Raw genomic sequence first — 56,403 nt, 5'->3', positions numbered from 1 at the left:
GCCAATATCAAGACCTCAGCCCGGCGCGACGGTGACGACTACATCGTCAACGGCGCCAAGACGTTCATCTCCAATGGCCTGTTGGCGGACCTCGTGGTGGTGGCCTGCCGCACCGACCCGAACGCGGATAAGCCGCACAAGGGCATCAGCCTGATCGTCGTCGAGACCGGGATGCCTGGTTTCAGCCGTGGCCGCAAGCTCGACAAGATCGGTCAGCATTCCGCCGACACCGCGGAATTGGTGTTCGAGGACGTTCGCGTTCCGGCGAGAAACCTCCTCGGCGAGGAGAACCGCGGCTTCTACCACTTGATGCGCAATCTGCCGGCCGAGCGGTTGGGCATCGGCATCCACGCCGCGGCATCGGCTCGGCGCGCCGTAGACCTGACGACCGCTTACGCCGGCGACCGCAAGGCTTTCGGTCAAGCCATCGGAACCTTTCAGGTCAATCGGCACGCATTGGCGCAGATGCGCACCGAGCTGGACATCATGCAGGTGTACATCGACAAGTGCATCATGGCGGTCAACTCCGGTGAGCTGACTGCCGACGAGGCGGCGGGCGCCAAGTGGTGGAGCACCGAGACCCAGTGGCGCATCATCGATCGCTGCCTGCAGCTGCACGGCGGTTACGGCTACATCAATGAATACGAGATCGCCCGGCTGTGGCGCGACGCGAGGGTTCAGCGCATCTACGGCGGCACCAACGAGATCATGCTCGACATCGTCGGCCGCGGGATGGGTTTCTGACCCACGGCTGCTCGGTCCTCGACGCCGTCACTCGAGCAGGTCGAGGACCGAGTCCGCGATGCCGGCCTTGCGAAGGCGCGCTCCGGTCTCGGAGATGTGCCGACGCCACAGCGACTCCGCGGCGTCGGCGTCACCGGCCTCGATCAGCGTCACGAGCTTAGCGTGGGTCCGGGTACCGGCCTCATGGGATTGCGGCCGTTCCTCGGGGCGCATGTCCGTGTACCGCTGGGTCGCCACCTCGATGATGTGACGCAGCACGTCACTGAGCGCTCGCAGCGTGGAGTTGCCGGTCAGTTCGATGAGCAGTCGATGAAAGTCGTTCTGGTGTCCGAGGACGGCGAACCGGTCGTCCGCGGCATCGTGTTCAGCATCGACTGCGGCGCGCAGCCGGTCGATGTCTTCCGCAGTGTGTGACCGTGCCAGCATTCCGGCGCAGGGTGCCTCTATCGCGGCGGCGGCCTGGAAGACATCGGCGAGGGTGGCTCGCTGGTATTCGAGCACCAGCCCCGCGTAGTGTGCCGCGGTTTCGGTGCGTGGCACACTGACCTCGATACCACCACGGGATCCGCGTTTGACCACCACCAAGGACTCCGACTCGAGTACCCGGATGGCTTCCCGCAGCGTGGGACGCGACACGCCGAACTCGACGAGCAGATCCTGCTCACTGGGCAATGCATCACCCTCTTGCAGCTCACCCCGGATGATGCGCCGCCGCAGATTGTCGGCGATCACACTGGCTGCGCGAGTGGTCTGCGGTTCCTTGCTCGTTACCGGCATCGGGTAAGCCTAGCTACTAGGTGGATCATTACGCAGTATCCGGCGCATCACTTTTCCGGTCGCCGTCTTGGGCACGCTCCCGACGATCTGCACGAGGCGCGGGATTTTGTAGGCCGCCAGGCGCTGGCGACAGAACGCCACAAGGTCCTCCGGTTCGACATGTTTGCCGGCTCGCAGGGAGACAAAGGCGGCCACCGTCTCCCCCCGGTAGGGGTCGGGCCGGCCCACCACGGCCGCCTCGAGCACGGCCTCATGCTCATACAGCACGTCCTCAACCTCTCGTGGCCACACCTTGTAACCCGAGGCGATGATCATGTCCTTCTTGCGATCCACGAGGAAGAACCAACCCTCGTCGTCGATATATCCCACATCGCCGGTCAGCAGCCAGCCGTCGCGAAAGGCGGCTGTTGTGGCGTCCGGGTTACGCCAGTAGCCCGGGACGATCTGCGGCCCGCGAACAGCGATCTCCCCTACCACACCGCTTGGCACGTCCTGACCGTCTTCGTCAAGGACGCGGGCCTGTACACCTTCGACGGCCGTGCCCACCGATAGCGCGCCGGTATGCGGTTCCTGCGGCGCGCGGGTGCGATCCGGAACCACGAAAACCGGTGCGGTGGTTTCGGTCATGCCGTAGACGTTTCGAATGTAGGGCCCGAACGTCGCTTCGAATCGCTCGACGACAGCCGCCGCCACCGGCGCACCACCGGAGGCCACCTTGGTCAGGGTGGACATCGTCCCACCCGAACCAGCCTCTGCCATCGCTTCGGTCAGGGCGATGAACACTGTGAGGGCGGCGACGGTGAAGGTGACCTGATGGCGCCGGATCAGCTCGAGAACCAGCTGGGGCTGGAACCGATAGCACAGCACCAATGGCGCCCGGGCTGCGAGCGCACAGCCGATGTGCCCGCTGAGTCCGGTGACGTGGAACAGCGGAGCGATGCCCAGGATGGTGTCACGGCCAGCGAGCTCAAATGCACGTACGTAAGTCGCTGCGCCACAGGCGATGTTTCGGTGCGTGTTCAGTGCGCCCTTGGGCACTCCGGTGGTTCCCGAGGTGTAGGTGATCACGGCGACACCGTACGGATCGATCAGGACCGGATTCGGACCTTCGCCCATCCAACGTCGGAGGAAATCCAGGAGATCCACTGAACCGGGTGGGATGGCGCGACGGTCGCCGCCAAGTACTCGCTCGTCGACGGCATGCGCCCAGTCGAACGGGCTCGTCGACAGCACCATGTCAACTCCCGCGGCCGCGAATACGCCCATGCACTCTGCCGAACACAGCTCGTCGAGCGCGATGACGAACCGGGGCGCGCAATCGGCAAGGAGCTTTCCGACCTCGGCCGGGGTGAGTATCGGGTTTATCGCGACGGCGATTCCGCCCGCCTTCCAGATCCCCAGCAGCCCCATCACATACTGCGGGACGTTCTGCAGATAGAGGGCAACCCGATCCCCGGAACGTAAGCCGTTGGCCGCCAGGCCAACAGCCAGTGCGTCGGTGGCCGCATCGAGTGCGGCCACCGACATCGGCGTATCGAAGTAGACGAGAGCTGTCGAATCCGGTTCCGACGCAGCCCAATTCCGGAACCCGTCAACAAGCAGGTTCGGAACAGCCGAATCGAGCACGTCGGCGGCTCAGTTGAGGCCGTCGGTCAGCTTCATTCCGTTCTCCCGGAGGAAATTGCGCCGTTTGGTCTCATCGAGCCCGGCGACCTTGTCGTAGAAGTCGGCGGGTTCGCGCAGCCCCTCGGCATGGGGCCAGTCCGAGCCCATGAGCAAGGTCTGATCGGTGCCGAGCTTCTCGATCATCTCGACGGTGTCGTCTTCGGGGTACGGCACGACTCGGACGTGCTGCTTGAAGATCGTGCTGGGACGTTCGGTGAGCGGCCCGCCGAGCCAGCGGCCCAGCCGTGCCATGCCGCGGCTCTTGTCCATGTGCCGGATGAAGTGTGGCACCCATTCCGCACCGAACTCGCTGACCAATACCTTGATGTTGGGGTAGCGGCCGAACAGGTTGTCGAAGATGAGGGCCGACAGGGTGTCGGTGATCGGACGTTCCCCATAGGTGTTCTGCCACTGCCATGCCGAGAATTGGAACGGCGGCGTCAACCCCCAGCCCCAGTCGGCGGCGACGTTGTTCTGGTAGTAGAACTCGGCGATGTGGAAGCACACCACCGCTCGCGCCTCGTTGACGCGGGACCAGAACGGGTCGAAGTACGGGTCGCCGGGCGAGCGGCCGTACGCCGGGCCGGCAGGCAGATAGATGAATCGCGCACCGGCGGCCAGGACCCGGTCCAACTCGGCGCAGGCTCGGTCCAGATCGCGCAGGGATAGCAGGGCCGGGGCATAGATGCGGTTGCGGTAGTTGAAGCCCCAGTCTTCGTTGATCCACCGGTTGAACGCCTCGATGTTGTCGTAGAGAGGATCGATACCGTCGAGGTACTGCTCGGCCATCAGCGCCCAGCCTCCGGGATACATGATGGTCCGTTCGATCTGCTGTTCGTCGAGCTGCTTGAGCCGGGCGTCGCGGTCGCGGTACTCGATCTGAATGGGCTCGTAGAAGCGCTCGGCATCGGCGGCGTCGCCCGACGCTCGCTGCTTGAGCATCTCGACCAGGGAGCCGGGCACGTAGGCGTTGTTGAGATCGTTCTCCAACGCGGTCACGATGCGGTCGTTCGCCAGCAGGATCTTGCGTCCCGATGGCGCGATGACCGTCCTGACAGCGGTGTCCTGCTTGGCCGTGGGCATGAAGCGGGTGAAGCAGTCCTCCGCTTCGTAGCTGTGCTGATCGAAGTCGGTGAGCCGATACGGCAGTTCGCCGACCGTGTTCTCGATAAGGGCCATGTTCGACAATCCTTCCAACTAGAACAATAATATAACTATACGCGTATAGTAATGCGGTGGCAACCCTACTGGCCGCGGAACCGGGGCGCCCGCCGCTCGAGGAACGCCGCCTTGCCCTCCTGGGCGTCTGAGCTCGGCCCGACCCACAGCACCGCCTGGCGGGCATCGCCGAGCGAACTGTCCAACGTCGATTCCAGTCCGCGGCGCATCATGAACTTGACCGCCCGCAACGCCAGCGGGGCAGCCTGGACGAACCGCCGCGCGAGGTCGGCGACGCGCGGTTCCAGCTGGTCGTCGTCGACCACCTCGGTGGCCAGACCAAGATCCAAAGCTTCTGCCGCACTGTAGGTCTCGGACAACGAGACCATGCGAAACGCTCTGTCGTACCCCATTGTTCGGGGGAACAACCACGCACCGCCCTCGTCCGGCAACAGACCCACCCGGGCACTGGTGTCGCCCAGCTTGGCGCTGCGCGCCACCACCCGCAGGTCGCAGGCCAGCGCGAAGGCCAGCCCGCCGTTGACGGCGATACCGTTGACGGCGCAGATCACCGGTTTGTCCAGGTGGTGAATCGCGGTGATGACGGCATGCGCATCCTCGCGCAGTTCGCGCGCCCGCCCCATCTGGTGCGACAGCGCCTCGTCGAAGCCCGCGCCGGGCGATACATCCCCGCCGGTGCAGAACCCCCGGCCCTTACCGGTGAGGATCACCACCCGGACTTCGTCGTCGAGCCGGGCTTGTCTCAGCGCGGCCAACATCTGCTCACACATGGCCGGCGTGTAGGCGCCGAGCCGTTCTGGGCGGTTCAGCGTGATCCGCAAGGCCCCCGGGTAAGGATCATCGACGAGGGCATGTGCGTGGTCGTTCACAGCGCCACTCCGATCGGAATCGTGCGGCTGCTCAGCAGATCAGAACCGATCCGGGCGGTCAGGTCGCGCCAGTTCCCATAAAGCGATTCAAGGACGGTACCGCGCCGGACCAGCGCACCGAGTGGGTGCTCGGCCGTCAAGCCGATGGCCCCGCAGACCTGCAGGCAGCCCCGCATCACGGTGTCCCAGGCCATGCCCGCATAGGCCTTTGCCGTCAATGCTGTCCAGCCGTCATCGGCCTGTTGCGCCGCCACCGCCAGTTCCCGCGACGCGACGATCTTGGTGTGAGCCTCCGCCATGCGGTGGCGAGGCGACTGATTGCTGCCAATGGGCCGGCCGAACTGCTGGCGCTGGGATATCTGAGCTGTCGCCAGCGCCAGCATGGCCTCGGCGTTCCCAATCAGCTCCCAGGACAGGGCCACTCGGGCCCGACTCACCGCTCGCTCCCAATCCCCCTCTGCCGGAGCAGTATTGATCTTCTCCGCCGGAATGCTGATGTGCGCCAGGGCCGAACCGGCATCGAATCCGCCCACCGGCCGCAGCGACGCCACCGCGGCAGACGTGTCGATACGCACGGCGGTCGCCGGGGTTCCGGCAACGACACCGATCACCACCTCGCATGAGTCCAGTGGCGAGAGCAACACTCCCTCGATGACGCCCGGGGTCGAGGTATCGCGCAGCGGGTGGACCACCCGGATGACGCGGGACTGCGGCAATCCGGCTGCCGCTGTGCAGATGTTGTCCAGCTGCGCCGAGGCACGACCTGACCTGCCGAGCTCGGTGAACAGCAGCCGGCTCGCCGCAGGCGCGTCGATCTCGGTGACGTCGCTCCAGCCCATCTCATGCAGCCCAGAAGCCACGTCCCCGCCGCCAGCGAGCATGTCCCGAAGGGAATCGCTGAGCAATCGCTCCGTGTCGGGGTCGATCAGCTGGTTCATCAGCGTCCTCCTTCCCTGGGCAGCTTCAGGAGTCGGTCGGCGACGATGCCGTGCTGGATCTCACGGGCGCCGCCATAGATCGAGGCAGCTCGGGAGTACCACCAGTCGTCGCGCCAGCGGCGTGCGTCGCTGTCATCGCCGAATAAGAAGTCATCGGCCATCAACCGGGCAGCCGCATCCAGAACGTCCTGTTCAGCGACGGATAGCAGGAGTTTGTCGATACTGGTTTCCGCCCCGACCACCTCGGCCGCGTCCAGCCGGCGCAGCGTGGTGGCGGCGCGTGCCCGCAATGCAGCCACCCCGAGGTACGCCGATCCGAGGACTTCGGCTGCCGCGACCGGCGGACTGTCCGAGACCGCACCGACAATGCGGCGCAGGCTGCTGGTCGCAGTCGCCATCCGCATCCAGGCGTAGGTACCGCGCTCATACTGCAGAAGATCCATGGCCACTGCCCAGCCGGAACCGATCTGCCCGATCACCCTGTCCGCAGGCACCCGGACATCGGTGAAGAACACCTCGGCGAGTTCCTCGCGGCCGCTGGCCAAGGCGATCGGCCGGGTGTGCACGCCGGGGGTGTCCAGATCGACGAGCAGCATCACCAGTCCGCGATGCCGATCGGCCACGCTGCCGGTGCGGGCGAGCAGCACCATGCGGTCGGCACGCCAGCCGTAGGAGGTCCAGATTTTCTGCCCGTTCACGGTGAAGGTGCCATCCGCACCGGGGACCGCCACGGTCCGCAATGCGGCAAGATCGCTTCCCGCTTCCGGTTCGGAGAAGCCCTGCGACCACAGCTCGTCACCGCGCAAGGCGGCGGGCAGAACGCGTGCAGCCAGGTCGGGCGCATGCTTGGCCACGGCCGGCCCGACCACTTCCAACACCAGAAGGTGGTTCGGGAGTGGGTAGCCGCGCAGGGCCAGTCGCTCCAGGATCTGGCAGCGCACCAGAGCCGAGCCTCCGCTTCCGCCCACATCGGCGCTCCAGCCGTGCCGCGTCCAGCCTCCGTCGTAGAGCCAGCGCATCAGCGTTGCCGACTGCTCCAGCTCGGCGGACATGTCTTCGGGGGTGTCCCGCAGATGTGACAGTTCGCCCTCGGCGTCGTCCAGGGCTTTGTCGAAATCGCCTAGTATCGCAGCAATCCCAGCATCAAGGGTGCTAGCAGAATCGCTCATCGGTGTCCTCTTTCCGGCCGCCGCGGCGTGCTGAACACGTCAGCGGCCAGGTTGGCGATGTTGACGATGCGGTTGCGACCGATGCGGCTCTGCTCGTAGCCGGTCGTGGGATAGCCGTTGGTCAGGAAGGCGACCGACAGTCCGGTGTCGGGGTCGGCGAAGCCGATCTGACATGGCGCACCACCATGGCCGAACACCGCGGGACTGCCGGTAGTCGGCAGAAAGGCCCGGGACAGTCCGTCGTCACCGGCGACCGAGACGAACAGCGCCTGGTTGGCAGGCACGCTGGCGGTGCCCCCGCGCTCCCCGGTGACCGCAAGCGTGACCCTGACTCGCGTCGCGTCGGCCACCACATCGGGCCGCCACAGCGGCGATGCCATCAGCGCTTGATACCAGCCGGCGAGGTCGCTCGCCGTCGACACCAGCGAGTGGCTGGGCTCCCCCGCCGCCAGGATCTCTGGGCGGGACAGATACCACGGACCCCACGGGTTGGGTTCAGCGTCGATGTCGTCGTCGATCTGGACGAATGGTGCCACGTCGCCCTGACGCTCCACCGGCGGACCGATCTCGATGCTGTCCAGCCCCAATGGTCCGGACAGCACGTTGCGCAGGTAGTCGGCGATGGACGAACCGGTGATCCGTTCGCAAAGCTCGCCGATGACCCACGCCGCCGAGGTGAGGTGATATTGCAACTCGGTGCCCGGCGGGTACACCAGGCGCCACTTGGCGAACGCCGCCAGTCGCTGTCCGCGATCCAGCATCTGCGGATAGGCCAACGGCGCCAACGGAAATCCCGCAACGTGGGTGAGGACGTGTTCGACGGTCACGACCTCCTTGCCGTTGGTCGCAAACTCCGGAATGTAGGAGGCCACCGTGCGGGTGATATCGAGAAGACCATCGGAGATCAGCTTCCACACCACCCCGGCGATGATGGTGCGACCAGCCGACTGCAGCACGTACCGGGTGGATGGTGTGGCGTCACCAAAGGTTTCGCAGGCGTACTCGCGGCCGCGATGGTGCACGGCGACCTGCGCGGACGGCAAGGTGCCGTCAGCCACCTCCAGGCGACACCGCTCCAGCAGGAGCTCGACCCGGCGTGGGTCAGGGGCGTCATCGGACATGCACTCTCCAATCCGTCGATGATCGGCGCTGGGCGTATGGTCTTCGCTGCGTGGTCATCTGCTCGTCAACCGTTGGAGGCGCCAATGCCACCTCGTCAATCGCGGCCCACTCGCGCGCCGGTGGATCGCGCCGCGATCACCGCGGCCGCCACCGCGCTGCTCACCGAGGGCGGAGTTGAAGCAGTGACGATGCGCAGCCTGGCAAGCCGGCTCGGCGTCTCGGCGATGGCGCTTTATCACCATGTCGAAGACAAGGACGACGTTCTGCGCATGGTGGGTGACGAGGTACTGGGGCGCGTCGTGCTGCCCGACCCGCTGGCCATGGACTGGCGTGCGCAGATCATCTACGTCGTCACGCATGCCTATCGCGCCCTGCAGAGCGTCCCAGGCATCAGCGGCGTCGTGTTGACCAGCAAGCTGTTGCCCAACGCCAAGGCCCAGTTGTTGTTCAGTCTTCATCAGTTCGAGCGTGCGGGCCTGGACCCAGCCGCCGCCCGGGAGGCCTATGCGGGCGTGCATCAACTCTTCATCGGCCGACTGCTGATCGCCGACAGCGCCAATTTCCGACTCAGTTCCACCGCACATGCCGTCGACGAGATCCATGACTACATCGCCGTACTGCATCGCGAGTCCACCTTCATCAACGCACTCGAAGCCCTGCTGAACTCCTACGGCAAGGCTGATAGCTGAATCATTGCACTGTACATGTACGATTTGGGGCGATGTTCGCTTTCGCTCGGAAGTAGGGAAACCCACAGCAATGACGACCCCGGCCACCGGATACGACTTGCCCGATGAACTTCTGGTCAGCAGCGACGGACCTGTCAGGATCGTCACCCTCAATCGGCCGCAGCAGCGCAACGGCGTCAACCGCGCTCTGCACCAGTCGCTGGCGCGGGTGTGGGATCTTCTCGGCCGCGACGCCGGGGCCCGCGCAGTGGTATTGACCGCACGAGGCGACTTCTTCAGCGCGGGTGGCGATTTCGACTACATGCAGGAGAACGTCGACGACGCGCAGATGCGCGCACAGACCATCGACGAGGCCAGGGCGATCATCACCGGCATGATCCGCTGCCCGCTGCCGGTCGTCGCTGCCGTCAACGGCCCTGCGGTGGGGCTGGGCGCGAGCCTGGCCGTCTTGGCAGACCTGGCCGTGTTGTCCGATCGGTCTTTCCTGGCCGACCCGCACCTACGCATGGGTCTCGCCCCGGGCGACGGCGGAATGACATGGCCGGCGTTGATCGGGTTGGGTCGGGCCAAAGAGTTCCTGTTCCTCGGCGGACGGATCACCCCGGAGAAGGCCGTCGAACTCGGCCTGGCCTCCCGGGTGGTGGCCCATGACGATCTGATGCAGCAGAGTGTCGAGCTGGCATACCGCCTCGCCGGAGTGCCTGCGGATGCCCTGCAGTCGACCAAACTGGCACTGAACAGCTACCTCGATGTGCAACTCGACCGCGCATACGAGTCCGCGCTGCAGGCCGAGCTGCGCAGTATGCATTCGCCCGAGCACCGGGACGCGGTGGCAGCGGCCCGGGCCAAGTCCTGATTCAGTCGGATTGGGCCGCCAGCTGGGCGCGCAGACGCTTCTTGTCGACCTTGCCACTGCCCAAGCGCGGCAAGGCGTCCACGATCACGAGTCGACGGGGAATCTTGTAGCGGGCGATCCGGTCGGTGAGCTGCACAGCGATCGACTCGAGTGTGACGACAGCGTCGGGCCCGCAGACCACGACTGCGCACACTGTCTCCCCGAAACGTTCATCCGGCGTCCCGACCACTGCACACTCGCTGATGCCGGGGACAGCACAAAGAGCGTTCTCGACCTCGGGCGAATACACGTTCTCGCCGCCGCTGACGATGACGTCCTTCTTACGATCGATCAGGTAGAGCAATCCGCGCGCATCGAAGCGCCCGATGTCACCAGTGTGATACCAGCCGTCCCGAACCGCGGCCAACGTCGCCACGTGATCATTCCAGTAGCCCCGGAACATGGTCGGGGACCGCACGATGACTTCGCCTGGGACGCCGGGGGATGCGTCGTTTCCGTCCTCGTCGACCACACGGACGTCCACCCCATGAAACGGGAATCCGACCGAACCGAGCTCGAGGGCGGAGTCGACCCTATGCAGTTCGGGCGGCAGCCCGGATACGATGCCCTCGGTCTGGCCGTACATGTTGACGAACTGCGCGTCCGGCAGGGTCTGCAATGCTCGCCTCAGCAGCGGGACCGTGATGGGCGCGGCGGCATACACGACCGTCCGCACAGTGGCCAGATCCGCAGCAGCACTGGGCACGTCGAGAAGCCGTTGCAACATCACCGGGGCGAGGTGCAGCACCGTGATGTTCTGCTGCGCGGCAAGTATCAGCGAATCGGCGATATCGAATTGCCGCTGCAGCACCACTGTTCCGCCACCTGCATGAACTCCCCCGGCAATCGCCATCGCCCCGATGTGGCACATCGGCATGTTGATCAGCACCCGGTCGGCATTACCGGTGCGCATGGTGTTGTTCATGGTGTGCAGGACGCCGAGGAACTCCTGCTGCCCTTCGATGCAGCACTTGGCTCCGCCGGTGGTGCCACTGGTGAACAACAGCAACGCAATGTCATCGGGCCGCGCAGCGTAGGGCAGTTGGTCATCGCCGGCAGTCAGAAAGCTGTTGTACTCGGCTCCGAAGGACACGATTCCGCCAGGCAGCGAGACACCCTCGACGGCAGCGGTGATCAGCTCGGTGAATTCCGGATCGCAGAACACGATAGCGGGGTCGACCTGCTCGATGGCAGCCCGCACTTCGGCCAGCGACCATCGCCAGTTGGGCGTCGCAATGATCACTCCGCTGAGCTGACCGGCAGCGAGCACCTCACAGAACGGGATGCTGTTCTGCCCGAACAGGACCACGCGATCCTGCCGCCGGACTCCAGACCTAGCCAGCGCCGACGCCAATCGCGTTGCCCGGGAGGATAACTCGGAATGTGTGATCGAACTGCCAGCTGCACGATAAGCAACCGCATCCGGAAATCGTTGCGCGTTGGCCTCGATCAGATCACCGAGGGTAGCCGCTGGGAGGCGCGACATCGGCGATACTCGCGGTGGCTACTTCGCCTTGGCCCGGAAGGCGGCAACTCGCTCCTGGAATTCCGGCGTGGAAAACGAGACGAATTCTTCGGCGAGCGCGTATTCGAGGACGCCGAGGGCCGCACGGCTCAGATGCATGTTCATCGCGATCTTGGTCGACCGCAGCGCCTGGGCCGGCAGCGCCGCCAGGCGCTCGCCGAGCGCCAGGGCCTTGTCGAGCACCGCGTCGTCGGCAACGACCTCGATGGCCAAACCGAGCTGCTCAGCGTCTTTGGCGGTGATCCGGTCACCCAGCATCACATACTGCTTGGCCTTGGTCAGACCGATCAGCAGCGGCAGCATGGCAGCACCGCCGTCACCGGCGGTCAGCCCGACCGCGACATGCGGATCGGCCAGGTACGCGTTCTCACCCATGATCACCAGGTCGGACAGCAGCGCGATCGAGCAACCGAGCCCGACTGCCGGGCCATTGACCGCCGACACCAGTGGTTTGCCGAAATTGATCACCTCGGTGAAGACCACCCGCGCCTCGGCGATCTGGTGCGCGCGGGCAACCGGATCCTCGATGAGCCGACCGAACATGACCATGTCGCCACCGGCGGAGAAGGCCTTTCCGGAGCCGGTGATGACCACGGCCCTGACATCGTCATCGTTGAGCAGCACGCGCCAGATCTTCGTCATCGCGTGATGCAGCGCCTCGTCGACCGCATTGAACGCCTGGGGCCGGTTGATCCGCACGACGTGAACCGCACCGACCTTCTCGACCAGAAGTGATGGGGCGAAGGCTTCGTAGCCGGCCAGGGTAGAGATTTCAGTGGTGGTCATGATGCTCCCTGTTAGTTCTTGTCCGAGGATAGGACGGTGACGGCCGAGACGGCGGTAGGTCCACCGATGTTGTGCGCCAGGCCCACCCGGGCTCCGTCGACCTGGTTTTCAGCCTCGCCGCGCAGTTGGTTGAACAGCTCGTAGCATTGCGCGACACCGGTGGCACCCGGCGGATGCCCCTTGGCCTTCAGACCGCCACTGGGATTGATCGGGATGGACCCACCCACGTAGTTGTCGCGAGACTCGACGAGTTTGTACGCCTGGAATCGGTCAGCGAAGCCGAGGTCCTCATAGCTGATCAGCTCGACACCGGTGAAGCAGTCGTGCACCTCGGCGACGTCGATGTCGTTCGGGGTGACGCCCGCCATCTTCATCGCTGCTTTGGCAGCCCGAACGGTGGGCGGAAATGTCGTCATGTCCGCTTTGTGCTGGTGCATGACGCGGTCCAGACCCAGTCCGACGCCGCGTACCCAGACCGGCCGGTCGGTGTATCGGTCGACGACATCCTCGGCTGCCAGGAACAATGCGGCTGCGCCGTCACTCTGTGGCGTGCAGTCGTACAGACCGAACGGATCGACCACCAGTGGAGCCGCGAGTGCCTGCTCCACGGTGATCTCGTAGCGCAGTTGCGCGTGGGGGTTGGTCAGCGCATGGAAATGGTTCTTCACCGCGACCATCGCCATGTGTTCCTTGGTGGCCGGCGATTCGTGCAGGTAGCGGTTGACATGCAGGGCAAAGTTCGCCGGCGCGACCAGCCCGAGGGGGTAATCCCAGGCGCTGTCGCGAGTGAACGCCGCCCATTCCCAGAACGTGACGTTCGTCGCGGTCTCACGTACCTTGTCCGCACCCACTACCAAGGCCACGTCATACGCACCGGAAGCGATCGCCAGCGTCGCATTGCGGACGGCGTCATTGCCTGTGGCACAGGCATTCTCGACACGTGTGACGGGGATGTCGACCAGATCGAGGGTGTCGGCGAGGATTCCGGACGGAAAGCCGTCGGTGGTGGACAGTTCGCCGAACCAGGCTGCCTCGATGTCGCTCTTGTCGATGCCCTTGTCGACATGCGCGGCCGCGGCAGCGTAGGCCATCGGAACCAGGTCCTTGATACCCAGACCGAAATGCTCACCAAACGAGGTCATTCCGGCACCGACGATGGCGACGTTCCTCATGCGAGTACCTCCTGCGTCGCGAGCACCTTGCCCGGCCAGAACATGTATCCGTAATCGGGGATGCCCGATCTCAGCGCGATGCGCCGCAACACCACGGCGCCGGACTGGCCGATCTCGACCTCGCCGGCAGGCACCCCGGTCACCTTGAGCAATACCCGAACCGGGCTGTCGTCCAGGGCAACGATCGCCAACGAGTACGGACTCGGCAGATCGGGAACCGGGATACGAACGGTGGACACCGTGTAGACCGATCCACTGCGCGGCAGAGGCACCCTGGTGTGGTCCGACAACAGCGTGCCGGCATCGTCGGTGCGCATCCGTGGCGGGAAGACCGGTGTCGAGTCGACGCCCTTGCCCTCCTCGAACACCGCAGCTTCCCAGTAGAGTTTCGGCTCGAAGGCGCGGCTGTAGGCCGGCAGCGAGATCGGAATGCCGTTGCCGTCGGCGACCTTCGTCTTGGGAAGCTCGGCCGGGTCCGTTTCGTCGCGGGTGATCCTCGCGCTTACCGTGCCGACGTCCAGGCGGGCCACCACCGCCGTCGACTGGTCGAAACCGATGACCAAACCGCTGTGGTCGCTTTCCAATGCCTGCGCAAGGAGTCGGATGACAGCGGCCGCGGACTCAGTCGAATCCGCCGCTGCAGCAGCGGTGTCGAATCGGTCGCCCAACTGCGCTGCCCCCACCCCGGCCAGCACACTCACCGCGGTGTCGTCACCGGCCACCTCGAGGCGGGCCAGCGTCTGCGACATGCCGACCTCGCGCAGCAGACGGGGGTCCACGTACTCGTGGCGCCGCCCATCGGCTCCGCGAGCGGTCAACGGCAGGCTTCGAGCGTTGCGGGAGACCGGCGAGAGCTGGGGCGTCCCGTCAGAACTACCGGTGAGGACTGCACCGGCGCCGCAGCTGCGGTCGTTGTGGTCGGCGGCGATGACCAGCGTCCCCGGCTCGGCCAGCGCGATCTGATCGACAACGGCCGCGGCGCCGCCGAGCACCTCGGCAACCGCTGTCGCCGGACTCAGCGACAGACCGGCCAGCAATACCGCGGCATTGCCACCTTCGAGCAGCGGGAAGTCGCGCGATACCAGGACCACCCGGCTCGCGGTCGCGCTGGCGTCCGCCGCCCGCCCTGCAGCTACGGCCATGGTGAGGGCGTCCTCGTCCGGTCCGGCGACCCGACGTTTGCCCACTATCCACGGTGGAAGATATGTGCCGACTGCGCTGATCGCCGCCATCAATGCCCCTGTCCTCAGGCGTCCACGAATGGCAATAGAGTTACATTATTAAGCTAATTAGTCAAGTGTCAGCGGTAGGCCTCGAAAAGATCCGCAACGCCCTCATCAGTTAGTGTAATAATCCATCTCTAACCGTCGACGCATGGAGGTCTCTGTGGGCGCATTGGACGGCAAGGTCGCCGTCGTCACCGGCGCAGCTCGAGGCCAGGGCCGCAGTCACGCCGTAGCGTTGGCCCGCGAGGGTGCCGCGGTGATCGCCATCGACATCTGCGCCCAGATCCCGTCCGTCGAGTATCCGATGGCGACCCCCGACGACCTGGCCGAGACGGTGGCACAGGTCCGCGGAGTAGGTGGCCGGATCGTCGCCGCGGAAGCCGACGTCCGCGACCTCGACGCGCTGCGGACGGTGATCGCCGATGCCGAGAACCAGCTGGGTTCCGTCGACATCATCCTCGCGAATGCAGGCATCGCGCCCGTGGGATTACCCGATCAGGACTCCGTCAGGCAGTTCAATGACGTCATCGGCGTCAACCTCGTCGGCGTCTACAACACCGTCACGGCGGCGGTCGACAGCCTGATCGCCAAGGGATCGGGGTCGATCGTGCTGGTGAGTTCCACCCAGGGCCTCAAAGGCACTGGTGGCCAGGGCACCGGCGCCAGTCTGGGCTACACCTGCGCCAAGCACGCCCTGGTCGGCATGATGCGTAATCTCGCGAATTGGCTTGGTCCCCAAGGTATTCGGGTGAACACTATCCACCCCACCGGGGTGGCGACGCCGATGATCCAGAACGAGGTGATGGAGAGCTTCTTCGCCGCCGCAGATCCCAGTCTGTTCGAGAGCACGAAGAACCTGTTGCCGATCCCCTGGGTGGAGCCGGAGGACATCTCGAACGCCGTCCTCTACCTTGTCAGCGACACCGGCCGGTATGTCACCGGAGTGGCCCTGCCGGTCGACGCCGGCTTTTCGGCACGCTGAGCAATCACTGCCGCTGCGTAGCCGTCGACCACATGGCATCAACGATGCGGCGCTGCGCTTCCGGGGACGGCGGCTTGAGCCCGGCGGATCGCAACGTCCGCATGAACACCACACCGATGAGCGCATCCGCGTACCAATGGGTGTCGATATCAGGCGGCAATTCGCCCTCTGCGACGGCTCGGTCGAGCAATGTCGTCAACCGGACGCCGGCTTTGGCCATGACCTGATCGCGAAACGCCTTGAACAGTTGCGGGTGACGGGGGGCATCGGCGATCAGCCGGAGCTGAATTCCCAGCATCGACGGGTTCATCAGCGACGCGACGTGCGCGATGATGACGTCGATCTCTGCGCGCACGCTGGCGCTGGGGTCGGGCATCGGCCATTGGGTCAGTCGATCGAGAGTGTCGATGATCAGGGCGTCACGGTCCGGCCAGCGTAGAGCCAGACTGGGACGCGACACCCCGGCACGGCGCGCGACACTGCGCATACTGAATGCCTCGAATCCGCGCTCGGCCAACTCTTCCTTGGCGGCCTCGATCACCCGTGCCTCCACCGAGGGATCCCGTGGCCGCCCCGGGCCGCCCGCGTCGGTCATCGGCGTGCTGGTCACCCGCGACAGACTACCGGCGCGGTGGTCACCGGGCTTTACCTTCTCCGATGTCCCCTACCATGTCCGCTGCCATGGCCTCGACGATGCGGAACTTCTGCACCTTTCCCGAGGCCGTCATGGGCAACTGGCCCGCGATCTGCCAGCGCACCGGCCTCTTGAACGGCGCCAACACGGCTTTCACGTGTGCCGCGAGCCGGTCGGCTGACAAGACGGTTCCCGGAACGGGAACCACCGCCGCAGCGACGATCTCTCCCCAGCGCGCGTCGGGTAGACCCACGACGGCGACCTGCCCGACATCGGGATGCGACAAGATGGCGTTCTCCACCTCGACGGCGTAGATGTTCTCGCCCCCGCGCACGATCATCTCCTTGAGCCGGCCGCGGAAGTGCAGGCGACCCGCAGGATCCAGCGAACCGAGGTCGCCGGTATGCAACCATCCGTCATCGTCGATCGCCTGCGCTGTCTGTTCGGGGCGATTGAGATATTCGGCCATCGCCGAGGGTGTTCGAACGACGATCTCCCCCGTCTTCCCGACCGACACCGGAAGGCCAGAGGACGGATCAATGATGCGCACCTGCCGGTTCGGCAACGGCCGGCCAATAGTGCTCGCCTTCACCGCAGGTGCGTCGTCGAGATCGGTGGCGGTGATGACCGGGGCCTCACTTTGGCCGTAGAACACCGCCGCAGGCGCGCCGAAGTGTCGCTCCAGGCGCTCGACCAGATCGGGCGGGATCGAGGCTCCCCCGACGATCACCGCAGACAGCGCGGGTAACTGCACCGTCGACAACTCGGGGTCATCGAGGATTCGCAGGAACAGCGTCGGTACGCCGCCGAGCAGGGTCGCCCCCGACAGCGCGGCCGAGGAAACAAAGCTCTCGGCCGTGAAATCGGTGACCATGACGTAGGTTCCGGCCAGCGTCGCCGGACCTAACGCCAGCGCGACAGATCCCCCAACGTGATGCAGCGGCAAAGGGCTGCACCAGATTTCATGTTCATTGACCCGCAAGTGTGCCGTCATCGCACAAGCGGCATCAAGACACGCCTGGTGGCTGAGCACCGCGCCTTTGGGAGTGCCGGTGGTCCCCGAGGTGTATTGGATCAAGAACGGATCAGACGGTCGAACCGACACGGTCGCAACCGCGTCCACCGCCGCCGCGTCCACCGTGGCGAGCCGGTCACACCACACCTGCAGATCGGTGACCTCGATCTCGCTGCCGCCGCGTCCGCACAACTGCGTGGCCCGGTCGAGCAGGCCGCCAGCCGAGTCGGCGAGAACAGTGCTGGCACCGCTGTCGGCGAGGAGGACGCCAACCTCAGCGTCGGTCAGATTCGGATTGATCGGCACGAGCGGACGACCCGAGAATGCCGCGGCGTAGAACAACACAACCCAGGCCGGCGAGTTCACGCCCCACACCGCGACAGGCGCATTACGGGGTGACCCTGCGCGTAGTGCGGTGGCGCCAGCCTCGGCCAGTGCCACCACGTCCCGCCAGGTGAGGCTCGCCAACCTGCCGTCAGCTGACCACTGCAGCGCCGGCCGCGCGGGATGCGCCCGCGCGGCCGCACGCAGCATGGCCCCAACGGTGTTTGATGCCATGGCAGCCCCTAGTTGAGGAACAGGTCCATCCCGTTGTCACGGGTGAATGCCTTGCGGCGCTCTTCACCGAGGCCTTCGACCCGAAGGTACATCTCGGCCGGCTCGCGCAGCCCCTCGGCGTGCGGCCAGTCCGATCCCATCACCAGGCACTCGGTGGTGCCGAGTTCATCGGCGATCTTCACCGTGTCGTCCTCGGGATACGGCACGACGTTGACATGGCGCTTGAAGATCGTACTGGGACGCTCGGTCAGCTGACCGCCCAGCCACGGGCCCAGCCGAGCCATCCCGCGACTCTTGTCCATGTGGTTGATGAAGTGCGGAATCCAGGAGGCGCCGTACTCGCTGACCACGACACGCAGGTCCGGGAACCGGCCGAAGATGTTGTCGAATATCAGCGCCGACAGCGTGTCGGTGATGGGGCGCTCGCCGTAGGTGTTCTGCCACTGCCAGGCCGAGAACTGGAACGGTGGTCCCATCTTCCATCCCCATTGCGAGGCAACGTGTTCCTGATAATGGTTCTCGGCGATGTGATAGCACACCACCGCTTTGGCCTCGTTGAGCCGAGCCCAGAACGGGTCGAAATACGGATCGCCCGGGCTACGCCCGTAGACCGGACCACACGGCAGCACGACGAACTTCGCACCGGCCGCGAGAACCCGGTCCAGCTCGGCGACAGCACGGTCGAGGTCGCGCAGCGAGAGCAGCGCGGGTGCGTAGATCGTGTCCTGGTAGTTGAAGCCCCAGTCTTCGTTGATCCATTTGTTGAACGACTCGTAATTGTCGTACAGCGCGTCGACGTCGTCCTTGAGAAACGGCTCGGCCAGTAGCGCCCAGCCACCGGGATACATGATGGCTTTCTCGATCTGCTGCTCGCCGAGCTGAATCAGGCGCGCGTCCCGGTCGAGGTATTCCTTCTGGAGAGGTTCGAAGAACCGCTCGGCGTCAGTGGCATTGCCCGATGCGCGCTGAGTCAGCATCTCCACCAAAGACCCTGGGACATAGGCCTTCGACAAATCGTGTTCCTTCTCGAAAGCGGTGACGAGCCGGTCGTTGGCCAACAACGCCTTGTGCCCGCTGGGCATCTCCACCAGGTGAACCGCTGAATCCAACTTGGCCTTCGGCATGAACCGGGTGAAGCAGTCGGTGGATTCGTAGGAATGCTGGTCGAAGTCGGTCAGCAGGTATGGCAGCGGACCGACGGTGTCCTGAATGAGTGCCATGGAGACTCCTTGTCGAGAAGCGTGGGTGGATGCGCCTCACCTGTTTTATACCATGTTGGCACTTTATTGCGGAAGCCGCCGGTTCGAGACATTTCGGACAGGGTCCGAAACTTGCTCAGAACACGTAGCGGGCGATCAGCTCCGCCACCGCGGCCGGCTTGTCGTTGCCCTCGATCTGGACGGTGTGACGGACGGTCAGATTGACCGTGTTGTCACCGGTCTTATCCACGGCCGCAACTTCGGAATGCAGCCGGATTCGACTCCCGACAGGCACCGGTGAAACGAAGCGAACCTTGTTCAGCCCGTAGTTGACGGCCATCTTGGCCCCGCGCACCACGAAGAGGTCCTTGCTCAGGATGGGGATCATCGACAGGGTCAGGAATCCGTGGGCGATGGTCGATCCGAAGGGACTCTCCGCCTTCGCCCGCTCGACGTCGACGTGAATCCACTGGTGATCTCCGGTGGCCTCGGCGAACAGGTCGATCCTGGACTGATCGATTCGCACCCAATCGCTGGTGCCGAGGTCGGCGCCGAGCGATCCCAGCACGTCGTCCATCGAGTCCATGGTTTTCATCCTGCCTCCGAAGTAGATTTTGGTTAATTATTCCGGTAGATCTATACACTGTATTATCAAGCCGGATCACTCCGGACCCATACGTGCCGATCGAGGTAACAGATGACGCAAATGATCGCTGAGGGACTCTTCCGGACCGAAGGTGAGCGAACCGTGCTGATCGGATCCCGCCGCGGTGCCGGTGCCCCGGTCAAGTTCCCTGCCGAAGCCGACTTCCTGCTCGACGGCGACGGTGAGCTGGAGAAGATCGACCTGTCCAGCCACGGCACCCTGTACACGTTCACCACCCAGGAGTTCATCCCGCCGCTCCCGTACAAGGGCAGCCGCTCCCCCGAGGCGTTCGCCCGCTACACCGTCGGTTATGTGGAACTGCCGGAGGGGCTGCTGGTCGAGGGCTTGGTGGTCGGCGCCGCACCGGAGGAGCTGCAGATCGGTCAGCCGATGGTCACCACCACGACGATCTTCCAGACCGCCGACGGCGAATCGTTGTTGACGTACGCCTTCACCCCCGCCTGAACACTGGCCCGACTCCGTTCACAGCATCAGCACACGCCGGCTTGTCATGAAAGCGCCGGCACGGGAAGGAATTCGATGAGCACCACACCTGAGATCGCCATCATCGGCGTCGGGATCCATCCGTTCGGCCGCTACCCCGATCGGTCCGCCCTGGAGATGGGTGCGGTGGCGATCCACCGTGCACTCAAGGACGCCGGTGTCCCCTGGAACCGGATCGGCAGCTTGTTCGCCGGCAGCCTCGAAGTCGCCAACCCCGAAGCGATCACCGGGCTGGCCGGCATGACGGGAATCCCAGCGCGAGCCACCCTGAGCGGCTGCGCTACCGGAAACTCGTTGCTGACGCTGGCGGCACGCGAGGTACTACTGGGCCAGGCCGAGATCGCTGTCGGCGTCGGGCTCGACAAGCACCCGCGCGGCTCGTTCGGGGCCGAGCCCGCAGTCGCCGGTCTGCCGCAGTGGTACGGCGACCAGGGGATGTTTCTGACCACCCACTACTTCGGCCACAAGATCAACCGCTACATGCACGACCATGGCATCAGCGAGGACACCCTGGCGCGAGTGGCGGTCAAGAACTTCAACAACGGTGCGCTCGCGCCGCACGCGTGGCGCCGCAAGCCGATGGCATTCGAGGCCATCGCCGAGTCACCGATGGTCAATTACCCGCTGCGCCAGTTCATGTACTGCAACCCCAACGAGGGTGCGGCCGCCGTCGTCGTGTGCCGGGCCGAAGACGCCAAGAAGTACACCGATACCCCGATCTACATCCGTGCCAGCGCAATTCGTAGCCGTCAGGACGGCGCCTTCGAACTGCTGCGCACCTCCATCGAGACACCGATCGTGCCGGGCGCCACCGCGGCAGCGGCGGCGGCCGTCTACGAGCAGGCCGGTATCGGACCCGAGGATGTGGACGTCGCGCAGCTGCAGGACACCGATTCCGGTTCGGAGATCATCCACATGGCCGAGACCGGACTCTGCAAGGACGGCGAGCAGGAGGCCATGCTGGCCAACGGCGACACCGAGATCGGTGGCCGGATCCCGATCAATACCGACGGCGGCTTGCTGGCCAACGGTGAGCCGGTCGGCGCGTCCGGGCTTCGTCAGGTCTACGAGTTGGTGCAGCAGCTCCGGGGCAGCGCCGGTGACCGGCAGGTTCCCAACAGCCCCACGGTGGGGCTTGCCCAGCTGTACGGTTCGCCGGGCAGTGGCGCGGTCGCCATTCTGTCCCGTTGAGCCGCATGGTGCTACATCTTTCGGCGGACGAGCGGGCCGACTTGGCGGCATCCGTTCGGGCGGTGTGCGAGCGCATGCTCACCGACGATCGTCTTCGTGCGGTCGCTGTGGATAACGAAGAGCCGCAACGAGGTTTCGATGCCGAGCTGTGGCGTGCCCTGTGCGAGCAGATCGGCGTTGGCGCGATCGCCTTGCCGGAAGAGTATGGCGGGGCAGGCTACGGTGCCGACGCACTGGCTGCGGTGGCCCACGAACTCGGCCGGGTACTGGCGCCCGTCCCGTTCATCTCCTACGTGCTGACCACTGGGTTACTGCTCGACGCCGCGCCACCAGCTCTGCTCGATGACATCCTGGAACCGCTGGCATCGGGCTCGCGCACGGCAACCACCATCCTCACCGCGGACAACGGCATGTGGTCAGCCGCCTCGGTAGCGATCAGCGCCGGCGTGGCAGGCGACGCTTGGACGGTGCGCGGCACAGCCCGCCACGTCCTGCACGGAGCCGCAGCCGACCACTTCGTGGTGGCGGCGGCCGTCGGCAGCGACATCGGGTTGTTCTTCGTCCAGGCGAGCGATTCCGAGGTGCACCAGCGGGCCGAAGACACCCTCGACGGCACCCGCCCGATGGCAACCATCGAATTCACCGGCGCCGCAGCAGTTCGACTCGGTACCGGCGACGCCCAACCCATCATCCATCGCAATGTCGACCGCACTCTGGCGGTGCTGGCGGCCGAACAGGTGGGAGCCCTCGAGCGGGTGGTCGACATCGCCGCCGAGTATGCCCGCACCCGTCACCAATTCGGGCGTCCCATCGGAAGTTTCCAGGCGATCAAGCACAAGTGCGCGGACATGCTGGTCGATCTGGAATGGTCCCGCTCCGCCGCCCAAGCCGCCCTCGACCGCGTGGACGCGGGTAGCGACGAGGCGACGTGGTCGGCGAGCATGGCCAAGGCGGTCTGTTCCGAAGCGCTTCGCGATGCCACGCACACCAATATCCAGATCCACGGCGGCATCGGCTTCACCTGGGAAGACGCCGCACATCTGTACCTCAAGCGCGCCCGAACCGACGAAGTGCTGTTCGGATCACCGGGCGCCCACTTCGATGTGCTGGCGACGGTCGCAGGCGTCGACGCCGCGGCTCTGACTCAGGAGGCAACGACGTGACAGCCATTGTGGCTGACGAGGACATCGCCGCTCGCCGAGCGGAGATCCGCGAGTTCCTCGCCAACGCGCCCCGTCCCGCCGGGCTGCGAAACTACGGCCCGACACCGACACCCGATGACGTCGGCCCCGGCCGGGAGTGGCACAAATACCTTGCTGCACAGGGCTATACATGCTTGCACTGGCCTGTCGAGCATGGCGGCGCGGATGCTTCGGTGGCTCTACAGGCGGTGTTCGCCGAGGAGTGCGCTCGCGCAGGTGTCCCCCGTCAACTCGGTATCACCGCTATCGATCTGGTCGGGCCGGTACTCATTGCCTACGGCAGCGCCGAACAGAAGCGTACCTACCTCGAGCCGATCCGCCTCGGCGATCACATCTGGACCCAGCTGTTCTCCGAACCGGGCGCGGGCTCGGATCTCGCCGGCGTTCGCACCAAGGCCGAGCCTGTCGACGGCGGCTGGAAGATCAACGGCCAGAAGGTCTGGAGCTCGGCAGCGAATTCGGCTCAGTACGGGCTGCTGTTGGCCCGTACGGGAGCCGACAGCCACCGTGGTCTGTCGATGTTCGTGGTACCGATGGACGCCCCCGGTGTGACCGTCCGCCCCCTCCGCCAGATCGACGGGGAATGCAAGTTCAACGAGGTGTTCCTCGATGACGTGCAACTTGGACCCGAAGCCATCGTCGGTGAGCCCGGACAGGGCTGGACGATCGCCATGCTCACATTGGGGCGTGAGCGTCTGACGCTGGGCTCACAGGCCGTGTCGATGTTCAAGCTGCTCGAGCAGATGAGTGCCGCGGCGGCGCAGCGCGACCGGCTGGACCCGGTGACCAGACGGTCATTGATCAAGCTGTGGACCAGAATGTGGTTGCTGCGCTCCACCTGGCAACGCGCGGTGGCCGGCGGCGACCTGACCGCACCGGCGTTCTCGGTGTTGAAGTTGATGACGTCGGAGACCGACCGCGACCTCGGCGACATGGCCACCGACGTGCTCGGCACCGACGCCTGTGCCACACCCGAATCCAGTGAGTTGATCCGTGCCATGCTGGTCGGCCGGGCGCAGACGATCCTCGGCGGCACCAGCGAGATCCAGCGCAACATCTTGGCCGAGCGGCTCCTCGGCCTGCCCAAGGACCGGCGGTGACCGGCCGATCGTCGCGGTGATCACCGCAGCAGACCTGACTGCCGCGCTGTGCGCGGCAGTTCCGCAGGGCGGGACCATCGCCCTGGGTGACGGCGTCGGGACCCTCACCACCCTCGACGACGGCTCGTCCGTCGGAGCGGTGTTGACCGAGGCCGCCCATCGCATCGGCGGAGTACGGCTGATCCTGGGCTGGGTGCCCGGTGCCGTGACCGAGCTCGACGTAACGGCATTTGCCGATGTCGTGGCGTTGATGCCGGGTTGGGGCATGCGTGCGGTCCTCAAGAGCCCTGGCACGCGCTTTGTTCCGACGGCACTCACCGGCATCCAGTCGCTCCTCCACACAGTGCTGCGACCGGATGCGCTCGTGACCCGGGTTGCTCTGCGGGACGGCATATTTCGATTCTGCACGGAGGTATCGTGGCAGCGATCCCTGGTCGATGACGGGGTTACCGTGCTTGCTGTCGTCGACGAGCATGCGGGCGCCGCAGATGCACTCGGTATCGATGCCGGGGCGCTGCGCGTCGTCGGGCACACATCGCGCGGTCCCCTCGAGGTTCCCGGACGAGCGCCGCAGCCAATCCATGATGCGCTGGCCGATAATGTGCTTCGGTACGTCCCGGCCGGGGCCAGCCTGCAGTACGGACCGGGTCAACTGGGTACCGCGCTGCTGCAGAGGGTATCGGTGCCGGTGCACATCGAGACCGGCCTGCTCACCGATGGCGTCATGGAACTCGAACGGCGGGGGCTTCTGCTTGGCGAGCCGTCGGCCACCTACCTGCTGGGCAGCGCAGACCTCTACCGCTGGGCCGACGGCCGGTCGATCCTGCGCGGCATCGGATACACCCACGACATCAGTCGGCTGCGGGACCGGGCATTCATCGCGGTGAACACGGCGATCGAGATCGACCCGGTAGGTCAGATCAACTGTGAAGGCGCCGGCGAGAAGATTGTCGGCGGAATCGGGGGCCATCCCGACTTCTGCGCAGCCGCCAGGGCCAGCCGCGACGGCCTGTCGATCATCGCAGTCCAGTCCCGAATCAACGATCGCTCCCCGCTGGTCGAGGCGTTGAGCCGCCCGGCGTCCACACCGGCCCATGACGTCGACATCATCGTTACCGAATCCGGTGCGGCGGATCTTCGCGGCCTCGATTGGCCGGCCCGCCGCGCATCCATCACCCGATTGTTCGACAGCTGAGGAGACATCCCGATGTCCAAACCACTTGACGGTCGCGTCGTACTGGTGACCGGCGGCGGCCGCGGCATCGGCCGCGCGCACTGTCTCGAGCTCGCGCGCCAGGGCGCCGCTGTGGTCGTGAACGACCCGGGCGTGGGCAAGGACGGACAGGTCGGTGACGGCGCCGGACCCGCTTTCGACGTCGTCGCGGAAATCGTCGCCGCGGGTGGGCGCGCGGTCGCCCACACCGGCTCTGTCTCCAACTGGGCCGATACCGCGGATATGGTCGCTACCGCGGTCTCCGAGTTCGGCACCTTGACCGGTGTGGTGAACAACGCCGGCATCGTGCGGGACGCCACCGTCGTCAACGCCACCGAAGCCGAATGGGATGCGGTGATGGCGGTTCACCTCAAAGGCACATTCGCCGTGTCCAAACACGCCTGCGAGTACTGGCGCTCGGAAGCCAAGGGCGGCAATGTCATCGGCGGTCGGATCGTCAACACGGTGTCCGGCGCCGGCCTGTGGGGCAACTACGGGCAGGGCGCCTACGGCGCCGCCAAGGCCGCGATCGCCAACCTGACGGTGGTGACGGCGATGGAGGGGCAGCGTTTCGGCGTCACCGCCAACGCCATCTCACCGCTGGCGGTCACCCGGATCAGTGCGGATTTCTTTGCCGGGGAGCGCGCCCAGGATCCCGCCTTGGACCCGGCCCGCAGTTCGGCGGTGGTGGCCTGGTTGCAGTCCGCGGAATCGGGGTGGCTCACCGGCCAGATCCTCCGGGTCAACGGTGCCACGCTCAGTCGCATCACCGGATTCACCGAAGCGCCGGGACGCTATCTCGCCAGCAACGGCGAATCTCTGGAATTCGACGAGATCGGCAGGGCCGCAAGCTGGCTGTGGGACACCCTGCCGCGCGGGCTCGCCGGGCCACTTCCACGTTAGCAATACCGTTGTCCATATGGTTAACTCATTCAACGGTTTATAGACCATCCCGGTAGAAAAGGGGTCGATCGTGACCGCACCGACCGCCGACACCGTCGTCGGCTCCCCAGGCCGCTACGCCGATGATGTGACGGCCTACCGAGAAGCGTTCCGCAACTACCTCGCCGGCATCGATTGGGCTGACGAATGGCGGCGGCCGAACACCTCGACCGCCGAGGGCATGCGGCACGACGCCGTTGTTCTGCAGCGACTGTTCGCGGCCGGCTGGAACCGCTACGGGTGGCCCGTTGCGGCGGGCGGACTCGGCGGTGACGTGCTGCACCGGGCCGTGTACTACGAGGAACTCGCCTACGCCATGTTGCCGGTTCCCGCCCAGCAGTGGACCCTCGAGGTGCTGGCCCCGGTTCTGCTGGACATCGCGCCCACGCTGGCCCAGCAACATCTGCCGAAGTATCTGGACGGGTCGCAGTGGTGGGGGCAGTGCTTCTCCGAGCCCGAGGCCGGAAGTGACCTTGCGACACTGCGTACCAAGGCAGTCACCGACAGCGACGGCGGATACGTGATCAGCGGGCAGAAGATCTGGACCAGCCAGGGCCCCGGCGCCTCCAGGTTTCTGGTGCTGGCCAGGACCGGTTCGCCGGAATCCCGGCACCGAGGCCTGACGACCTTCATGGTGGAGGCGGATGCACCGGGTGTCACCGTTCGTCCGATCGCACTGGCCAGCGGGCGTGAAGAACTCGCCGAGGTGTTCTTCGACGACGTCCACGTCGGGCCTGACCGAGTGATCGGTGATATCGACGGGGGCTGGTCGGTGGTCATGTTCCTGATGCAGTTCGAACGCGGCATGTACGGTTACGCGTCGCTGACCAAGGCCTTGACCGAGCTTGGCCGGCTACGCGTCGAGATGATTGCGAACGGCTCGACCCAAGCCGAACGGGACCGATTCGCTCGCACCTATCTCAACGTCGCCGCCGCACAGGCCCGATGCGCGGGCACGGTCCGCGCACTGGCAGCCGGTGTCCACGTCGGACCGGCCAGCAGCGTCGACAAACTACTCGCCTCCCACGCCGAGCGTGAGACATTCGACCTTCTCTTCGAGATCCGCCAGGACTGGCTGTTCAACGGCGGTCTCGACGACGACCACACCGCCGAACGTAACCTCGCCCGAGCCGAGTGGTGGTACTCCAGGGCCGCGACCGTCATGGGCGGAACCGCGGAAGTGCAGCGCGGCATCATCGCCGACCATCTGCTCGGACTACCCAAGGAGAAGCGGTGACGACGGCAGGGATGAACACCAATGCCGAGTGGAAGCTGGTGGAGGAGGCCGTCTTCGGCCTGTTCGATCAGCTGCCCACCGATTCCTACGCGGCCATCGACAGCCAGCTCGCCGAGTTGGGATTCGCCGAGATCGAGCAGGAGTACCCGGTCGAGGCCGAGGAGTTGCTCTTCCGCGCCCAGGGACGTTCGCTGGCGCAAACGGACTGCCTGTACCGAGTGATGCTCGCCGAACTTCCCAAAGAGCTGCGCGAGGCGAGTGCCGTGCTGCTACCGGCGCCCGGTTCTGATCCGAGCACACCACCGGAGCGGGCCCGGGGCGTGATCCTGGGCCCGGCAGTCGGCACCGTGGTGGTCCCGCTACAGACCGAGGATGGAGTCGTCGCCTCTGTCGTCGATGTCGATGACCTCGCAGCCCACGCCGCGGACACATTCGACCCAACCGTGCAGTGGACACACCTACGCGCGATGGGCAGCACCACCACTGCGGCGTCGTCCGATATCGGCGCACAGTGGACCCGCGCCCTCGCCGCGGCGCAGCGTGCCGTGGCGACCGAGATCATTGCCCTTGCTGACCAGGTGATCCGGCTCGCTGCCGAACACCTCAGCGTGAGAAAGCAATTCGGGAACCACATCGGCGCCCTGCAATCTCCACGGCACTCCTTGGCGCACGCATTCGCCACTGTCGAAGGCGCGCGGGCGCTGCTGAGCGAGGCGTGGCGGTACGGCGGGCCGATGGGCGCCCACGCCGCGAAGGCAACCGCGGGCCGAGCCCATCGGGCCGCCTCGGACGTCGCGCTCCAGGTGTGCGGGGCTATCGGGCTGACCGCCGAGCACGATCTGCATCGATACGTACGCCGCGGGTTCCAGCTCAACGTGCTGTGCGGGTCACCCGCCCAGCTCGAGAGTCAGATAGCCCGCCGACTGTTCGATTCCTACCCGGCCGACCTCGGATTGCCGATGGCAATCGCTTCCAGCCGCTGAGACCCTCAAGAGAGAGAGACGATATGCGCCCCAACATTTTCGAACCGATCCACGAAGAATTCCGTGCCACTGCACGAGCCTTCTTCGACAAGGAATGCGCACCCTACGCCGACAAATGGGAGAAGGACGGCAAGGCCAGCCGGGAAGCGTGGCTTGCGGCCGGCGAACACGGGCTGATCGGTTGGGCGCTACCGGCCGAGTACGGCGGTCTGGGCATCGACGACTTCCGGTTCAACCAGATCCTGTCCGAGGAGATGTTCGCCAGCGGATCAGTCGGAATCGGCTTGGGAGTGCAGAACGACATCCTGGTCACCTATCTCAACCACCTGACCACCGAAGAACAGAAGCAGCGTTGGCTGCCGAAGTTCATTTCCGGGGAGTACATCGGTTCGATTGCGATGTCCGAACCCGCCGCCGGGTCCGACCTTGCCGGTATCAAGACCACTGCCCGGGACGATGGAGATGCCTGGATCGTCAACGGGCAGAAGACATTCATCAGCAACGGCTTGCTGTCCTCGCTCGTCCTGGCCGCGGTGAAGACCGATCCGTCCGCGGGCCGCAAGGGCATCAGCTTGTTGATGATCGAGGACGGCATGCCCGGTTTCACCCGGGGTCGCAAACTCGACAAGATCGGCCAGCACTCCGCCGACACCGCCGAACTGTTCTTCGAGGACGTGCGGGTCCCGAAGGAGAACCTGGTCGGTGAACTCAATCGCGGCTTCTACCACCTGGTCTCGCACCTGCCCGCCGAACGGGTCGGCGTGGCCTGCTATGCGCTCCCGATGGCACGCCGAGCACTCGAGCTGACCAAGACCTACGCCATGGAACGAACCGCCTTCGGCCAGCCCATCGGAACCTTCCAGGTCAATCGACATGCCATTGTCGAGATGCAGACAAAACTCGACGCGGCGCAATGCTATCTGGATCAGTGTGTTCTGGCCGTCAACAACGGGTCGCTGAGCGACCAGGATGCTGCCGGTCTGAAGTGGTGGACCTCTGAAGTGCAGTGGGAAATCCTGGATCGCTGCCTGCAGTTGCACGGCGGCTACGGCTACATCAACGAATACGAGATCGCACGCCTGTGGCGGGACTCCCGGGTGCAGCGGCTCTACGCCGGCACCACGGAGATCATGAAGGATCTCATGGGCCGCGCGATGGGCTTCTGAGGGGCGATGGCCTCGGGTCCCTTGCGTGGATTTCGCATTCCAGCCTGGATAACAGCTGGTCTGCACGACCCCGTCGCCGAGGACGGTCGAATCACCGCGGCCATGACCGTTGGACCGCACCTCCGCCGTAGCGACGGCGCCCTGAACCCCGCCGTCCTGGCCGCCGTCGCGGACGGCTGTCTCGGGTTGGCAGTCATGTCCGGAGCCGGCTTCGACACTGGCATGGTCACCACACACCTGCACCTGGAGTTCCCGAGACGACTGCCGCGTGAATTGGTGACAGCACACTGCACTGCCGCGCCGCGCACAGTAGACCAAACGTTCGGATTGGGTGAGGCAACGATCGCCGATACGGCCGGGCTCATCTTGGCCTACGCCACCTTGGGCGGGGTGCTCGTCCCGCGGCCCGAGCACACGACACTGTACGATTCAGCGTTGGACGTGAAAGCCGGCGCAGCGCACCTGGACGAACTGCTGCGCATCCGTATCGAGGCGAGCACCCCCGAGGGTGTGTGCGGGAGCTTCCGCGCGGACACCGCACTGGCGAATCTCTACCGGAATCTGCATGGCGGTCTGGGCACACTGATCGGAGTCCGATTCTTGGATGCGGCCCTGGAAAACGCCGCGGGCAGTGGGTATCGGCTGGCTGACGTGCGCGCGGTCTTCACCCGGTCAATACCTGCTCACGGTAATGACATCAGCGGCCGGGCAACAATTCTGCATCGCGGTCGAACGTTGGCGGTCGGGCGTGCGGAACTCCTTTCGCCCGACGGGCGCGTCGCCTTGAGCCTCGACGCCACCTATGTCGCCACCAATTCCGAGCCGGAGAGGTGAAGCAACCCATGGCAGCAAGGGACGAACTTGTACGTCGGGACTTCGCCGACGGTGTCCTCACACTGACGTGGAATCGCCCCGAACAGCGCAACGGCTGGAATGCCGACCTTGAGAACGCCTACTTCCAGGCACTCGATGATGCGGAGGCCGATGAGACCGTGCGGGCCATCGTGGTGACCGGCGCCGGAAAAACTTTCTGTCCTGGAGTGGATTCGGGGCGGATGGATGCAGCTGCCGGTAAGCCGTTGGACCTCAGCGCCCGCCGGCCATTTCACCGCCCCCTTGACGTACGTAAGCCGATGATTGCAGCGATCAACGGAGCCTGCGCCGGAGTCGGTGTGGTGCTGGCACTGCAGTGCGACCTGCGGTTCGCCGCGCATGGAATTCGATTCGCGACCTCGTTCGCGCGCCGCGGACTGCCCGCCGAGCGTGGCATCAGCTGGTTACTCCCCCGGCTGATCGGTCCTGAACGCGCTTTAGATCTGCTCTTGTCGGGCCGGACTTTCGACGCCGAGGAGGCACTGTCCCTCGGTGTCGTGAGCCGACTCAGCACACCGGAGAAGTTGCTCAGCGACGCTCGGCAGTATGCGCAGATGCTGGCCGCCGAGTGCTCACCCACAGCCATGGCCGTGATCAAACGCCAGGTTCACAGGGATATGGTCAGCGATTTCGAGGCGACCTACGACCGTGCCGATCTGGCCTTGACTGCGCTGGCTGCGGGGCCGGACTGCCGCGAAGGTGTCGACTCTTTCCTGCAGCGCCGTACCCCGCACTTCGCTTCCCTTGCTGCGGATTTCGACCCCGACTCCCTACTGGGCGACTGACTAATGCGGCGGGTCTACCTGCCGCTGGGCACCACTTCACCGTCAGGAGTCATCAGAACCTCCTTGCCGTCACGCTGGGAGACCAGGGTGTACATCCGCTCCGCCATGAGCACAGGATCGAGCTGTCCGGGTTGTACCGCCCCTTCTGCCCCGATCATGCCGGCCGCGGTGTAGAACGCCGCGTGCGCGTCCGCCTTGGCCAGCGCCGAGGCCAGCATGAGGGCGTAGTTGCGCAATCCGGCCATCGCCATGCCGAGATTGCCGAAGAACCGCAACGGCGTTCGGGCTGAACCGCCGCCGACGAACACCAAGCTGCCACGGCGGCGTTCCACCATCCGCGGGCCCAGCACCGATCCCACTGCTACTGCCCCGAGCACCAGCATCTCCAGGTGCGGTCGCACGTTGTCGACGCTGGCCTGTAACACATCCACCATGTCCTCGGAACCGCGCGGCTGGAAGATGCAGGCATCCAGTGGTGTGGCATCGTCGATCGCCGCCACCACGGTGCTCAAGCCTGAATGGTCGGTGACATCACCGATGTGGGTACGTACAGCCACGCCCTCGGCGGCCAGCGACTCGGCCAGCCCCCCAAGGCGCTCCGGGGACCTGGCCATCAAGTGAACGGTCCAGCCCTCGCGCCCGAATCGACGCGCTGTCGACAGGCTCAAGCCAGTACCCGCACCGACGATGAGCACATGTGATGTAGTCATCGGGCAACCGCCTCGGCGCCAGCGAGCAGCGGTTTCACCCGGGTGCAAATGGTGTTGATGTTGCGCATCACCATCTCTTCGGACATGCCGCCGACCGACGCCCAGAAGAAGACGGTCTCGACTGGTGCCGATCCGATCTTCCCGCGTGCCGCATCGACCACGAACTCCGGCGTGCCGTAGGTGAATGAGCCAAGCGGTCCCGGGCGATCACTGTTGACGAGTCTGTTCACGTCGACCGGCTTGGGCGTCGGAGCATCGGTGCCTTCCACCATGTGCGCGCGGTAGGAGTTCAACTGGTGAGCCAGATGCTCGGACACCACGGCCCAGTCTCGTTCGGGATCCTCGGAAGCCCACGCCTGCAGCGCGCCCGCCATTCGGCCGGATTCCACCGGGTGTCCGGCCTCCGCCAGCCCGGACGAATACGGTTCCCACAGCGCCCCGTCGGAACTCAAGAGGCCTTCACCCAGCAGCCCCGCCCGCCGGGCACCCTTGGGCCCTTGGTACCCCATCCAGATCGGGGGCGGATCTTGAACGGGAGCGGGTCGCACCCCACCCGGCCCCCACAGTTCGCGCAGCCGCCGTGCGGTGCCATCGGTGCGTCCGTACTTGCGTTCCAAAGTCGTGTCGTAGAGGTCGAACTCCGGTACGCGGTATCCGGTTCCAAGGCCCAGGTCGAGTCGTCCATTGGACACCAGGTCGACCACCGCACACTGCTCAGCCAGTTCAGCAGGGTGGTGCAATGGCGCGATGACAATGGCAGTACCCAGGCGCACCCTGGTCGTCCGCGCTGCGGCCGCCGCCGCGAAAGTCAGTGGACTGGCCAGGTAGTCGTCATCGAAAAGATGGTGCTCGGAAAACCAGATCGAATCGGCACCGAGACGCTCGGCCTCTTCACAGGCTTCCAGCGTGAAGCCGTACAGCCGAGCCGGGTCCTGTCGCCACTGTTGGGGATTACGCAGATCGAAGTAGACACCGACGCTGATCGGCCGGGACTGCGGCCCCGCAGCTCCTGTCGCCTCCACCATGAGCACTACCTTTCCAAAACGGTGGCCACCGCCCGACCGGGCGGGCGCTCTTCCAACATTGCCCGAATCCGATATATGATCTAACCATTACTTCCCAAAGCGCAAGGCGCGAGGCGAAACCAGGAGTTGAACATGGCATCGGGAACACCCAAGGCGTCCATCATCGCAGCCGCCCGCACCGCGATCGGCACCGCACGGCGCGGAACGCTGGCGAATATGCCGGCTGACGAGCTTGCCAAACCGGTGGTCCAAGCCGTTGTCGAGCGCTCGGGGGTCGATGCGGCTGATGTCGACGATTTCGTACTGGCCGAGGTACTCCAGGGCGGCGGCGATACCGCCCGGCACATCGCCGTCGATCTGGGGATGACTGCCGTGCCCGGTATCGCGGTCAACCGTCAGTGCGCATCGAGCCTGTCGGCGATCGCCTTCGGCGCCGGTGACATTGCCGCCGGGATGAATCGTGTGGTGCTGGCCGGCGGCATGGAATCCATCTCGACAAGCCCGCTGCTGCGTAAGCGACGGCCCTTCACCACCGGCAAATCCGCCGAGGACTACGAACCCTGGTTCCCGAACTCGCATCGCCCGACCGCGGATGCACCTGCGGTGGACATGTCGATCACCGTGGCCCACAACTGTGCCGTGGAGTACGGCATCTCCCGCCAGGAGCAGGACGAGTGGTCGTTGCGCAGTCACCAACGCGCCGTCAAGGCTATCGATTCGGGTTCATTCCTCGACGAGATCATCCCGATCTCGGTGCCCCAGGCCGACGGTTCCGCGGCGATGTTCAGCATCGACGAGCATCCGCGGCGAGACAGTTCCATCGAGATTCTCAGCGGTTTGAAGGTGCTGCACCCCGAGATCGAGGGCTTCACCGTTACAGCCGGCAACTCCTCAGGGATCAATGACGCTGCGGCGGTGGTGGCCCTGGCCGCGCCGGGAACCACCTCCGATCCGCTGGCGTCGGTGCTGTCCTGGGCCGCGGCCGGCGTCGAGCCGAAGCGCACCGGTAGCGGCCCGATCTACGCCATCCCCAAGGCGCTCGAACGCGCCGGGCGCACGCTGAGCGATGTCGCGCTGTTCGAGATCAACGAGGCATTCGCCGCGCAGGCGATCGCCTGCACCCGCCAATTGGGCCTCGATGAGGAGCTGGTCAACGTGTATGGCTCCGGTATCAGCCTTGGGCATCCGATTGCCGCGTCCGGTGCCCGCATGGTCACCTCGGCCATCTACGAACTGCGCCGGCGGGGCGGCGGAATCGGCGTGCTGTCGATGTGCGCGGGTGGCGGAATGGGTTTCGCACTCGTCATCGAAGTCGCCTGAGCCATGGCACAATTCGACTATGTGATCGTCGGCGCGGGTTCGGCCGGCTGCGTGCTCGCAAATCGGCTCAGCGCCGACCCGCGCAATCGGGTTCTGCTGATCGAAGCCGGCGCCAAGGACCGCAATCCACTGATCCGCATCCCCAAGGGCTTCGGCAAGCTCGTGGGACACCCCACCCTGGCGTGGCACTTCCCGGTCCGTCCCATCGGTCCGTCCCGACTGGTGGAGCAGTGGACCCGCGGACGCATGCTCGGCGGGTCCAGTGCGATCAACGGCATGGTCTACAACCGCGGAAACGCCGCCGACTACGACGCGATGGTCGAGTTGGGCAACCCGCAATGGGGCTGGGCCGACATCCTGCCGATCTATCGACAGATGGAGAATCACGAACTCGGCCCCGGTGAGTTGCGCGGCGTCGGCGGCCCTCTGGACGTGTCGGTCGACAACGACGTGCCCGAACTCTGCTGGCAATTCATCGACTCGGCCAGCCGACTCGGCATGGCGGCGACACGTGACCTCAATGAATCCGACGCCCCCCGGGTCGGTCCGGCGACACGAACGATCAAGAACGGACGCCGGGTCAGCGCCGCCTGGGCCTTCCTGCGCCCCATTCGTGATCGGGCCAACTTGACGGTACTCACCGATACCACCATCACCAGAGTGGAATTCGAGGGCGATAAGGCTGTCGGAGTGTCGGGCCGCAACAAGTCCGGTCCGGTAACCTTCACCGCAACCGAGGTCATCCTCTCCCTCGGCAGCATTGCTACTCCAAAACTCCTGCAACAGTCGGGCATCGGCCCGGCAGAGGTGCTGCGAGACGCCGGTGTCGAAGTACGCGTCGACAGTCCCAATGTCGGCCAACGCATGCGGGAGCATCGTTGCGTTGCCGTTCAATACCGACTCTCCCGCGATATCGGTTACAACCGCGATCTCGCCACTCCCTTCGCACAGGCCAAGAGCGGAGCCCGCTACCTACTCACCCACAAGGGACCGATGGCCACCTCGGCCTACGACGTACTCGGGTTCTTCAAGACCAACCCCGATCTGCAGCGGCCCGACGCCCAGCTGCTGATGGCCCCGTTCTCGGCCAAACCGTTCGAACCCGGCGAAGACGTCGGCGTGGAACACGCGCCCGGAATTCAGGCAATCGGCTTCATCCTGCGCCCAGACAGCGAAGGGTTCGTCAACATCACCTCGTCAGACCCGGACTCGGAGTTGGACATCAACCCGAATTTCTTTGATACCGAACATGACCGACGGATCGCATCAGGACTGTTCCGCACGTTGCGCAACATCTTCGAGCAATCTCCGATCGCCGACGAGATCGTCGCCGAGACGCGTCCGGGAATCGATGTCACCACTGACGACGCCATCATTGACGCCGCACTCGATCAGGGCTATTGCGGCTACCACGCGATCGGCACCTGCGCCATGGGCCCCGCCGACTCCGATGTGGTGGACTCCCAGCTCCGAGTGCGCGGGGTGCATGACCTGCGCATCATGGACTGCTCGGTGATGCCGACGATGGTTTCGGGCAACCTCAACGGTCCAGCCATGGCGATGGCCTGGCGAGCGGCCGACCTCATTCTCGCGGAACGGTGAGGCCGATTGTGATGAGTGAACCCACTGAAGTCTTCACGAATTGCCGGATCTGTGGTGCGCGTTGCGGATTGGCGGTCACAGTCGCCGACAATCGCGTGGTCCGGATCGGTCCCGATAAACAGAATCCGTGCTCGTGGCGCGACTTCTGCGTCAAGGGACGAACAGCTCATCAACTCGTCGAGCATCCGCGACGTATCACAACCCCGATGCGCCGCGTGGGTGACCACTATGTCGCCACCAGCTACGAGGAGGCCTGGGCCGAGATCGGTGCGTCGTTGTCGAGCATCATCAGCCACGACTCCCCCGACGCGGTGGGCTGCTATTACGGCAACCCGGCAGGTTATGACCCAGGTTCGCTGGGCGCCCTTACCCAATTCATGCGGGCGCTGGGCAGTCGCAGCGTGTACAACTGGGGCTCGGTCGACACCAACGCCAAAGCGGTCGTGTGTGGCGAAATGTTCGGCGTGACCATGATTCCGATGATTCCCGACGTCGACAACTGCGACTGCTTTCTGTTCATCGGAACCAATCCCGCCGAGAGCAAGCTGGTGTGGATCAGCTCGGTCCCGGACGGCTGGCGCCGAGTGCTCACTCGCGTCGACGAGGGCGCCGATCTCATTGTGGTCGACCCGTACCGAACCCAGACCGCGGCGGCCGCCACCCAGCACCTGGCCGTGGCACCGGGACAGGACTGGGCACTGCTGCTCGGCATCGTCAAGGTGATCATCGAGCAGGGTCTACACGATGCCGAAGCGTGTGCGGCCGAGGTCGGCTTCGATGCCATCGAAAAACTCGTTGCTCGCGCCGATCTCGACGATCTGGCACGGCGCGCTGGGCTGACTGTTGCCGTTATCGAGAACGTCGCAGTGCGGTTCGCCACCGCCCGCAGTGCGATCGCCCTCACCCGTACCGGAGTGTCCCAAACCAGTCGCGGCACACTGGCACTCTGGCTGACCGAAGTTCTGACAGTCATCACCGGTAACTGGGACATCCGCGGTGGCCGCCACTTCCAACGCGGCGCGATCACTCCCAAACTTCCGGCCTACGATCACAATCCCCCGCTGTCACGGATTGCCGGCCGTCCCGCCATCGAAGGTTGTTTCTCCATTGCCGAACTTCCGGGTGAGATCCGCACTCCCGGTCCTGGCCAGTTGCGCGGGCTGTTCATCCAGAGCGGAAACCCGGTAGTGGCCGGCCCGCAAGGTGAGCAACTCGACGCGGCACTCGCCGAGCTGGAGTTGCTGGTGGCCGTCGACATCGTGCAGCGGGAGAGTCACCGACATGCGCACTGGTTGATCCCCGGCACGCACTGGCTGGAGCGCGACGAGTTCGCCCCGTTCGCGTCCATGACCACCGATGTCCCCTTCGTCCAGTTCACCCCGCACGCCGTTGATCCGCCCGATTCGATCCTGCCGGAGACCGACTTCTTCCACGGCCTGGGAGTAGCAATGGGATTGCCCGGTTACCTAGCCGGACAGCCATTCTCGTTGATGGATGCTTGCCGGGCCGCCTTCGAGCGGGCTGGTCACGCCACCTGGCAGGAACTCCTTGACCATCCACACGGCATGGTCGTGGGCCCCCGCGAGTACGGGAACGCGCACGCAATGCTGCGCACCCCGGATCACCGGATCAATCTGGCACCGTCGCGGTTCGTCGACGAGCTGCGTCGGCAGTTGGCCACCGAGCCCTCCGCTGCGCCGGCCGGCCTGGCACTGCAATTGGGAAACCGCCGTCGACTCAGTTCGATGAACTCATTCCTGAACGAACTGCCCGGCCCGCGCAAGATCGTCGCAAGCAATCGCGCCGAGTTGCATCACGACGATGCCGCTCGTCTCGGTATCGTCGATGGCGACCGCGTGCGAGTCCGGTCTGCAGTGGGATCTATCGAGTTGACTGCCGTGGTCACCGATGCTCCTCGCCCGGGAGTTGTTGTCGTCGAACATGGCTGGGGATCAAGGGTGTTTGACCCGGCGGGACGAGCCGAGCCCGACGTGGTCGGAGTGAATCGCAATCTCTTGACCGCCGCCAACGAGGAAGACCCGTTGTCGCTGATGTCCGCGTTCAACGAGACCTGGGTAACTGTCGAGCCGGCCTGATCAGTCCGCTGGCCTCTTCAACTCCTCGGCCAGCCACTTGTCATGTCGGTCGAAGTGGTCTTCTGGGCGCTTCACCATCGTCGCTTCAGCGCTGGCGAGGATGGTGCGGGTCTCAGCCAACCTCAGCTCGGCGGAGACAAAGACACGTCTGCCCTCGCGGCGCAGCACATGAGTCTCAGCTATCAGCGGCACCTCGACGGGAACCGGCTTGTGGAACACCACCGTCAAGGTGCCGGTGACGGCGAACTCGCCACGTAGCAACAGCGTGTGTCCTACCAGTTCGTCGAGGACGCCAGCGGTCCAGCCGCCGTGGGCCACGTTACGTCCACCCTCGTCTTTGCGCGGGCAGGACAACTCGCTGAAGACGACGCCATCATCACGCAGGGTCTCGGCCATCAGACCCATCCTGCAACGGGCCGCCGCACGGCAGCCACCGCACAGCGTGACGCCCGTGTCAGATGTGACGACATACAGCGGCGACGTGGGATCGACGTGCTGCAATGACGCCGGCCGCTCAGGTAATCCGTCAGATTGTTGAACTGTGTTAGCCATCACGTTACAGTGTAAGCGACGTCATTTCTCGCGCCCAGTCGGGCGCCACTACCAGCCAGTCCCTTACGCAGAAAAGGTCGCACACATGCCGTCAGCCGATCTCGAAGGCCGCTTGTTCATCGATGGAGAATTCCGCGAAGCCAAGTCCGGCAAGCGGTATGACATCCTCAACCCCGCTACCGACCAGGTGGTGGCCCAGGCCGCCGACGCGGGACCCGAAGATGTCGACGATGCCGTGACCGCGGCCCGCCGAGCCTTCGACGACACCGATTGGGGCACCGACCACAAGTTCCGTCGGCATTGTCTGGAGCAGTTCCAGGCCGCGATGCGGGAAGAGGCGGCAGAGTTCAGCGACATCCTGACTGCCGAATCCGGTGTTCCCAAGGGAATTCACTCCACTCACGTCGACTTCATGATCGACGGCATGGATTTCTGGAACGAGCTGACCACCTCGTTCGAATGGGAGCGCGAACTGGGCCCCAACACGGTGCTCGGGATGGTCAGCGATCGGACTGTGCGCTACCAGCCTTACGGTGTCGTCGGGGCGATCACACCGTGGAACGCGCCGTTCATGACCGCGATCTGGAAGGTCACCCATGCGATGTCGACGGGGAACACCGTCGTCCTCAAGAGCGCCCCGGACACACCGTTGACCGCTGCGAAAATGGCACAGATCGCCGCGGAGAAGACAGACATCCCAGCTGGCGTCTTCAACACACTCAGCTCCGCCGACAAGGGCATCGTCGGCGACGCGATGACTGCGGATCCGCGGATCGATCTGTTCCACTTCACCGGTTCACCGGGCGTGGGCCAGCGCATCATGGAGCGTGCCGCGAATGGCATCCGCAAGGTGGTCCTGGAATTAGGCGGCAAGTCCGCCAATATCATCCTGCCCGACGCGGACCTGGATCAGGCCTGCGGTATGGCCACCATGATGTGCATGACCAGCAGCGGACAGGGCTGCGCGCTAGGCACCCGCGCAATCGTGCACGCCGATGTCTACGACGATGTCGTGGCACGCCTTCAGGCGATCATCGGGATGATTCCGTGGGGCGATCCGACCGATCCCGGCACCATAGTCGGTCCGATCATTCGGCAGGAGCAACTGGTCCGGATGGAGGGACTGGTCGCCCGCGCACGCGAGGCCGGCGCCAGGATCCTCGTCGGTGGCGAGCGCGGCGAGGTCAATGGCAAAGCCAACTGGTACAAGCCGACGCTGATCGTCGACGTCGCACCGGACGCCGAGATCGCCCAAACCGAGGTGTTCGGACCCGTCCTGTCGGTGATTCGTTACGAAGGCGACGATGACGAGGCGGTGCGGATCGCCAACAACACCCGCTATGGGTTGTCCTCCTACATTCAATCCTCTGATGAGGACCGGGCACGCCGGGTCGCAAACAAGCTGCGGGCCGGTACGGTCAACATCGGCGCCTCGTTCTACCTCGGCGCCGACAGCCCCTTCGGCGGGTGGGGTATCAGCGGCCTTGGCGTCGAGCACGGGATCGAAGGATTCCGGGAGTACCTGCAGGTCAAGACTATTTCGACACCTGGCAAGTAAAGCGCCAGCGGTATCGGTCATCCTCGACACCACGTGGTCGGCTCACCCCTCCCCAGGGGTGGGCCGACTCCACGTCTGACTAGATAGAGAGATTCATGACAGCAACAGAATTCCCCACCGGCTCGGTCGCTCTGGTCACCGGCGGCACCGGTGGTCTCGGCCAGGCGACCGTACGCCGTCTACACGCCGAGGGGCTCGGCGTGGTGATCGCGGACGTCAACGACGACAAGGGCAAGGCCCTGGCCGAGGAACTGGGCCAGGGCGCGGTATTCGCCCACACCGACGTCACCGATCCCGACAGCGTCACCGCCGCCATCAACGCAGCCGCGCAGCTGGGCACTTTGCGGTATGCCGTCATCGCGCACGGCGGGCTGGGCGGCAAGCCGGAGCGCACTGTCAACCGCGACGGCAGCCCGGCCAGCATCGAGGGATTCACCAGCATCATCGACATCTACCTCACCGCCACCTACAACGTGGTCCGGCTGGCCGCCTCGGCCATCGCGGCGAACGATCCAGCCGATGGGGAACGCGGTGCACTGGTCATGACGGCGTCGATCGCGGGGTACGAGGGACAGATCGGGCAGGCGTCCTATGCCGCAGCCAAGGCGGGCATCATCGGCCTGACCCTGGCCGTGGCGCGCGATCTGAGCTCCGCGGGCATCCGGATCAACAGCATCGCTCCTGGCACCATGCTGACCCCGATGATGGCCTCTGTCGGCGAGGAGGCGCTGGCCGCATTCTCGGCGAGTGTCCCGTTCCCCAAGCGGTTGGGTGAACCCGCGGAGTTCGCCGACGCAGCCCGCTTCCTGCTGGGCAATCACTACGTCAATGGTGAAGTGCTGCGCCTCGACGGCGCTCAGCGCTTCCAACCGCGTTAGGCACTGACATGACCGCAGCAGGAGACACCGACCAGGCCGCGATCTACGGGGTCTGGGCGAAGAGCCTGGCCGAGCTGGTCAGCTACCGGTATCTGGGCTGCCGTTCGGTGCTGCACGACGGATTCGACGCCACCGGGCGTATGCCGCTGAGAAGCGACATGCGCCCGAATGGCTCACTATTGGCTGCGCCGGCCGCCATCGCCATGCTGGATACCGCCGGCATCGCGATAGACCGCCACTGGCAACTCGCGTTGACGCACGTGCACATCAACCTCGTCGGTGGCGCGCGTGGGGTGACCACCTTGGGGGTACACGGGTCGATGACCCGTGCGGCCCGCAGCCAGGTGTTCACCGAGTGCCGGTTCGTCGACTCCGATGATCCCGATACGACGGTTGGCTTCGGAACCGCGGACTGGACTGTGATCAGGCCGACCGCAACGGGTTTCGACTACGTCGACCCCGGGCCAGGAGTTCCCGACACCGGCACCCTCCCACCACTGCACACCGCCTATGGCGCCGTTGCTGATGGGACGGAATTCACCATTGCCGAGATATCGCCGAAGCTGGGCGGCCCGGTCTTGCATCACGGACCGATCCTCGTGACGCTGGAAGCGGCCGCCCTCGCGGCCGTCGGGACTGCCGCCGCCGGGGTCGAAGTGGAGTCACTGAGTGCGCGACTCGTCCGCGCCGGCAAGACTGGACCGCTGCGCGCCAGCGGGCGCATACTCAGCCAGAACGGACCGACCATCTTGATCCGATCGGACCTCGTTCAGGACACGCCCAACGGCGAACTGATCGCGACCGCGACGTTGCGAGTGCGTCGCCTCTAACTCCGGGGCACGAGTCCGGCGATGACGTCCAGTTTCTGCTCGACATCATCGAGGCGGAACATCGGCATCCCGACGATCAACCGCTCTGCACCGAGATCGGCCAGTCGCGGAACAAGCTCGGACAACCTGGTGATCCGTCGATAGAACTTATCCATGTCGATGTCCGCCCAGAATCCGCTGTCGATCAGGGTGATTCGGGGTGCGCCAACCCGCCCTGCGGCATCCCAGGCGTTGCGCAACTCCGCGACGTCAGCTTCGAGCCCCTCCCCCGCCTGGGTCAGTGAGGGCATCCAGCCGTCGCAGAACGCTGCGAGTTGTCCGAAAGCTCGCGGCGCCGCGCGGCATCCCAGGAGTATCGGCGGGTGTGGCTGCTGGACCGGCTTGGGCCACGACCAGCTCTCGCTGAACCGAACATGATCGCCTTTGGCACTGGCGATTTCGCATGTCCAGAGATCGCGAACCGCGCGTACCACCTCGGCGTACCGGGACATTCGGTGTCTGGGATCGACGCCTCGATTGACCAGCTCCAATCGGTTCCATCCGTAGCCCGTTCCCCACTCGAACCGACCGCCCGACAGCAGGTCCAATGTGGCCAGGGTCTTGGCGAGCGGCAGCGGATCATGCTCAGCGGGAAGCGATATGGCTGTCCCGATCCTGATCGTGGTGGTGACGGTAGCGACGGCGGCCAACGTGACGTAGGGGTCGGGCAACCGACGATAGAATTCCGGGGTGTCGGCACTGAAGGCGTGTTCGGTAGCAACCGGCAGATGACTGTGCTCCCCGACCCAGATCGACTCGATACCGCGGACTTCGGCAGACTGGGCCACCCGGGCCACGTCCGCGGGATGTTCCCAAGGGGTTGTCATCAATCCGATTTTCACGCTGCTCCTCAAGTGAATGACACCGTCGACATTACCTTGTAAAGTTGGTTTCAGGGTCAATCTGATCGACTTGTGCTCAATTGCAACGTTTTTCGCTCACTGCTGGAAGGTGCTGGAATGGGTAAGCTCGATGGCAAGATCGCGGTGATCACGGGTGCCGGCCAGGGAGTGGGGCGCGGGATCGCGATCGCGATGGCCAAGGAAGGCGCGCACCTGGCGTTACTGGGCCGTACGCTGTCGAAGTGCGAGTCGGTAGCCGCCGAAGTCCAGGCGCTCCCGGGCGTATCAGCCATCGCCGTGCAGTGCGACGTGGGCGATCGCGGCGAATTCACCTCAGCGATCTCCCGAACAGTAGAGCACTTCGGCGGATTGGACATCCTGGTCAACAACGCCCAAACACCCGCGCAGGGAAAGATCGTCGACATCACCGATGAGGATGTCGAAATCACCTACCGCACTGGAACGTTGGCCACACTCTACGGAATGCAAGCTGCCTACCCGCACATGGCTGCCCGCAAGGGCGGGTCCATCGTCAACCTCGGCTCGCAGACCGCGATCGTCGGCAACCGAGGATTCGGGGCGTATGCGATGGCGAAGGAGGGTATTCGCGGGCTGTCCCGCGTCGCCTCTCGAGAGTGGGGCCCGGATGGAATACGGGTCAACGTCGTCGTTCCGGCAGCCGAGACGCCGGCTTCGCTCGAGTTCCGTGAGCAGCATCCCGAGCGCTATCAGAGCCAGTTGAACATGATTCCGTTGCGCCGCATGGGTGACGCGGAGACCGATATCGGTTGTGCGGTGGCCGCACTGGTCTCCGATGACCAGCGCTACATCACCGGTCAGACCATCATGCTCACCGGTGGCGGCTGATCGGTGGCCGGCCGGTGAGCATGAGGATCCGATCAGACCTTGGTCGCACCCATATCCACCGGGATCTGTGCACCGGTGACGGTGCGGGAAAGGTCTGACGCCAACCAGACCACCGCATCCGAGATGTCATCCGGCTCAGCGATCGGCAGCTGCGGCAGCATGGATCCGAATGACACGAGGTAATGGGGATGAGCTCCGAGGACCTCTTGCATCCTGGTGTCCTGGGTCATCGGCGTGTTCACCCCCCAGGGGTGAATGGTGTTGACCCGGATCCCATATTCGCCCAGCTCGATCGCCGCGGACTTCACCAAACCGACCACCCCGTGCTTGGCAGCACTGTAATGCGCCTGCGCGGGAAGCGATTTTATGCCCGCCACCGAGCTCGTCGCGATGATCGAACCACCGTTGCCCGCCTCCAGCATGTGCGGCACAGCAGCTTTCATGGTCTTCCACACGCCGGTCAAGTTGACGTCGATCATCGACTGCCACTGATCCTCGGGCATCTCCCAGAACCGATTCCAGTTGACGATGCCGGCGTTGGCCACCACGACATCGAGCCTGCCCCCGAGTGCGGGTACGGCCCGCGCCAGCAGAGCAGTCATTGCTTCGGCATCTCGAGTGTCCACGGCCTCCACGACGTAGGGCTGCCCGACGTCTGCCAGTAGCTTTTCCGTCTCGGCCAGATCAGATTCCGTCGCGGCGGGATAACCGTTGTGATCGCTGACGGGAGCCGCGATGTCGATCCCGATAATGGCCGCGCCCTCAGCCGCCAATCGCACCGCGTGGGTGCGGCCCTGTGCTCGCGCGACGCCGGTGACAAACGCGACCTTGCCGTTCAACAATCCCATGTCGATCCTCGCGTCTTGCGATCACAGCTCGAACTCGACGATGGTGCCCACATCGACGCGCGAGCCCACCCGCCCGCGGATTCCCGATGTGACGCCGGAAAGGCGAGCCCTCCGATCGCCTACGGTCGACACCACGAATTCGCCGTCGACAGTCTCGACAGCCCATTCGTCGGTGTTCACCACCGCACCCACGCCAGGGACGCCGATCGCCAGGGCTGGCCCGATCGGAACCAGGGGCAACGCGGTCACGCCGGCCTCCGCGAGGACGCCAAGAGCGTCGTGGCGCGCCCAGACGAAATCCACGCCGGACAGCAAGCCAGCCACATCGTCGCCCTGACCCACCAGGCCGTTGATGGTGTCAGCACCGAGTCCGACGACGGCCCGGGGCTTGAGATTTCGGATCATGTGTCCTGCGCGCCGGGCATCCCAGGCGTAGTTCTCCGCGAGAGCGCGGATCACGCCCAAGGTGTGCAGTGCGCTCAGCACCGGGGCGAACCACAGCCCTTCCCAGTTCGGCAGCGTCACCACCGCGACGTCCTCACTACCGAGGCCCGTCGGGCGCAGCACGGCCTCGGCCCAGGCAATGTCACGCTCGGCTTCGTCCCAACCGATCTCGAAATCAAGGATGTCAGTGCCGACCTTGCACGACGCGATACCGAACAACTCTGGTCGCGGTAGCTGGGCTGCCGTAGCGGCCATCGACGATCTACTCATTGCTGTCCTCTCATGCCTTCACAGTGCGGGGGAATTTCGCCACGCTCGACGATGTCTTGAGGATCTCGTCGACGGGCATCAGATCGACGTGGGATGTGACGCCCAGTTTGCGCTCCAGCACAGCCGCCGCCCGTGAACGCAGTTCGTCGACATCAGCCGTCTTCTCGGGGGAATAGCCGATCCGAATCCGCAGTTGGTCCATCTCCGGCGCGTATCGAACCACCTGGAACAGGGCGTCCCCACACTCAGGCAGAGACTCCACCGGATCCCAGATGTCCTTGAGTACAAAGGACTTACCGCCAATCCGCATCTCGTCGCCGGCACGGCCGACGACCCAGATCCGCATCTGGGTCCGACCACTGGCCGCTGGCTGATGGGTGACTTTGACCAGATCCTCCGAGCGGAACCGAATGTAGGGCGCGGCGTTGTTGTCCAGGTCGGTGGCCACGACCTCACCGGTCTCGAGCTCTCCGACCGGTGTCCCGGTGACCGGATCGACGACCTCGAGCAGCGCCGTGTCCTCCTGGACGAAGTACCCGTTGTGCTCCTGCCCCTCCCAAGCCCCGCCGGTGTCCCCGGCGCTGGTCCAGGTGAACAGATTCACACCCCATTCGTCGCGAACCTTGCGTTCCAATGTCGCGCTCAGCGGCTGCCCGGCAAATGCCGCACCCTTGAGGGACGACAGCATGTCGCGGATGTCGTACTTGGCCTCCAGCGCCTCGAACTCCATGACCGTGGGCATGAACATCTGGAAGTAGCCGACCTGATAGCGCTTGATGGCGTTGAGGATCCGCTCGCCCTCCCCGATCCAGCAATCGATATAGACCGGCGTGACGCCCAACATGCGGTAGTAGTCGTCCCAGAACCCCCGGAATGACCCCGCGGCCACCAACGCACGATCGCCGGGCCGCACTCCCATTTCCCACAGCGCTCGGGTCGAGGTGATGGGCAGTGGCCAGGCCGCTTCCCAGATCTCCGGCAGGAACTCGGGCAGGGACGTCGTGCCCGAGGTCGATGTGATCGACGTCAGTTCGCTGCGATCGACACAGAGGATGCCGGCGAACGGGTCCCCTGTGCGTTCCCGGTAGGCCTTCAGGTCGTCTTTGCAGAAGGTCGGGATCTTGGCGTAGAAGTCATCCAGCGACTGGATGTCATCGGGGCTCACCCCAGATCGAGACCACAGGTCCCGATAGAAACCGGAGCGTTCCCACACATAGGGGACCAGCTCGAGGATCCGTTTTTCCTGGGCAGCCCTGATCGCCTCACGGCTGGCGGTCTCGATCTCGGGCTCATAGAAGTACCGCTCGCCGCTTGCCGGGACGCTCACGGGCGCCGAACCGCTGTGGGGTTGACTAGCCACTATTCTCCTTTTGCTTGCGCGATGACCTCTTGGACTCGCACCGCCTGGTGCGGCCGGTACGTTGCGCTGTAACGTGAACCGCGACACAGCCATAGTGGTAGATAATTGAGTAGTTTTCAAGCCCACCCCCTACGCACAGGAGCGATCACGATGCCTCAGGTGACATTGTCGGATATCTGTGCCGAGCACCGGCGCCGTTTTCCCAATCGAACCGCAGTTGTCGAAGGCCCGGTTCGATTGACCTGGCCAGAGCTGGATGATCGGGTGAACCAAGCCGCCCGCCTGCTCGCATCCCTCGGCGTGCAGCGTGGCGATCGGGTGCTCTGGTTGGCACAGACGTCGTACCGGTTCCTCGAAGTCATGGTCGCCTGCGCCCGTATCGGCGCCATGGTCTGCCCGGCGAACTGGCGTCAATCCGCCGAAGAGTTCGCTTTTGTCATCGACGACTTCACGCCCACGGTGGTGTTGTGGCAGAACGAGGAGATCGGCGACCGTATCGACGGGGCACGCACGTTGGCGAGCACCACGGCCACCTGGATCCAGCTCGACTCCGAAAAGCCGGAGGGCTACGACGAGCAGCTGGCGGTCCAGGACACCGACCCGGTGTCCCCCACCGGCGAGGCCGAGGATGCACTGCTCGTGATCTACACCGCCGCCATCGGCGGTCGCCCCAACGGCTCGATGCTCAGCCATCGCAACCTGATCGTGATGGGCAGCGTCACCGCCGGCGTGACAGGAGTGGATCACCGCAGCGTGTTCATCAACTCCGGCCCGCTGTTTCACATCGGAAACTTCCAGTTCGACGCCATCGCCACGTTCCTGTTCGGCGGCACCAACGTCTACATCCGGCGAGTTCAGGAGGAAGAGCTCCTCGCCTTGATCGCCGAGGAGCACGCCACCTCGGCGTTCCTCATGCCGCCCACCATTTTCAAGCTCAAGGAACTCAACGAGACCGCCAATCTCGACATCTCGTCGCTGCGGGCCGGACCCATGGCTCCCGTGTGGGGCGATGCGCTGCCGCCGGACAACACCGCTTGGGGGACCACGGCGGGCGGCTTCGGCCAGACCGAAGTCACCGGGCTGGCGATATTGAATGCGTTCGGTGGCCGCGGTACCGGGAACTCCGGCCGCCCATCGCCATTCACGCAGGTGCGCATCGTCGGGCCGGACGGCAACGAGGTCCCTGACGGCACTGCCGGCGAGATCACCATCCGCGGAGAGACCGTGCACCTGGGTTACTGGAACCGCCCCGAGCTCAACGGTCAGCGGATGCGGGATGGCTGGTGGCACACCACCGACTTGGGCCGCCGCGAACCTGACGGCACCATCCATTTCATGGGCACCATGACCCGGATGATCAAGTCGGCTGCCGAGAACATCTATCCGCAGGAAGTGGAAGCCTGCCTCACCAACCACCCGGCGGTGCGTGAGGCGGCGATCATCGGGATACCGGATCCGCAGTTCACCCAGTCAGTCAAGGCCGTTGTGGTCCTCGAGCCCGGACTGAGCGCGAGCGCCGACGACATCATCGAACACTGCCGTACTCATATCGCCTCGTACAAGAAGCCGAAATCGGTGGAGTTCATCGAGGCGATCCCGCGGGTTGGCGGTCTCACCGACTACGAGGCCCTCGACGCCATGTTCGGCGGCGGCGGATACCCCGGCGGCACCAACGTCGCCGGCTGAGGCCGGCGCCGACCGCCCGGGCGGTGTGGATTCGCCAGCAGCCGACCGCCGCTAAGCGCTCTCCACACCACCCGGCGTGATCGACTGCTGCAGAACGTGTTTGCGCACTTTACCGGACGCGGTGCGCGGGAACTCATCGAGGATGAGCCAGGCGGTCGGACGCTTGCTGGGACCGAGGACTTCCTCAGCGAAGGTATCCAGACCAGCCGGGTCGACCGTCATCCCGGAGACGGGAATGACCGCAGCAGCCACCTTCTGGCCGAGGCGGCGATCGGGCACACCAAAAACCGCGACCTCGCGCACCGCGGGGTGGGCGGACAGTTGTTGCTCCACTTCGGCCGGATAGATGTTCGTTCCACCCCGGATGATCAGATCGCGGGACCGTCCACGCATGTGCAGGATTCCCGCATCGTCCAAGACGCAGATATCACCGGTTCGCCGCCATCCTGCGCCACTGGTGTCAGGGTCCACCTGACCGCCGGCCCGAACATAGCCCGACATGTTCAACGGTCCTCGGACACACAGCTCCCCTGGCTGACCGACCGCCAGCACCACCCCGTCGGGATCGACCAGGCAGTAGTCGCGGCCCGGCAGTGGATGCCCCAGCGAGCGAGTGCGCACGTCCGCCGAGTCCGAGGACCATGTCATCGTCATGCAGGGCGCTTCGCTCTGCCCGTAGGCGATGTTGAACCGGATACCAAGTCGCTGTTCGACATCGGAAACCAGCGCGGGGTCGACGTCCGTGGCGCCGCCGAGCACCGTGCGCACCGATGCGAAGTCATTGGGCGCCACATCGGGCTGATCGAGTAAGTCGATCAGCATTGTCGGAACCATTCCGATGAAGGTCGGCCGCGTCTCACGGACAGCGCGCAGTGCAACCTCGGCCGAGAACCGCTCGACGACAACGTAAGTCGCCGAGATCGACAGACACGACAGCAGGCCGGAGACTAGTCCGCCCACATGGTAGAGGGGTAGCGGATTGAGCCACACCTCGCCGGCGCGGGTACCGGTCCCTTCGGCGAAGAATCGTCCCGCGTTCAGTGCCGCCAGGTGCGACAGACTCGCCGGCTTGGGACGACCAGTGGTTCCAGAGGTGTACTGCACCAGGAATTCGTCGTCAGCGCGCGCTGACTCACAGATGGCGAATCGTGGCCCCGGTGGCCAATCACCCATGACGCGCACCTGAGCTTCGGATCCTGCTGCCGAGCACGCCCGAATGGCACGATCACGCAGCACACCGTCGCCCGACCTGTCGCCGACCAGGATGCCTGCGACTGCGAAATCTCCTAAGACAGCAGTGATCTCGTCGACGGTCGTCGCGGGACTCAGCGGCACCACCGGCATACCGGCAAGACTGGCTCCGTACACAGCGACGATCCAGTCCACGGAGTTGCCCCCGAGCACCACCACTCGCTCGCGGGCGGGGCTGAGCCGGCTGAGTTCGTGGGCGGCGGCCGACGCCTTGGTTGTCAATTCCGCCCAGGTCATCTCCTCGACGCCGGTCTCGGTCAGCCACATCAGTGCAGGCTGATCAGGGCGCTCCGAGGCCACCCGTAGCAATGTTTGACCGACGGTCGCTCGGGTCAATTCGGCGGCGTCGGTCAGCCTGAGATAGGACAAGCCGGCCTGTTCTTCGGTGTCCGGCCCCAGCTCCGCGAGCGTCAAGGAGGGCGAACCGCCATGACTCTTGGTCATCGAGTCACTGTATCCGGGTAGATCGGTTCATCGACGCGTCCGCCCGGATGATGCACCGCAACTGCGGATGCAGTCACCTTGCCGCCGCTGCGGATCTCCGCCGACGTCAGGTATCCGGAGCCGAGGTGGCCGGCGGACTGGGCCCATAACGATAGGTCCCCATCCAGCGGCGTCGGCCGCAGGTAGGTGACCGTCAGGGTCCGGGTGTAGCCGAAACGTCCGTGTGTCATCACCGCGATGCTGGTCAGTTCGTCAAGCAGCGCCGCTACCACGCCGCCGTGTGCCATCCCGATGGGTCCGGCGTGGATCGGCGACAATCTGATTGTTCCAGAGAGGGTCGCCCCCTCGGCCCGCAGCGTTGCGTCTCCCGAGATCGGGTTCAGGCGTCCGAGGAACGGGCTGTAGGGAACTGTGCTACACAGGTCGTCTGGATCCCATTGCAACACAGCCACGTTCGGCGGGGCCAGCTGCTCGACGGCATACGGCGGAGGCACGATATGCTCGTCGATCATCGCGCGCGCCTGCTCTAGAGCGCTACTGATTCGCGACACGTGCTGAGCCGGGATCTCGGCGGTGCGGATCGCGTTGGCCAGTCCGTTGACTACACCAACCAGGTGTTCCTGGTCAGCGCTCATCCGAGGGTGTCTTCGGTGATGCCGTATCGCGGCAGCGAACCGATCGCCCACGGCTCCATCACCCCATGACCGGTCTCCTCCCCGCACACGCAGTCGACGGCGATCTCCTCGCAGCCGTACAGCTCGTCAAGGTTTGCCTTGTTCCGCAGGTCCATGACCTCACCTCCGACGTCGAGCGCTCCGCGGTAGCCACCCTGCCACCAACCGCGGAAACCGAAATAGCCGCCGCCACGGAAGTAGTACACGAGGTCCTTCCACGTGCACGTGATGTCGCGAGTGCTTCCGTCCTCGAGCTCGGCATGCGCGTGGAGCGACTTGGCCCGACGGGTTCCTGGCCAGAACTCGAAGTCCAGCTCAAGGTTCGCGATCCGAAGGCGCGGCCGGTTGGTGCCGGCAAAGGCGATGAAACCCTCCGTGCTACCGGTACTCGACTTCATGGGCCGGCCATCGGGGCCTTGAGTGAACGTCGATGACAGGCACCAGCTGCCGAAGCTGAAGTTCAGGTACCCGTGCAGCACGCCCTCGCCGTGCCCCGGAGCGGGACGAAGCCCGGTCTCGGGCGCCGCCGACGGGTCGTTGAACCAGAACGAGTTGGGGTTGGGGATTCCCGACATTGTCCGGATTCCCCACGATCGGTCTTTATAGGCATAGCTGCGGTCGGGATCCAACCGGTAAGTGCGACCCTCGACAGTGACGGTGCCGCTGGCGCGGCCCGGCTGGAAGTAGCGGATCGTGTGGTTCCCGGTGATCCCCCGGTCTCGGCGTTCCCCTGGCGCCCCGACGATCGGCGCGAAGTCGCTTTCGTAGGTGACGTCATAGCTGACGCCGAGTTCGTTCTCCGCCAACATGATTCGGTTGTGACTTGGTGCATGCACCACCTCCCACGAGATGGGACCGACGACGGTGCGGTCCAGTTCGGGGCGTAGCTCGCGAGTTGCACGCACGTTGTACTGCTTGCCGGGGACCGCGACCCCGGCAAAGCCGTCCATGACGTCGCGGTTGCTGTACTTGCCGATCCCGGCGGTGACCATGATCTCGCCGGAGACGTCGTAGGCGACGATGTAGCCCTTCTCCGTCCAGTTGCGGTCAGTTGTGCCGACCTGTTCAAAACTGGCCACCATCTGGTGGTTCAGGTATTCGTCTGCGGCGGTGAGGATGACGTCGGTCATGAGTTTCCGATCATGATTCAGTGGACGCGCATGAGGTGCGCGAGCCTGCGGGTGGGGACATTCTCGGTCAGATAGTTGGGTGGAAATTCGAGCTCGGGCGGGCTCAGTTGCACGGTCATGACCAACATGGTCGCCATTCTCAAGGCCTGCAGAATCCGGTGATACTCGAGGTTCTGGATCGGCCTGCCGAGTGCCCGCTGGTAGTAGTCGATGGTCTCGTCGGTGTCCGGGAGTCCGGAAAGCCTTGGGACGTCGTTGAGTTCGGCGACAACCTTATCGACCAGCAAGAAGTACGCCAGATCACCCTCCGGCGCACCGTAATGCGCCAGCTCCCAATCAAGTGCGGCGGCCACCTGGCCGTCGCGGTAGATGATGTTCCCGGGCCGGGCGTCACCCCAGCACAGCACCACGTCGATGTCCTCAGGCATCGTGGTGCGCACCCGATCGAGGGCTTGCCACAGCACCGGGACGTCAGCGTCGGTCGAATCGAGCTGGGTCTCGATCCGGGCCAGGATGGCACCGATCGCCTCGCGCCCATTCGCGGGCGACCCCATCGATGCCGGCAGCGCCAGAGACGCAGCGTCCAGCCGGTGCAGGTCGGCCATCACATCGACTGCCGCAAACCACATCTGCCGGCGCCGCTCGACAGTGGCCTCGAAGAACAGGCCGTGACCGTGGAAGCCGGGCCGGTAGCCGGAGGCCACCTCGCCGCGCACCCGGTCCATCAGGAACGCCGGCACACCCAGGACGTCGGTGCGGTCGAGATACCAGGCCAACTGGGGTACCGGGATGGGCGTATCGCGCAGCGCTGCCATCACGTCGTACTGCAGATGGAGGTCGTCATCCGGGAACAGGGTTTGGGACGGGGGAACGGCCCGCAAGACCAGCTCCCGACGCTGCTGTCCGCCGGCGTCACTCCAGGTCAGATCAGTGAACAGGGTGACATTGGAGAAGCCCGAGCTCGCCGGGGTAAAGGAGCTCAAGCCGACGTTGTCAGCGTGCGGATTCTTGGATGCAATCCAGTCAGCAAGAGCCTGGCGCCGATCTTCGAAGTACTCGAGGGTGGACACATCACGCGCCGAGAGCGCCGCTGCGGGGCACTAATCCGTGCGACGGCGCAATCTCGCCGTAGGCGAACCAATGTACCGGCTGTCGGGTGTCGGCGATTCGTCGCCAGCGGCCCTCGATCTGGGGGTTCGGCATCGGCATGAAGTCGACCATTCGTCCCCGCGGGTCCGGGAGGAACTCCCAGTCCTCCCCCGGTGCGTGAACCTCGATACGGGTTGGCCACGTTCCCGTTTCGTCGAGTTCGACAAAGCCGTCCACATGGGTGGTACGACGCACCCGGCCGTCCTGATCACACAGGAGGAGCATGCCGAGGCCGTCATGGCCGAGCATGAAATGCCCGGCATCCAAGGAGCCATCGGCGTAGCGCGTCGCCCAGGTGTACCAGGTGACGTGCAACTTCTTGCCGACCAAGAGGTCGTCCTGGTAGATCAGGCCGTTGGCGTACAGGTCGTCGGCGCCGTAGAAGCCGTGAACGTCGCGCCCGAGGATCTGACCGCGAACCTCGTAGAGCTGGGACACGTAGTAGTAGCCCTCGTCGACACCGCCCGAAGCCGACGGCAAGTGCCAGTGCAGGCCTGGTTCCACCAAGGTGCCGTGCAGCTCCATCGTGCCGGCCTCGGACCATGACGATGTGGTGGCATCGACTTCGAACCTGAATGGTTGACCATCGGAGTCCGACGGACTGTAGATCGTGGTGACGCCGTCGCGGTGTTGACGGACGAAACCCTCGTTGCGGGCCGATCCCCTGCTGGCGTCGTGGACGTGCAGATCGTCGGCGCCGAGTGTTGTTTGCAGATAGAAGCGCTTACGTCCGCCGCCGTTACGTTCCGGTACTCGAAGGACCGTATAGAGCTGGCCCTCGTCATCGCGCAGACTGCCATAAAGGAACAGGGCCGACCAGGGCAGCCCGAACCAGTCGCGTTGTGCTGCAACCTCTGCCGGGTCACTGTTGTGTTCACCGAGCACCAGTTGGTAGTGGAACTGTCCGCGCCCGGACAACGTGTCGAATGTCGTAGTCATGGTGAAGCGAGTGTGCGGGCCCAGCGCATCGCGCAACAAGACCGGACTGGTGCTACCACTGTGAGTGATAGCCCAGACCGGCGCGATGGGGTTTGGCAGGATGGGCGGCATGGCGTCAGACTCCGAGCAACGGCGCCGCGAACTTGCGGCGTTCCTGAGTGCGCGGCGGGCAGCGTTGGCGCCAGAGCAGGCAGGTCTGCGCGCTGGCCTGCGCCCCCGTCGGGTTCGTGGTCTCCGGCGTGAAGAAGTTGCCAACCTGGCTGGGGTGAGCTACAGCTGGTACACCCGACTTGAGCAGGGACAAGACATCCATGCCACCGTCGAGGTGATCGACAGCATCGCCGATGCGCTGCAACTTACCGATGACGAACACCGCCACCTTCGCCGACTCGCTGCGCTTCCGCTGGGCGCTTCGGACAACCATGACGAATCGGTCGACGAGCCCACCCGTCGGCTGCTGGCCCGCCAGTTGCCGGCGCCCGCTTACATCCTGGGGCCTCGGTCGGACTATCTGGGCTGGAACGACGCGCTGTCGGCAGTGTTCTGCGACGTCTCAGCCTTACCCGCAGACCGCCGCAATGTGTTGTGGGCGACGTTCACCGTTGCGGGCGTGCGTGACTCCCTAGTGGATTGGGAGGGACACGCCCGCCGTGTTGTCGGCCAGTTCCGCGCAGAAGCCGCCGCGCACCCTACCGACCCCCAGTTCGGGTCGATAGCCAATGAATTAGCCGCTCTCAGTGCCGAATTCCGGCAGTGGTGGTCCAGCCACGAGGTGGTGCGTGCCGCGGGCGGAGCGCAATCATTCCGCCATCCGGCCGTCGGGGTGCTCACCACCCACCTGATGCAGCTGCGACTGCTGGACCGACCTTCATTGAAACTGATCATCCACCAGCCGGCGACCGATGCAGATCTCCGCAAGCTCGAGCAGATTCGCGGATCTGCCACGTGGGACGCGCGCGTGACGTCAGATCGATAGGTCGGGAACGTGCGACAGCGCCAGCTGTCCGCCATGCAGCACGGTGCTGGCGCCGTTGGACCCCTTCGCCTGGGCCAGCGAATAACTCCATGACGACAGCGGGGGTCACAGTGAGATGTCGTGCAGTGTGCCCGTGAGGAAGTCGGGCCTACCCATGAGCCGAGGAAGGAGCCTGCGGCGGGCGAATCTCCAACCCTCGGGTGTGCGCACTACGTCATCGCGATACACCCCCAGGAACAGGATGCCTCTCTGATCCTTGGATGTCCGCGCCCATTCGGTAATGGGAAAGTTGGTGGTCGCTCGGTCCCCATCGACCTCGACCAACCCCTGGTGCAGGGTCTGGAAGACGAAGTCCAGCGTGGATACCGTCTTCGATATCGTTTCGAATATGGCAGCCCGGCCGATGGCGTCCGCCGTGGTGGGCGTCGAGAGTACGCCGTCCTGAGCGTAGGTCTGGACCGCTTCTTCCACTTCAAAGCGGCACATCGCCTCCGAATAGGAAGCTGCCAGGTGGTTGATCGCGATGATGTCGGCGACGGCCTCAAGTGACGGTTGGATGTTGATCATCGTGCTCCTTCTCATATGCCAGCTACGCCGCGCCCGTGCCGGCCCAATTGGCAACTATGAGTCCACGTCAATGACGCCGGTACGGATCGGTCTGCGCGCCCCGTATCGGGCTGTCAAACAGAGCATCGTCCGCATGCTGCGAGCATAGATTAATAATTAATCTTAATGAGCAGATTGGTCAGATGACATCACTCCAGTACTGCTGCTACCGAGACGATGACCAATCGCCTGAATGATGTGACCATCACCGATGGGGTAACACAACAACCGTGGCCGGAAACGCCTGACCGCGGCCTTCAGTGAACAATCCACTGAAGACCGCGGTCAGGATGCGAGGCTGAAGCCCGGACCTCTGGCCCGAGGCAGCCGTGCGTGGCGACGGGCCTAAAGTCGTGCTGACCGTGCGGTGGTGAAGCGGCGCCGGCGCGGCGGCTGGTAGGCAATGTTCGCCTCGCCCCAGGACGACCAGTGCACCGGCTTCCTCGTGTCGCCCACCCTCCGCATCAGCCCCTCTTGTTGAGGATTGGGAATCCGCCCCATATCGGGCTGAACTCCCCGGGGATCGGCGACGAATTCCCAGGGCTCGCCGTCTACGTCGAAAGCGACCCGCTCCACGTTGTATTCATTTGGCGCCCATTCATACTCAGCTTCGACGTTGCTGGTCTGAACGGTCAGCCCGTCAGCATCGGTGGCGACGCACAAGCCGAATTGGTCGTGTCCGGACAGCGTATGGCCAACCTCGACGGTGCCATCGTCCCAGCGGGTGCCCCACGTGTACCACGTCAAGCAGAGTTGCTCGCCTTCCAGGATGTCTTTCTCCGCATAGAGCGCAGCACCGTCGGCCATGTAGACCGGATCGAAGGGGACGAAGCCGGTGACTTTCTCGCCGTAGATCGTTCCCGCCACCTCGTAGATCTGCGACGTGTAGTACATGCCGAGGTCGCGTCCCGGCAGGTACCAGTGCAGCCCCGAGCCCACCAGTTCGCCCTGCAGATCCAGCACATCTTCTTCGCGCCAGTGCAGCGCGGACGGCGAGACTTCGACAAGCATGTCGCGGTCACCGGACGCCCGGTACACGACGGCGTCGGATGTCCGGTCGACAAGAAGGCCGGCGCCACTGGCCGACGCGCGCATCGCGGCGACGTCGAAGTGCTGCTGACCGTCCGGGCTGTCCTTGGTGGTTTGAACGGCCAACCGCCGCCCCATCGACAATCGCATGTCCCCGCTGACACCGGCGTCGCCCTTATCGGATCCAAACGGCAGCCGGCGCGCAGGGGTGTGGATATCGCCGTCGGCGGTACGGAATGTTCCGTACACATAGATGCCTTCAGGCTTGAGACCAAAAAATCCACGTTCGGCG

General features: G+C 64.9%; 53 protein-coding genes and 1 pseudogene (2 of these 54 cut by a window edge). 24 read left to right on the top strand and 30 right to left on the bottom strand.

What is annotated here, in order from left to right:
- On the top strand, positions 1–744 hold the 3' portion of the coding sequence (locus tag G6N35_RS04300) for an acyl-CoA dehydrogenase family protein (RefSeq protein WP_163803127.1). 405 nt of this gene lie to the left of the window's left edge; the window shows 744 of its 1,149 coding nt (coding positions 406–1,149); the start codon falls outside the window, past its left edge; it ends in the stop codon at positions 742–744.
- Between the two features lie 27 nt (positions 745–771).
- Here G6N35_RS04300 and G6N35_RS04295 read toward each other — a convergent pair whose 3' ends face one another.
- The 7 genes from G6N35_RS04295 to G6N35_RS04265 all read right to left on the bottom strand — a co-directional run bounded on the left by G6N35_RS04295 (position 772) and on the right by G6N35_RS04265 (position 8,462).
- Positions 772–1,521: a FadR/GntR family transcriptional regulator gene (locus G6N35_RS04295; RefSeq protein ID WP_163803126.1), complete on the bottom strand. Its 750-nt coding sequence runs from the start codon at positions 1,519–1,521 to the stop codon at positions 772–774.
- A 9-nt stretch (positions 1,522–1,530) separates the two neighbouring features.
- Positions 1,531–3,147: a class I adenylate-forming enzyme family protein gene (locus G6N35_RS04290; RefSeq protein WP_281356966.1), complete on the bottom strand. Its 1,617-nt coding sequence runs from the start codon at positions 3,145–3,147 to the stop codon at positions 1,531–1,533.
- A 9-nt stretch (positions 3,148–3,156) separates the two neighbouring features.
- A complete protein-coding gene (locus tag G6N35_RS04285) occupies positions 3,157–4,365 on the bottom strand; it encodes an amidohydrolase family protein (RefSeq protein ID WP_163803125.1) in 1,209 nt (402 codons plus the stop codon).
- Between the two features lie 65 nt (positions 4,366–4,430).
- The gene (locus G6N35_RS04280) at positions 4,431–5,234 is read right to left on the bottom strand and encodes an enoyl-CoA hydratase/isomerase family protein (RefSeq protein ID WP_163803124.1); all 804 of its coding nucleotides are present in this window, start codon (positions 5,232–5,234) and stop codon (positions 4,431–4,433) included.
- On the bottom strand, positions 5,231–6,172 hold the full coding sequence (locus G6N35_RS04275) for an acyl-CoA dehydrogenase family protein (protein ID WP_163803123.1): 942 nt from the start codon (positions 6,170–6,172) through the stop codon (positions 5,231–5,233). The genes G6N35_RS04280 and G6N35_RS04275 overlap by 4 nt, the downstream gene beginning before the upstream one ends.
- Positions 6,172–7,341, bottom strand: coding sequence for an acyl-CoA dehydrogenase family protein (locus G6N35_RS04270; RefSeq protein WP_163803122.1), 1,170 nt, complete (start codon positions 7,339–7,341; stop codon positions 6,172–6,174). Before G6N35_RS04270 ends, G6N35_RS04275 begins: the two co-directional genes overlap by 1 nt.
- Entirely contained in the window at positions 7,338–8,462 is a 1,125-nt protein-coding gene (locus G6N35_RS04265; RefSeq protein WP_163803121.1) for a serine hydrolase domain-containing protein, read from the bottom strand. Before G6N35_RS04265 ends, G6N35_RS04270 begins: the two co-directional genes overlap by 4 nt.
- A gap of 84 nt (positions 8,463–8,546) precedes the next feature.
- Here G6N35_RS04265 and G6N35_RS04260 point away from each other — a divergent pair, with 84 nt between their 5' ends.
- Positions 8,547–9,152: a TetR/AcrR family transcriptional regulator gene (locus G6N35_RS04260; RefSeq protein WP_163803120.1), complete on the top strand. Its 606-nt coding sequence runs from the start codon at positions 8,547–8,549 to the stop codon at positions 9,150–9,152.
- Positions 9,153–9,222: 70 nt separating this feature from the next.
- Positions 9,223–10,008, top strand: a complete 786-nt coding sequence (locus G6N35_RS04255) for an enoyl-CoA hydratase/isomerase family protein (protein ID WP_163803119.1) — start codon at positions 9,223–9,225, stop codon at positions 10,006–10,008.
- 1 nt (position 10,009) lies between these two features.
- Here G6N35_RS04255 and G6N35_RS27745 read toward each other — a convergent pair whose 3' ends face one another.
- The 5 genes and pseudogenes from G6N35_RS27745 to G6N35_RS04235 all read right to left on the bottom strand — a co-directional run bounded on the left by G6N35_RS27745 (position 10,010) and on the right by G6N35_RS04235 (position 14,762).
- The gene (locus tag G6N35_RS27745) at positions 10,010–10,450 is read right to left on the bottom strand and encodes a class I adenylate-forming enzyme family protein (protein WP_407664601.1); all 441 of its coding nucleotides are present in this window, start codon (positions 10,448–10,450) and stop codon (positions 10,010–10,012) included.
- A pseudogene (locus tag G6N35_RS04250) lies at positions 10,445–11,533 on the bottom strand (class I adenylate-forming enzyme family protein); the annotation flags it as partial. The pseudogene G6N35_RS04250 and the gene G6N35_RS27745, both read right to left, overlap by 6 nt.
- An 18-nt stretch (positions 11,534–11,551) precedes the next feature.
- Positions 11,552–12,358: an enoyl-CoA hydratase/isomerase family protein gene (locus tag G6N35_RS04245; protein ID WP_163803117.1), complete on the bottom strand. Its 807-nt coding sequence runs from the start codon at positions 12,356–12,358 to the stop codon at positions 11,552–11,554.
- Between the two features lie 11 nt (positions 12,359–12,369).
- Positions 12,370–13,530 carry a thiolase C-terminal domain-containing protein gene (locus G6N35_RS04240; protein WP_163803116.1) on the bottom strand — a complete coding sequence of 387 codons (1,161 nt, stop codon included), beginning with the start codon at positions 13,528–13,530 and terminating at the stop codon, positions 12,370–12,372.
- Positions 13,527–14,762 carry a Zn-ribbon domain-containing OB-fold protein gene (locus G6N35_RS04235; protein ID WP_163803115.1) on the bottom strand — a complete coding sequence of 412 codons (1,236 nt, stop codon included), beginning with the start codon at positions 14,760–14,762 and terminating at the stop codon, positions 13,527–13,529. Before G6N35_RS04235 ends, G6N35_RS04240 begins: the two co-directional genes overlap by 4 nt.
- 154 nt (positions 14,763–14,916) lie before the next feature.
- Between G6N35_RS04235 and G6N35_RS04230 the strand changes: the two genes are divergently transcribed.
- A complete protein-coding gene (locus G6N35_RS04230) occupies positions 14,917–15,738 on the top strand; it encodes a mycofactocin-coupled SDR family oxidoreductase (RefSeq protein WP_281357065.1) in 822 nt (273 codons plus the stop codon).
- A gap of 4 nt (positions 15,739–15,742) precedes the next feature.
- On the opposite strand, the gene G6N35_RS04225 is transcribed toward G6N35_RS04230, so the two are convergent.
- The 4 genes from G6N35_RS04225 to G6N35_RS04210 all read right to left on the bottom strand — a co-directional run bounded on the left by G6N35_RS04225 (position 15,743) and on the right by G6N35_RS04210 (position 19,739).
- Complete coding sequence (locus G6N35_RS04225) at positions 15,743–16,348, bottom strand: TetR/AcrR family transcriptional regulator (RefSeq protein ID WP_163803113.1); 606 nt, start codon at positions 16,346–16,348, stop codon at positions 15,743–15,745.
- A 25-nt stretch (positions 16,349–16,373) separates the two neighbouring features.
- A complete protein-coding gene (locus G6N35_RS04220; RefSeq protein ID WP_220098502.1) occupies positions 16,374–17,921 on the bottom strand; it encodes a class I adenylate-forming enzyme family protein in 1,548 nt (515 codons plus the stop codon).
- A 32-nt stretch (positions 17,922–17,953) separates the two neighbouring features.
- The gene (locus G6N35_RS04215) at positions 17,954–19,165 is read right to left on the bottom strand and encodes an amidohydrolase family protein (protein WP_163803111.1); all 1,212 of its coding nucleotides are present in this window, start codon (positions 19,163–19,165) and stop codon (positions 17,954–17,956) included.
- Positions 19,166–19,280: 115 nt separating this feature from the next.
- The gene (locus tag G6N35_RS04210; RefSeq protein ID WP_163803110.1) at positions 19,281–19,739 is read right to left on the bottom strand and encodes a MaoC family dehydratase; all 459 of its coding nucleotides are present in this window, start codon (positions 19,737–19,739) and stop codon (positions 19,281–19,283) included.
- Between the two features lie 102 nt (positions 19,740–19,841).
- Between G6N35_RS04210 and G6N35_RS04205 the strand changes: the two genes are divergently transcribed.
- From G6N35_RS04205 to G6N35_RS04155, 11 genes are all read left to right on the top strand, one after another.
- Positions 19,842–20,255: a Zn-ribbon domain-containing OB-fold protein gene (locus tag G6N35_RS04205; protein ID WP_163803109.1), complete on the top strand. Its 414-nt coding sequence runs from the start codon at positions 19,842–19,844 to the stop codon at positions 20,253–20,255.
- A 75-nt stretch (positions 20,256–20,330) separates the two neighbouring features.
- The gene (locus tag G6N35_RS04200; protein ID WP_163803108.1) at positions 20,331–21,485 is read left to right on the top strand and encodes a thiolase family protein; all 1,155 of its coding nucleotides are present in this window, start codon (positions 20,331–20,333) and stop codon (positions 21,483–21,485) included.
- 5 nt (positions 21,486–21,490) lie between these two features.
- Positions 21,491–22,648 (top strand): acyl-CoA dehydrogenase family protein, encoded by a 1,158-nt coding sequence (locus G6N35_RS04195; RefSeq protein WP_322790636.1) that lies wholly within the window; start codon positions 21,491–21,493, stop codon positions 22,646–22,648.
- Positions 22,645–23,787, top strand: a complete 1,143-nt coding sequence (locus G6N35_RS04190) for an acyl-CoA dehydrogenase family protein (RefSeq protein WP_163803107.1) — start codon at positions 22,645–22,647, stop codon at positions 23,785–23,787. The genes G6N35_RS04195 and G6N35_RS04190 overlap by 4 nt, the downstream gene beginning before the upstream one ends.
- Positions 23,788–23,806: 19 nt before the next feature.
- Positions 23,807–24,982, top strand: coding sequence for an acetyl-CoA hydrolase/transferase C-terminal domain-containing protein (locus G6N35_RS04185; protein ID WP_163807459.1), 1,176 nt, complete (start codon positions 23,807–23,809; stop codon positions 24,980–24,982).
- 12 nt (positions 24,983–24,994) lie between these two features.
- Complete coding sequence (locus G6N35_RS04180; RefSeq protein WP_163803106.1) at positions 24,995–25,903, top strand: SDR family NAD(P)-dependent oxidoreductase; 909 nt, start codon at positions 24,995–24,997, stop codon at positions 25,901–25,903.
- A gap of 70 nt (positions 25,904–25,973) precedes the next feature.
- A complete protein-coding gene (locus tag G6N35_RS04175; protein WP_163803105.1) occupies positions 25,974–27,179 on the top strand; it encodes an acyl-CoA dehydrogenase family protein in 1,206 nt (401 codons plus the stop codon).
- Positions 27,176–28,162 carry an acyl-CoA dehydrogenase family protein gene (locus G6N35_RS04170; RefSeq protein ID WP_246224203.1) on the top strand — a complete coding sequence of 329 codons (987 nt, stop codon included), beginning with the start codon at positions 27,176–27,178 and terminating at the stop codon, positions 28,160–28,162. The genes G6N35_RS04175 and G6N35_RS04170 overlap by 4 nt, the downstream gene beginning before the upstream one ends.
- Before the next feature lie 23 nt (positions 28,163–28,185).
- Positions 28,186–29,328 (top strand): acyl-CoA dehydrogenase family protein, encoded by a 1,143-nt coding sequence (locus tag G6N35_RS04165; protein WP_163803104.1) that lies wholly within the window; start codon positions 28,186–28,188, stop codon positions 29,326–29,328.
- Between the two features lie 102 nt (positions 29,329–29,430).
- Entirely contained in the window at positions 29,431–30,162 is a 732-nt protein-coding gene (locus G6N35_RS04160) for a PaaI family thioesterase (protein ID WP_163803103.1), read from the top strand.
- An 8-nt stretch (positions 30,163–30,170) separates the two neighbouring features.
- Positions 30,171–30,986 (top strand): enoyl-CoA hydratase-related protein, encoded by an 816-nt coding sequence (locus G6N35_RS04155; RefSeq protein WP_163803102.1) that lies wholly within the window; start codon positions 30,171–30,173, stop codon positions 30,984–30,986.
- Between the two features lie 14 nt (positions 30,987–31,000).
- Here G6N35_RS04155 and G6N35_RS04150 read toward each other — a convergent pair whose 3' ends face one another.
- The gene (locus tag G6N35_RS04150; protein WP_163803101.1) at positions 31,001–31,696 is read right to left on the bottom strand and encodes an SDR family NAD(P)-dependent oxidoreductase; all 696 of its coding nucleotides are present in this window, start codon (positions 31,694–31,696) and stop codon (positions 31,001–31,003) included.
- Positions 31,693–32,721, bottom strand: a complete 1,029-nt coding sequence (locus tag G6N35_RS04145; protein ID WP_246224202.1) for an LLM class flavin-dependent oxidoreductase — start codon at positions 32,719–32,721, stop codon at positions 31,693–31,695. The genes G6N35_RS04150 and G6N35_RS04145 overlap by 4 nt, the downstream gene beginning before the upstream one ends.
- Before the next feature lie 132 nt (positions 32,722–32,853).
- On the opposite strand from G6N35_RS04145, the gene G6N35_RS04140 reads away from it, so the two are divergent.
- From G6N35_RS04140 to G6N35_RS04130, 3 genes are read left to right on the top strand one after another with little or no spacing between them, the layout of a single operon-like run.
- Positions 32,854–34,041, top strand: coding sequence for a thiolase family protein (locus tag G6N35_RS04140; protein ID WP_163803100.1), 1,188 nt, complete (start codon positions 32,854–32,856; stop codon positions 34,039–34,041).
- A gap of 3 nt (positions 34,042–34,044) precedes the next feature.
- Positions 34,045–35,643 carry a GMC family oxidoreductase gene (locus tag G6N35_RS04135; RefSeq protein ID WP_163803099.1) on the top strand — a complete coding sequence of 533 codons (1,599 nt, stop codon included), beginning with the start codon at positions 34,045–34,047 and terminating at the stop codon, positions 35,641–35,643.
- 11 nt (positions 35,644–35,654) lie between these two features.
- On the top strand, positions 35,655–37,739 hold the full coding sequence (locus G6N35_RS04130) for a molybdopterin-containing oxidoreductase family protein (RefSeq protein WP_163803098.1): 2,085 nt from the start codon (positions 35,655–35,657) through the stop codon (positions 37,737–37,739).
- Here G6N35_RS04130 and G6N35_RS04125 read toward each other — a convergent pair whose 3' ends face one another.
- Positions 37,740–38,291 (bottom strand): PaaI family thioesterase, encoded by a 552-nt coding sequence (locus G6N35_RS04125; RefSeq protein WP_246224201.1) that lies wholly within the window; start codon positions 38,289–38,291, stop codon positions 37,740–37,742.
- 85 nt (positions 38,292–38,376) lie between these two features.
- On the opposite strand from G6N35_RS04125, the gene G6N35_RS04120 reads away from it, so the two are divergent.
- The 3 genes from G6N35_RS04120 to G6N35_RS04110 all read left to right on the top strand — a co-directional run bounded on the left by G6N35_RS04120 (position 38,377) and on the right by G6N35_RS04110 (position 41,557).
- Positions 38,377–39,849, top strand: coding sequence for an aldehyde dehydrogenase family protein (locus G6N35_RS04120; protein ID WP_163803097.1), 1,473 nt, complete (start codon positions 38,377–38,379; stop codon positions 39,847–39,849).
- 95 nt (positions 39,850–39,944) lie between these two features.
- Positions 39,945–40,727 carry an SDR family oxidoreductase gene (locus G6N35_RS04115; RefSeq protein WP_163803096.1) on the top strand — a complete coding sequence of 261 codons (783 nt, stop codon included), beginning with the start codon at positions 39,945–39,947 and terminating at the stop codon, positions 40,725–40,727.
- A gap of 8 nt (positions 40,728–40,735) precedes the next feature.
- Complete coding sequence (locus tag G6N35_RS04110; RefSeq protein ID WP_163803095.1) at positions 40,736–41,557, top strand: hotdog fold domain-containing protein; 822 nt, start codon at positions 40,736–40,738, stop codon at positions 41,555–41,557.
- On the opposite strand, the gene G6N35_RS04105 is transcribed toward G6N35_RS04110, so the two are convergent.
- Positions 41,554–42,423, bottom strand: coding sequence for a TIGR03619 family F420-dependent LLM class oxidoreductase (locus G6N35_RS04105; protein WP_163803094.1), 870 nt, complete (start codon positions 42,421–42,423; stop codon positions 41,554–41,556). The two genes, G6N35_RS04110 and G6N35_RS04105, sit on opposite strands and share 4 nt — an antisense overlap.
- 132 nt (positions 42,424–42,555) lie before the next feature.
- Between G6N35_RS04105 and G6N35_RS04100 the strand changes: the two genes are divergently transcribed.
- Positions 42,556–43,305, top strand: coding sequence for an SDR family NAD(P)-dependent oxidoreductase (locus tag G6N35_RS04100; RefSeq protein WP_163803093.1), 750 nt, complete (start codon positions 42,556–42,558; stop codon positions 43,303–43,305).
- A 32-nt stretch (positions 43,306–43,337) separates the two neighbouring features.
- Here G6N35_RS04100 and G6N35_RS04095 read toward each other — a convergent pair whose 3' ends face one another.
- Genes G6N35_RS04095 through G6N35_RS04085 form a run of 3 tightly spaced genes read right to left on the bottom strand, consistent with a single transcriptional unit; the run spans position 43,338 to position 46,194 of the window.
- Positions 43,338–44,153 carry a mycofactocin-coupled SDR family oxidoreductase gene (locus G6N35_RS04095; protein ID WP_163803092.1) on the bottom strand — a complete coding sequence of 272 codons (816 nt, stop codon included), beginning with the start codon at positions 44,151–44,153 and terminating at the stop codon, positions 43,338–43,340.
- Positions 44,154–44,174: 21 nt separating this feature from the next.
- Complete coding sequence (locus tag G6N35_RS04090; RefSeq protein ID WP_163803091.1) at positions 44,175–44,852, bottom strand: hypothetical protein; 678 nt, start codon at positions 44,850–44,852, stop codon at positions 44,175–44,177.
- 25 nt (positions 44,853–44,877) lie between these two features.
- Entirely contained in the window at positions 44,878–46,194 is a 1,317-nt protein-coding gene (locus G6N35_RS04085) for a phenylacetate--CoA ligase family protein (protein ID WP_163803090.1), read from the bottom strand.
- Positions 46,195–46,377: 183 nt separating this feature from the next.
- Between G6N35_RS04085 and G6N35_RS04080 the strand changes: the two genes are divergently transcribed.
- Complete coding sequence (locus G6N35_RS04080) at positions 46,378–47,913, top strand: AMP-binding protein (RefSeq protein WP_163803089.1); 1,536 nt, start codon at positions 46,378–46,380, stop codon at positions 47,911–47,913.
- A gap of 51 nt (positions 47,914–47,964) precedes the next feature.
- Here G6N35_RS04080 and G6N35_RS04075 read toward each other — a convergent pair whose 3' ends face one another.
- From G6N35_RS04075 to G6N35_RS04055, 5 genes are read right to left on the bottom strand one after another with little or no spacing between them, the layout of a single operon-like run.
- Positions 47,965–49,608, bottom strand: a complete 1,644-nt coding sequence (locus G6N35_RS04075) for a class I adenylate-forming enzyme family protein (protein WP_163803088.1) — start codon at positions 49,606–49,608, stop codon at positions 47,965–47,967.
- Positions 49,605–50,243, bottom strand: a complete 639-nt coding sequence (locus tag G6N35_RS04070; RefSeq protein ID WP_163803087.1) for a PaaI family thioesterase — start codon at positions 50,241–50,243, stop codon at positions 49,605–49,607. The genes G6N35_RS04075 and G6N35_RS04070 overlap by 4 nt, the downstream gene beginning before the upstream one ends.
- Positions 50,240–51,412, bottom strand: coding sequence for an Rv3169 family protein (locus G6N35_RS04065; RefSeq protein ID WP_163803086.1), 1,173 nt, complete (start codon positions 51,410–51,412; stop codon positions 50,240–50,242). The genes G6N35_RS04070 and G6N35_RS04065 overlap by 4 nt, the downstream gene beginning before the upstream one ends.
- 17 nt (positions 51,413–51,429) lie before the next feature.
- Positions 51,430–52,482: a phosphotransferase family protein gene (locus G6N35_RS04060; RefSeq protein ID WP_163803085.1), complete on the bottom strand. Its 1,053-nt coding sequence runs from the start codon at positions 52,480–52,482 to the stop codon at positions 51,430–51,432.
- A 1-nt stretch (position 52,483) separates the two neighbouring features.
- Positions 52,484–53,500, bottom strand: a complete 1,017-nt coding sequence (locus G6N35_RS04055; protein ID WP_163803084.1) for a hypothetical protein — start codon at positions 53,498–53,500, stop codon at positions 52,484–52,486.
- Between the two features lie 109 nt (positions 53,501–53,609).
- Here G6N35_RS04055 and G6N35_RS04050 point away from each other — a divergent pair, with 109 nt between their 5' ends.
- Complete coding sequence (locus G6N35_RS04050; RefSeq protein WP_163803083.1) at positions 53,610–54,476, top strand: helix-turn-helix transcriptional regulator; 867 nt, start codon at positions 53,610–53,612, stop codon at positions 54,474–54,476.
- A gap of 105 nt (positions 54,477–54,581) precedes the next feature.
- On the opposite strand, the gene G6N35_RS04045 is transcribed toward G6N35_RS04050, so the two are convergent.
- Positions 54,582–55,043: a nuclear transport factor 2 family protein gene (locus tag G6N35_RS04045; RefSeq protein ID WP_163803082.1), complete on the bottom strand. Its 462-nt coding sequence runs from the start codon at positions 55,041–55,043 to the stop codon at positions 54,582–54,584.
- Positions 55,044–55,427: 384 nt separating this feature from the next.
- Positions 55,428–56,403, bottom strand: partial view of a hypothetical protein gene (locus G6N35_RS04040; protein WP_163803081.1) — the 3' portion only. Its footprint extends 86 nt past the window's final position; 976 of the gene's 1,062 nt are visible here — the last part of the coding sequence; the start codon falls outside the window, past its right edge; it ends in the stop codon at positions 55,428–55,430.

Source organism: Mycolicibacterium anyangense (assembly GCF_010731855.1).
GTDB lineage: Bacteria > Actinomycetota > Actinomycetes > Mycobacteriales > Mycobacteriaceae > Mycobacterium > Mycobacterium anyangense.
The sequence above is the reverse complement of the archived record's forward strand: the minus strand, read 5'-3'. Positions and strand labels throughout refer to the sequence as shown.

What these genes read in the sequence shown, in the direction of transcription:
- G6N35_RS04120 (WP_163803097.1), top strand. Translation starts at nt 38,377, where the DNA reads ATGCCGTCAGCCGATCTCGAAGGCCGCTTGTTCATCGATGGAGAATTC.
- G6N35_RS04095 (WP_163803092.1), bottom strand. Translation starts at nt 44,153, where the DNA reads ATGGGATTGTTGAACGGCAAGGTCGCGTTTGTCACCGGCGTCGCGCGA.
- G6N35_RS04050 (WP_163803083.1), top strand. Translation starts at nt 53,610, where the DNA reads ATGGCGTCAGACTCCGAGCAACGGCGCCGCGAACTTGCGGCGTTCCTG.
- G6N35_RS04125 (WP_246224201.1), bottom strand. Translation starts at nt 38,291, where the DNA reads ATGGCTAACACAGTTCAACAATCTGACGGATTACCTGAGCGGCCGGCG.
- G6N35_RS04260 (WP_163803120.1), top strand. Translation starts at nt 8,547, where the DNA reads ATGCCACCTCGTCAATCGCGGCCCACTCGCGCGCCGGTGGATCGCGCC.
- G6N35_RS04100 (WP_163803093.1), top strand. Translation starts at nt 42,556, where the DNA reads ATGGGTAAGCTCGATGGCAAGATCGCGGTGATCACGGGTGCCGGCCAG.
- G6N35_RS04155 (WP_163803102.1), top strand. Translation starts at nt 30,171, where the DNA reads ATGGCAGCAAGGGACGAACTTGTACGTCGGGACTTCGCCGACGGTGTC.
- G6N35_RS04140 (WP_163803100.1), top strand. Translation starts at nt 32,854, where the DNA reads ATGGCATCGGGAACACCCAAGGCGTCCATCATCGCAGCCGCCCGCACC.
- G6N35_RS04080 (WP_163803089.1), top strand. Translation starts at nt 46,378, where the DNA reads ATGCCTCAGGTGACATTGTCGGATATCTGTGCCGAGCACCGGCGCCGT.
- G6N35_RS04195 (WP_322790636.1), top strand. Translation starts at nt 21,491, where the DNA reads ATGGTGCTACATCTTTCGGCGGACGAGCGGGCCGACTTGGCGGCATCC.
- G6N35_RS04135 (WP_163803099.1), top strand. Translation starts at nt 34,045, where the DNA reads ATGGCACAATTCGACTATGTGATCGTCGGCGCGGGTTCGGCCGGCTGC.
- G6N35_RS04115 (WP_163803096.1), top strand. Translation starts at nt 39,945, where the DNA reads ATGACAGCAACAGAATTCCCCACCGGCTCGGTCGCTCTGGTCACCGGC.
- G6N35_RS04065 (WP_163803086.1), bottom strand. Translation starts at nt 51,412, where the DNA reads ATGACCGACGTCATCCTCACCGCCGCAGACGAATACCTGAACCACCAG.
- G6N35_RS04245 (WP_163803117.1), bottom strand. Translation starts at nt 12,358, where the DNA reads ATGACCACCACTGAAATCTCTACCCTGGCCGGCTACGAAGCCTTCGCC.
- G6N35_RS04130 (WP_163803098.1), top strand. Translation starts at nt 35,655, where the DNA reads ATGAGTGAACCCACTGAAGTCTTCACGAATTGCCGGATCTGTGGTGCG.
- G6N35_RS04165 (WP_163803104.1), top strand. Translation starts at nt 28,186, where the DNA reads ATGCGCCCCAACATTTTCGAACCGATCCACGAAGAATTCCGTGCCACT.
- G6N35_RS04045 (WP_163803082.1), bottom strand. Translation starts at nt 55,043, where the DNA reads ATGATCAACATCCAACCGTCACTTGAGGCCGTCGCCGACATCATCGCG.
- G6N35_RS04160 (WP_163803103.1), top strand. Translation starts at nt 29,431, where the DNA reads ATGACCGTTGGACCGCACCTCCGCCGTAGCGACGGCGCCCTGAACCCC.
- G6N35_RS04235 (WP_163803115.1), bottom strand. Translation starts at nt 14,762, where the DNA reads ATGGCGGCGATCAGCGCAGTCGGCACATATCTTCCACCGTGGATAGTG.
- G6N35_RS04090 (WP_163803091.1), bottom strand. Translation starts at nt 44,852, where the DNA reads ATGGCCGCTACGGCAGCCCAGCTACCGCGACCAGAGTTGTTCGGTATC.
- G6N35_RS04070 (WP_163803087.1), bottom strand. Translation starts at nt 50,243, where the DNA reads ATGAGCGCTGACCAGGAACACCTGGTTGGTGTAGTCAACGGACTGGCC.
- G6N35_RS04180 (WP_163803106.1), top strand. Translation starts at nt 24,995, where the DNA reads ATGTCCAAACCACTTGACGGTCGCGTCGTACTGGTGACCGGCGGCGGC.
- G6N35_RS04220 (WP_220098502.1), bottom strand. Translation starts at nt 17,921, where the DNA reads ATGCTGCGTGCGGCCGCGCGGGCGCATCCCGCGCGGCCGGCGCTGCAG.
- G6N35_RS04240 (WP_163803116.1), bottom strand. Translation starts at nt 13,530, where the DNA reads ATGAGGAACGTCGCCATCGTCGGTGCCGGAATGACCTCGTTTGGTGAG.
- G6N35_RS04275 (WP_163803123.1), bottom strand. Translation starts at nt 6,172, where the DNA reads ATGAACCAGCTGATCGACCCCGACACGGAGCGATTGCTCAGCGATTCC.
- G6N35_RS04285 (WP_163803125.1), bottom strand. Translation starts at nt 4,365, where the DNA reads ATGGCCCTTATCGAGAACACGGTCGGCGAACTGCCGTATCGGCTCACC.
- G6N35_RS04295 (WP_163803126.1), bottom strand. Translation starts at nt 1,521, where the DNA reads ATGCCGGTAACGAGCAAGGAACCGCAGACCACTCGCGCAGCCAGTGTG.
- G6N35_RS04150 (WP_163803101.1), bottom strand. Translation starts at nt 31,696, where the DNA reads ATGACTACATCACATGTGCTCATCGTCGGTGCGGGTACTGGCTTGAGC.
- G6N35_RS27745 (WP_407664601.1), bottom strand. Translation starts at nt 10,450, where the DNA reads ATGTTCCGGGGCTACTGGAATGATCACGTGGCGACGTTGGCCGCGGTT.
- G6N35_RS04145 (WP_246224202.1), bottom strand. Translation starts at nt 32,721, where the DNA reads ATGGTGGAGGCGACAGGAGCTGCGGGGCCGCAGTCCCGGCCGATCAGC.
- G6N35_RS04255 (WP_163803119.1), top strand. Translation starts at nt 9,223, where the DNA reads ATGACGACCCCGGCCACCGGATACGACTTGCCCGATGAACTTCTGGTC.
- G6N35_RS04200 (WP_163803108.1), top strand. Translation starts at nt 20,331, where the DNA reads ATGAGCACCACACCTGAGATCGCCATCATCGGCGTCGGGATCCATCCG.
- G6N35_RS04210 (WP_163803110.1), bottom strand. Translation starts at nt 19,739, where the DNA reads ATGAAAACCATGGACTCGATGGACGACGTGCTGGGATCGCTCGGCGCC.
- G6N35_RS04055 (WP_163803084.1), bottom strand. Translation starts at nt 53,500, where the DNA reads ATGACTACGACATTCGACACGTTGTCCGGGCGCGGACAGTTCCACTAC.
- G6N35_RS04110 (WP_163803095.1), top strand. Translation starts at nt 40,736, where the DNA reads ATGACCGCAGCAGGAGACACCGACCAGGCCGCGATCTACGGGGTCTGG.
- G6N35_RS04075 (WP_163803088.1), bottom strand. Translation starts at nt 49,608, where the DNA reads ATGACCAAGAGTCATGGCGGTTCGCCCTCCTTGACGCTCGCGGAGCTG.
- G6N35_RS04205 (WP_163803109.1), top strand. Translation starts at nt 19,842, where the DNA reads ATGACGCAAATGATCGCTGAGGGACTCTTCCGGACCGAAGGTGAGCGA.
- G6N35_RS04265 (WP_163803121.1), bottom strand. Translation starts at nt 8,462, where the DNA reads ATGTCCGATGACGCCCCTGACCCACGCCGGGTCGAGCTCCTGCTGGAG.
- G6N35_RS04215 (WP_163803111.1), bottom strand. Translation starts at nt 19,165, where the DNA reads ATGGCACTCATTCAGGACACCGTCGGTCCGCTGCCATACCTGCTGACC.
- G6N35_RS04270 (WP_163803122.1), bottom strand. Translation starts at nt 7,341, where the DNA reads ATGAGCGATTCTGCTAGCACCCTTGATGCTGGGATTGCTGCGATACTA.
- G6N35_RS04105 (WP_163803094.1), bottom strand. Translation starts at nt 42,423, where the DNA reads ATGACAACCCCTTGGGAACATCCCGCGGACGTGGCCCGGGTGGCCCAG.